Origin of the sequence: Enterococcus raffinosus (assembly GCF_018917525.1) — a bacterium.
Classification (GTDB): Bacteria; Bacillota; Bacilli; order Lactobacillales; family Enterococcaceae; genus Enterococcus_A; species Enterococcus_A raffinosus_A.
In genome coordinates, this window is the sequence record NZ_JAHLOS010000026.1 from 1 (window position 1) to 57671 (window position 57671).

The 57671-nt window shown below is 39.5% G+C and carries 48 protein-coding genes, 1 tRNA gene and 1 pseudogene (1 of these 50 running past the window's edge); 11 read left to right on the forward strand and 39 right to left on the reverse strand.

Features of this window, described 5'->3' with window-relative positions:
* Positions 1-158: 158 nt before the first annotated feature.
* The 7 genes from KQI58_RS15110 to KQI58_RS15140 all read right to left on the reverse strand — a co-directional run bounded on the left by KQI58_RS15110 (position 159) and on the right by KQI58_RS15140 (position 7323).
* Complete coding sequence (locus KQI58_RS15110; RefSeq protein WP_216409879.1) at positions 159-968, reverse strand: MBL fold metallo-hydrolase; 810 nt, start codon at positions 966-968, stop codon at positions 159-161.
* 48 nt (positions 969-1016) lie between these two features.
* A complete protein-coding gene (locus KQI58_RS15115) occupies positions 1017-1862 on the reverse strand; it encodes a two-component system regulatory protein YycI (protein WP_216409880.1) in 846 nt (281 codons plus the stop codon).
* Positions 1863-3176, reverse strand: coding sequence for a YycH family regulatory protein (locus tag KQI58_RS15120; protein WP_216409881.1), 1314 nt, complete (start codon positions 3174-3176; stop codon positions 1863-1865).
* Positions 3173-5002, reverse strand: a complete 1830-nt coding sequence (walK, locus tag KQI58_RS15125) for a cell wall metabolism sensor histidine kinase WalK (RefSeq protein WP_216409882.1) — start codon at positions 5000-5002, stop codon at positions 3173-3175. The genes KQI58_RS15120 and walK overlap by 4 nt, the downstream gene beginning before the upstream one ends.
* A 2-nt stretch (positions 5003-5004) precedes the next feature.
* Positions 5005-5709, reverse strand: coding sequence for a response regulator YycF (yycF, locus tag KQI58_RS15130; protein WP_010780067.1), 705 nt, complete (start codon positions 5707-5709; stop codon positions 5005-5007).
* A gap of 218 nt (positions 5710-5927) precedes the next feature.
* On the reverse strand, positions 5928-6785 hold the full coding sequence (locus tag KQI58_RS15135; RefSeq protein WP_216409883.1) for a DegV family protein: 858 nt from the start codon (positions 6783-6785) through the stop codon (positions 5928-5930).
* Complete coding sequence (locus KQI58_RS15140; protein ID WP_216409884.1) at positions 6775-7323, reverse strand: DUF1836 domain-containing protein; 549 nt, start codon at positions 7321-7323, stop codon at positions 6775-6777. The genes KQI58_RS15135 and KQI58_RS15140 overlap by 11 nt, the downstream gene beginning before the upstream one ends.
* Before the next feature lie 155 nt (positions 7324-7478).
* Between KQI58_RS15140 and KQI58_RS15145 the strand changes: the two genes are divergently transcribed.
* A tRNA-Lys gene (locus tag KQI58_RS15145) sits at positions 7479-7551 on the forward strand.
* 449 nt (positions 7552-8000) lie between these two features.
* Entirely contained in the window at positions 8001-9194 is a 1194-nt protein-coding gene (locus KQI58_RS15150; protein WP_216409885.1) for an LPXTG cell wall anchor domain-containing protein, read from the forward strand.
* Positions 9195-9621: 427 nt separating this feature from the next.
* Here KQI58_RS15150 and KQI58_RS15155 read toward each other — a convergent pair whose 3' ends face one another.
* Positions 9622-12276 carry an SEC10/PgrA surface exclusion domain-containing protein gene (locus KQI58_RS15155; protein ID WP_216409886.1) on the reverse strand — a complete coding sequence of 885 codons (2655 nt, stop codon included), beginning with the start codon at positions 12274-12276 and terminating at the stop codon, positions 9622-9624.
* 633 nt (positions 12277-12909) lie between these two features.
* Between KQI58_RS15155 and KQI58_RS15160 the strand changes: the two genes are divergently transcribed.
* A complete protein-coding gene (locus tag KQI58_RS15160; RefSeq protein WP_216409887.1) occupies positions 12910-13119 on the forward strand; it encodes an LPXTG cell wall anchor domain-containing protein in 210 nt (69 codons plus the stop codon).
* 553 nt (positions 13120-13672) lie between these two features.
* On the opposite strand, the gene KQI58_RS15165 is transcribed toward KQI58_RS15160, so the two are convergent.
* The 4 genes from KQI58_RS15165 to opp3b are packed head-to-tail and all read right to left on the reverse strand — an operon-like array spanning position 13673 to position 17683.
* The gene (locus KQI58_RS15165) at positions 13673-14626 is read right to left on the reverse strand and encodes an ABC transporter ATP-binding protein (protein ID WP_216409888.1); all 954 of its coding nucleotides are present in this window, start codon (positions 14624-14626) and stop codon (positions 13673-13675) included.
* 27 nt (positions 14627-14653) lie between these two features.
* Positions 14654-15700, reverse strand: coding sequence for an ABC transporter ATP-binding protein (locus tag KQI58_RS15170; RefSeq protein WP_216409889.1), 1047 nt, complete (start codon positions 15698-15700; stop codon positions 14654-14656).
* A 7-nt stretch (positions 15701-15707) separates the two neighbouring features.
* The gene (opp3C, locus tag KQI58_RS15175) at positions 15708-16742 is read right to left on the reverse strand and encodes an oligopeptide ABC transporter permease (RefSeq protein ID WP_216409890.1); all 1035 of its coding nucleotides are present in this window, start codon (positions 16740-16742) and stop codon (positions 15708-15710) included.
* A complete protein-coding gene (opp3b, locus tag KQI58_RS15180; RefSeq protein WP_216409891.1) occupies positions 16742-17683 on the reverse strand; it encodes an oligopeptide ABC transporter permease in 942 nt (313 codons plus the stop codon). The genes opp3C and opp3b overlap by 1 nt, the downstream gene beginning before the upstream one ends.
* A 137-nt stretch (positions 17684-17820) precedes the next feature.
* Between opp3b and KQI58_RS15185 the strand changes: the two genes are divergently transcribed.
* A complete protein-coding gene (locus KQI58_RS15185; RefSeq protein ID WP_216409892.1) occupies positions 17821-18165 on the forward strand; it encodes a DUF3899 domain-containing protein in 345 nt (114 codons plus the stop codon).
* An 89-nt stretch (positions 18166-18254) separates the two neighbouring features.
* Here KQI58_RS15185 and KQI58_RS15190 read toward each other — a convergent pair whose 3' ends face one another.
* On the reverse strand, positions 18255-19916 hold the full coding sequence (locus KQI58_RS15190) for a peptide ABC transporter substrate-binding protein (protein ID WP_216409893.1): 1662 nt from the start codon (positions 19914-19916) through the stop codon (positions 18255-18257).
* Positions 19917-20529: 613 nt separating this feature from the next.
* Between KQI58_RS15190 and KQI58_RS15195 the strand changes: the two genes are divergently transcribed.
* The 4 genes from KQI58_RS15195 (at position 20530) to leuD (ending at position 25264) form a co-directional block, all read left to right on the forward strand.
* Positions 20530-22044, forward strand: coding sequence for a 2-isopropylmalate synthase (locus KQI58_RS15195; protein WP_216409894.1), 1515 nt, complete (start codon positions 20530-20532; stop codon positions 22042-22044).
* 210 nt (positions 22045-22254) lie between these two features.
* Positions 22255-23304, forward strand: coding sequence for a 3-isopropylmalate dehydrogenase (gene leuB / locus KQI58_RS15200; protein ID WP_216409895.1), 1050 nt, complete (start codon positions 22255-22257; stop codon positions 23302-23304).
* Positions 23305-23306: 2 nt separating this feature from the next.
* Positions 23307-24680, forward strand: coding sequence for a 3-isopropylmalate dehydratase large subunit (gene leuC, locus KQI58_RS15205; RefSeq protein ID WP_216409896.1), 1374 nt, complete (start codon positions 23307-23309; stop codon positions 24678-24680).
* The gene (gene leuD / locus KQI58_RS15210) at positions 24680-25264 is read left to right on the forward strand and encodes a 3-isopropylmalate dehydratase small subunit (RefSeq protein WP_216409897.1); all 585 of its coding nucleotides are present in this window, start codon (positions 24680-24682) and stop codon (positions 25262-25264) included. Before leuC ends, leuD begins: the two co-directional genes overlap by 1 nt.
* 51 nt (positions 25265-25315) lie before the next feature.
* Here leuD and KQI58_RS15215 read toward each other — a convergent pair.
* From KQI58_RS15215 to KQI58_RS15235, 5 genes and pseudogenes are all read right to left on the reverse strand, one after another.
* Positions 25316-27094, reverse strand: a pseudogene (locus tag KQI58_RS15215) (ABC transporter ATP-binding protein).
* A gap of 65 nt (positions 27095-27159) precedes the next feature.
* Positions 27160-27861, reverse strand: a complete 702-nt coding sequence (locus KQI58_RS15220) for a MarR family winged helix-turn-helix transcriptional regulator (RefSeq protein ID WP_216409898.1) — start codon at positions 27859-27861, stop codon at positions 27160-27162.
* Between the two features lie 222 nt (positions 27862-28083).
* Positions 28084-28218 (reverse strand): FeoB-associated Cys-rich membrane protein, encoded by a 135-nt coding sequence (locus tag KQI58_RS15225; RefSeq protein WP_216409899.1) that lies wholly within the window; start codon positions 28216-28218, stop codon positions 28084-28086.
* Positions 28206-30368, reverse strand: a complete 2163-nt coding sequence (gene feoB / locus KQI58_RS15230) for a ferrous iron transport protein B (RefSeq protein ID WP_216409900.1) — start codon at positions 30366-30368, stop codon at positions 28206-28208. The genes KQI58_RS15225 and feoB overlap by 13 nt, the downstream gene beginning before the upstream one ends.
* The gene (locus KQI58_RS15235) at positions 30369-30839 is read right to left on the reverse strand and encodes a FeoA family protein (protein WP_216409901.1); all 471 of its coding nucleotides are present in this window, start codon (positions 30837-30839) and stop codon (positions 30369-30371) included.
* Positions 30840-31233: 394 nt separating this feature from the next.
* On the opposite strand from KQI58_RS15235, the gene nrdH reads away from it, so the two are divergent.
* From nrdH to nrdF, 3 genes are all read left to right on the forward strand, one after another.
* Positions 31234-31452: a glutaredoxin-like protein NrdH gene (gene nrdH / locus KQI58_RS15240; RefSeq protein ID WP_216409902.1), complete on the forward strand. Its 219-nt coding sequence runs from the start codon at positions 31234-31236 to the stop codon at positions 31450-31452.
* A 400-nt stretch (positions 31453-31852) separates the two neighbouring features.
* Positions 31853-34012 carry a class 1b ribonucleoside-diphosphate reductase subunit alpha gene (gene nrdE / locus KQI58_RS15245; RefSeq protein ID WP_216409903.1) on the forward strand — a complete coding sequence of 720 codons (2160 nt, stop codon included), beginning with the start codon at positions 31853-31855 and terminating at the stop codon, positions 34010-34012.
* Between the two features lie 72 nt (positions 34013-34084).
* Positions 34085-35050, forward strand: a complete 966-nt coding sequence (gene nrdF, locus KQI58_RS15250) for a class 1b ribonucleoside-diphosphate reductase subunit beta (RefSeq protein ID WP_216409904.1) — start codon at positions 34085-34087, stop codon at positions 35048-35050.
* Between the two features lie 41 nt (positions 35051-35091).
* On the opposite strand, the gene KQI58_RS15255 is transcribed toward nrdF, so the two are convergent.
* From KQI58_RS15255 to KQI58_RS15355, 21 genes are all read right to left on the reverse strand, one after another.
* Positions 35092-37572, reverse strand: coding sequence for an ABC transporter permease (locus tag KQI58_RS15255; RefSeq protein ID WP_216409905.1), 2481 nt, complete (start codon positions 37570-37572; stop codon positions 35092-35094).
* A complete protein-coding gene (locus tag KQI58_RS15260) occupies positions 37573-38232 on the reverse strand; it encodes an ABC transporter ATP-binding protein (protein ID WP_216409906.1) in 660 nt (219 codons plus the stop codon).
* 155 nt (positions 38233-38387) lie between these two features.
* Positions 38388-39515 (reverse strand): sensor histidine kinase, encoded by a 1128-nt coding sequence (locus KQI58_RS15265; protein WP_216409907.1) that lies wholly within the window; start codon positions 39513-39515, stop codon positions 38388-38390.
* Positions 39488-40162 (reverse strand): response regulator transcription factor, encoded by a 675-nt coding sequence (locus KQI58_RS15270; protein WP_216409908.1) that lies wholly within the window; start codon positions 40160-40162, stop codon positions 39488-39490. Before KQI58_RS15270 ends, KQI58_RS15265 begins: the two co-directional genes overlap by 28 nt.
* A 136-nt stretch (positions 40163-40298) precedes the next feature.
* Positions 40299-41003 carry an MgtC/SapB family protein gene (locus tag KQI58_RS15275; protein WP_216409909.1) on the reverse strand — a complete coding sequence of 235 codons (705 nt, stop codon included), beginning with the start codon at positions 41001-41003 and terminating at the stop codon, positions 40299-40301.
* Positions 41004-41087: 84 nt separating this feature from the next.
* Positions 41088-41795, reverse strand: coding sequence for a pseudouridine synthase (locus KQI58_RS15280; protein ID WP_216409910.1), 708 nt, complete (start codon positions 41793-41795; stop codon positions 41088-41090).
* Positions 41796-41893: 98 nt separating this feature from the next.
* Positions 41894-42520, reverse strand: a complete 627-nt coding sequence (locus tag KQI58_RS15285; protein WP_216409924.1) for a CatB-related O-acetyltransferase — start codon at positions 42518-42520, stop codon at positions 41894-41896.
* A gap of 401 nt (positions 42521-42921) precedes the next feature.
* The gene (gene nagB, locus KQI58_RS15290) at positions 42922-43623 is read right to left on the reverse strand and encodes a glucosamine-6-phosphate deaminase (RefSeq protein ID WP_216409911.1); all 702 of its coding nucleotides are present in this window, start codon (positions 43621-43623) and stop codon (positions 42922-42924) included.
* Positions 43624-43822: 199 nt separating this feature from the next.
* The gene (locus KQI58_RS15295; RefSeq protein WP_144325297.1) at positions 43823-44311 is read right to left on the reverse strand and encodes a hypothetical protein; all 489 of its coding nucleotides are present in this window, start codon (positions 44309-44311) and stop codon (positions 43823-43825) included.
* The gene (locus KQI58_RS15300) at positions 44292-45098 is read right to left on the reverse strand and encodes a DUF3100 domain-containing protein (protein ID WP_016180406.1); all 807 of its coding nucleotides are present in this window, start codon (positions 45096-45098) and stop codon (positions 44292-44294) included. The genes KQI58_RS15295 and KQI58_RS15300 overlap by 20 nt, the downstream gene beginning before the upstream one ends.
* Entirely contained in the window at positions 45095-46363 is a 1269-nt protein-coding gene (locus KQI58_RS15305) for a M20/M25/M40 family metallo-hydrolase (protein WP_216409912.1), read from the reverse strand. Before KQI58_RS15305 ends, KQI58_RS15300 begins: the two co-directional genes overlap by 4 nt.
* A gap of 367 nt (positions 46364-46730) precedes the next feature.
* Positions 46731-47870: a mannitol-1-phosphate 5-dehydrogenase gene (locus KQI58_RS15310; RefSeq protein ID WP_216409913.1), complete on the reverse strand. Its 1140-nt coding sequence runs from the start codon at positions 47868-47870 to the stop codon at positions 46731-46733.
* Between the two features lies 1 nt (position 47871).
* Positions 47872-48309 (reverse strand): PTS sugar transporter subunit IIA, encoded by a 438-nt coding sequence (locus KQI58_RS15315; protein WP_216409914.1) that lies wholly within the window; start codon positions 48307-48309, stop codon positions 47872-47874.
* A gap of 31 nt (positions 48310-48340) precedes the next feature.
* Positions 48341-50392, reverse strand: coding sequence for a BglG family transcription antiterminator (locus KQI58_RS23160; RefSeq protein ID WP_216409915.1), 2052 nt, complete (start codon positions 50390-50392; stop codon positions 48341-48343).
* Positions 50393-50479: 87 nt separating this feature from the next.
* Positions 50480-52243, reverse strand: a complete 1764-nt coding sequence (locus KQI58_RS15325) for a PTS mannitol transporter subunit IICBA (RefSeq protein WP_216409916.1) — start codon at positions 52241-52243, stop codon at positions 50480-50482.
* A 157-nt stretch (positions 52244-52400) separates the two neighbouring features.
* A complete protein-coding gene (locus KQI58_RS15330) occupies positions 52401-52772 on the reverse strand; it encodes a DUF956 family protein (RefSeq protein ID WP_016180400.1) in 372 nt (123 codons plus the stop codon).
* Between the two features lie 115 nt (positions 52773-52887).
* On the reverse strand, positions 52888-53799 hold the full coding sequence (locus KQI58_RS15335) for a PTS system mannose/fructose/sorbose family transporter subunit IID (protein ID WP_216409917.1): 912 nt from the start codon (positions 53797-53799) through the stop codon (positions 52888-52890).
* Between the two features lie 21 nt (positions 53800-53820).
* The gene (locus KQI58_RS15340) at positions 53821-54624 is read right to left on the reverse strand and encodes a PTS mannose/fructose/sorbose transporter subunit IIC (RefSeq protein ID WP_010745715.1); all 804 of its coding nucleotides are present in this window, start codon (positions 54622-54624) and stop codon (positions 53821-53823) included.
* A 33-nt stretch (positions 54625-54657) separates the two neighbouring features.
* Positions 54658-55647 (reverse strand): mannose/fructose/sorbose PTS transporter subunit IIA, encoded by a 990-nt coding sequence (locus tag KQI58_RS15345; protein WP_216409918.1) that lies wholly within the window; start codon positions 55645-55647, stop codon positions 54658-54660.
* Between the two features lie 74 nt (positions 55648-55721).
* Positions 55722-56222, reverse strand: coding sequence for a PTS system mannose/fructose/N-acetylgalactosamine-transporter subunit IIB (locus KQI58_RS15350; protein ID WP_216409919.1), 501 nt, complete (start codon positions 56220-56222; stop codon positions 55722-55724).
* A gap of 200 nt (positions 56223-56422) precedes the next feature.
* Positions 56423-57671, reverse strand: the 3' end of a protein-coding gene (locus tag KQI58_RS15355) for a sigma-54-dependent transcriptional regulator (protein WP_216409920.1). Its footprint extends 1526 nt past the window's final position; 1249 of the gene's 2775 nt are visible here — the last part of the coding sequence; its start codon lies off the right edge, out of view; it ends in the stop codon at positions 56423-56425.

Here is a 57671-nt window from a genome sequence, read left to right on the forward strand (position 1 = left end):
GTAAAATATTGGGTTTCATCTCTCTAGTTTAATAGGAAAAAGACCAGATGAAAAGCGGTCAAAAGATTGATGTATCAATCCTTTGACCGCTTAAAATGTTATACTTCCTTTAATGTTAAGAAAAAACGGCAAGCCTACAAAAGTGGCTTGCCGTTTTTTTAGATCGCATATAATTCAGTTGCGCTATCTGGGTCGGTATCAAAAATTTGAAACTGATGATTTACACCCAGATCATAACGTGTGAGTGTTTCTTCCATCGTCATATGCGCCAATTCCTTCATATTATTTTCTTTACTTAAATGTCCTAAATAAATTCGCTTCGTCCGGTCGCCTAAAATGTCAGTCATAACTAAGGCTCCATCATCATTGGACAAATGACCGCGATCGCCTAAAATTCGTTGTTTCAGGCTCCAAGGATAAGCGCCCATCCGTAACATTTCCAAATCGTGATTACTTTCAACTAAGTATGCATCAGCATCTCGAATCGTTCCTCTCACATGCTCACTAGCATACCCAGTATCCGTCAGCATCACGAAAGAATGTCCATCCTTATAGAAACGGTAAAATTGTGGCGCAGCAGCATCATGTGAAACACCAAAACTTTCGATGTCTAAATCACCAAAAGTTAGTACTTTCCCCATCTCAAAGATCTGTTTCTGTTCCACATCAACTTTTCCAATCAAAGGAGCCATCGCTTCCCAAGTTTTTTCGTTGGCGTAAACAGGTAATTTATATTTTCTCGCTAAAACTCCAACACCATGGATATGGTCGCGGTGTTCATGAGTGACTAAAATCGCATCTAGATCCTCAGGCTTTCGATCGACCTCTGCCAATAGCGAAGTGATTTTTTTCCCGCTCAACCCAGCATCAACCAAGATTCTTTTTTGCGGACTTTCTAGATATAAAGAATTTCCAGTACTACCGCTGGCTAAAATGCTGATATTGAAGGCATTATTCATTTCTAACATGAGCAATTGGTCCCCTTTTTTAAAACTGTCCTCAGTATACAACCCTTTTTATGGATTTTCCACCTTTGGAACTAAATTATTCGTAATCACCTGATTATTTAACGCATTGACTTTTTCAATCTGCGTTGTCTTGTCCGGGGTTCTTATTTTGACAAACCACACTGGAACATAGACATTTTTTTCCCGCACCTCAAGCGTTCTAAAATAGCCCAGATAAATATTAGTAATTGTTGAATTACTTGGAATACTATTATTAATGTATAGCGTATTTAAAATCTCTTTTTCAGAATAAAGCGTCATTTTCTCACGTAAGGGTTCAATTTCTTTCAGACGCGTCTGAGTATATTTCATGATCTGTTCCTGATCATTATTTTTCTCAATATCTATCGTCACACGGGAGGTCTCGTCAACAAAAGGAATTCCTTCATAGGATTGAGCTCCGACAATTTTACTTAATTCATCATCCTTCTTAGAAATATCCGGCAAGTATGTATACTCTTGCCCATCCATAATAAAGTCTGCATCCTTCATGAGGCGATTAAAACTGCTAGTCGCTTTTTTCAAATCAAATTTTGTCTCTCCACCTGGATAACTCGTCAATACTCGGTCTGAGATATTTGAATTTCTCGCAATTGTTTGATTTCCAGAGGCACTCAGCAACGTTTCAAAATTATCTTGCTCGGCACTTAAATAATACCCTTCACTATGCTCATCAGAGACAGCTTCCTTGACCTTGATTTCATCATTATCCAAACGTTGTAAAATATCTTCTCGCTGATTCGAACTTGTAACAAGACTTTGTTCATGTTGATTGTTCCAATAAATACTGAAAAGGAAGATGTTCAATCCAATAAAGACGAGAAAAAAGATCCATTCGATTTTTCTGAAATCCAATTAGCTCGCCTCCGTTTCAAAGTTTCCTTGCATCAGCTGATTAGCAGAATACCAATTGTTGTCATATTTGACAAACCACTCTGGAGTCAAAGCAACTAATTTATTCACACCATCAATATCTTGCCATGTGTAGCCAATAATAAAACTTTGAACTTTATCTAGATCAAAGCCTACCGCAGCCAGACTATTTTCAACTTCCAATGTGCTAGGTAACTCTACTTCTTCATCTGAAGGAATTGGCACCTGAACAGTATCCATACTCGTTTCAATCTTAATTTGCGGTGTCGATGCAGTAGTTGATTCTTCAATCTTCACACTCATTTTTCCTTTTGAGGATGGGCTAAATATCGGATACCCTTCAACAAAAATTCGAAAATTGACTTGACCTTCATGATGATCAAAGTAGCGGAGATTACCAACAGCCGTTCCTAAGCGGCTAACATAGTTGAAGCTTTGACTATATACACTTTCCTTAGACAAATCATTTGGTAACTCACCATTAAAGGTAACCAAACGTTTTTGTTCGTCCATCACGAGTTCTTCGTGTCCACTAACAAAGGAACGCATACCGCTTTCTTCTTCCTCGCCTCTTGCTTGATCAGGGTTTTGGAAGAATGCATTCCGAAAAAGTGAATAAGATTGTGTAGTCAAAATATAACTATATTTTTTTAAACGAACTCGATCTTTCGTACGCAAAAGACGAGGGACAAAAGGATTCTCAGCCGACATTGGTAAATATTTTTCTTGGTTCTTTTGATAAATCGTTTCTAAACCAGTGAAATCTGCCGAAATCGTCGCTTCGTACACTGTATCCTTACTATAATTTAGGAAGCGAATTTTTTTCTTGGAAAAATCTACTTGTATTTTTGAAAAAGTCAGTTTTTCTGATTCCTTCACTGAATTCAAGTTAATCGGCATATCAAAAACCTTCACGTACTCGGTCAAAGAAAAACCGCCTTCGTAATTTAGCTCGATTCCGTCATCTAAGTTATAGTAATTCTGTATCTCTTCTTCACCCTGTGCGACCTCTTGAAGCTGACCATAGGTACTTTCGGTTAGACGTGCTTGGGTCGTAGCCAATAGATTTTCACTACTTGTTTGAAACTTCCCCTCGCTCACATCCCAAATACCGCGAATCGGTAAAAAAGCATCTGTCGCTTTCGCGTAATTCTGGTCGTTTTTCACTGCTTGCTTACTTGTGTTGATATCGGCAGTTTTTGAGGTAGGACTGAGCCAAATGGCATAGGTTAAGACGAGGCTGAGCAAGATCAGAACAAAAAGCGCAGTACGGATAATTTTTTCTGATAGTTTCATTCCCAAATATCCTCCTCATAAGGTTCATAAGGTAAAGAAATATAAAAGGTGGACCCTCTACCTTCGACACTTTCAACCCAAATTTGGCCTTGATGGGCCTTCATAACTTCTTTGGAGATGGCCAAACCTAATCCAGTGCCCCCTTGCTGACGAGCCCGAGCCTTATCCACACGATAGAAACGTTCAAATACTTTTTCCAAATCTTTCTTAGGAATCCCCAATCCTTCATCAGAAATACTTAAAACAACATTGTTATGGGTTTCCATTAAGTGAACTTCGATCTTTCCGCCATCTGGTGAATACTTGATCGCATTATTCATGATATTATCAATTACCTGCATAATCTTATCTGTGTCGATTTCAACCCATAAATCGCGTTCTGTAAACTCACGGATGATTCGGTAATTTTTCTCTTGGCTGTTCACCATCATGTCGAAACGATCCAAAATATAATCGACTAGTTCATTGAAGTTAACCAATTCAAGATCCATCTGCTGTGCTCCAGAATCCATGCGAGAAAGATTTAATAGATCATTGATCATACGAATCATACGGTCTGTTTCCCCTAAAGTCACATGGATAAATTCTGGCGCGACGGTCTTATCCTCCCACGCTCCTTCTTCTAATGCTTCTAAATAGCTACGAACACTAGTTAAAGGCGTACGTAGTTCATGAGAGACATTCGAAACGAATTGACGACGCTCTTCCGCCGTTTTTTCTTGTTCAGTGACATCATGGATAACAACAACTAAACCGCTGATAAAACCAGATTCACGACGGATCATGGCGAAATCTGATCGTAACGTCATGCGATCTTCCTCAGAGTCAGATTTTGAACGTTCAATCAGAATTTCTTCCGGTGTCTCTAATAATTTTCGTAAAGTATACTCTTCTTCTAAATCCAGCAAAGTTAAAATTGATTGACCGATTGCCTGTTCATTCGTGGTGTTCAACAAGGACAAAGCCATCTCATTGATAGTAATAACTTTCCCACGACGATCCGTAGCGATAACGCCATCTGTCATATGGGTTAAAACGCTATCTAGACGATTTCGCTCTGCTTCCATCGTATCTTGCGCATCTTCAATCCGATCAGATAGTTTATTGAAGGTCTCTGCCAGTTGACTTAATTCGTCGTGTCCTTGAACATCAACCTTTTCTGAATAATCACCTTGTGCGATTCGTACTGCTTGTTTTTGCATTTCCTTGATCGGCTTTGTAATGGAACGCGCCACCAATAATGCCACAACAATTGAAATTAACCCTGCAATCAAAGAAGCAGTGAAGAAAATCAATGCAGTATTACCGATTTCCGAGTATTTCTGTTCAATATCGCTCTTAACATAAAGAGCCCCGATCACAGCCGAATCGCCGGTCGGGGACTGAATAGGTTGAACATTGATATATACCCGTTTATTATTGTCATCCAAAGTGACGTATTGTTTCATTGAAAAATCGTCGATATCACTGTATTCGTTTCGCTTTCCAACGATAGAATCTTTTTGTCCTACATCATTTGTAGCTAAAACGATTCCTTTGTCGTCTACGACCCACATTTCCTTAATATCGGCTGCGGAATTATTTTCTAAGAGACGTTGCAACTGATCTGCTTCATTCTCACTATCCTCCGCTATAGTTGAACCAAGTGTTGTACTCAATAATGCTACTCTTTGATTCATTTCTTTAGTAAAATTCTCGATCGTTGATTTTTCAAGTCCACGAATAAAATAGGCCCCGATGATCTCAATTGATATCAGTAAGATTAGAATAAATGAAAAGGCAATCTTAAAATTGACTGATCGGTAAAAACGGACTTTCTTTTCCATACTTACTCCTGTTCAGGGTTGCGTAAATAATAACCTACGCCACGTCTTGTTACTAAATAGGTTGGATGGCTTGGATTGTCCTCAATTTTTTCCCGTAGACGACGTACAGTCACATCTACAGTCCGCACATCACCAAAATAGTCGTAGCCCCAAACAGTTTGTAGAAGATGTTCACGAGTCATCACTTGGCCAATATGTTTTGCTAAGTAATGCAGCAATTCAAACTCACGATGAGTTAATTCAATCGTGTCACCATGCTTGGTTACCATATAAGCGTCTGGATGAATCGTTAAGTCCCCGATCGTTAAATCACTTTGCGTTGTATTTTCTTCTTCCTTTGGAGCCTGTCCACCCCGACGTAAATTCGCTTTTACACGGGCCACTAATTCACGATTAGAGAACGGTTTAGTTACATAATCGTCCGCCCCTAATTCCAATCCTAAAACCTTATCGATCTCAGAATCTTTAGCCGTAACCATAATGATCGGCATTTCATGGGTCTTGCGTACTTCACGAGCCACTTCCAAACCGTCCTTTTTAGGTAACATCAAATCTAATAAAATCAAATCTGGATTGACCTCTTCGACTTTTTCCAAGGCTTCTTCACCGTCATAAGCAGTAAAGACTTCGTAGCCTTCTTTGGTTAAATTGAATTTCACGATGTCCGAAATCGGCTTTTCATCGTCAACTACTAGAATTTTTTTCACTAAGAGTCACCTCATACCTTTATAAGATTGTATGTACGCCATACCATTATACAATAATTTCAAAGCTGTTTCATCTTTTCAAACAGACGACGAATCTTTTACAACTATTACTTAAGAAAAACTAGATAAAATATTCAATTATTGAAGCCATAATAAAAAAGATGAGCACACGCCCATCTTTAATCCCGGAATTTCTAGTAGAGACTTACGCCTTCACACTAATCCAATACTTGGCATACCACGCCCAGCGAGCCAGGGCCCGTGTGGACTGACAATGCCGGTGAGACTTTCCCGAAATAAATATTCTCGGCTGTAGGAAATAGTTCTTGTAATCGTTGCTTAATTTTCTCAGCTGTTTCCAAGGCATCAGCTTGCGTTACTGCTAAATTAAAACGCTTGTGATTACCAACATGCTCTTTTACTAGCTGAAGTGTTTTGTCGATACTCTTGTTTAATCCTCGTACCTTTGCAACGGTATAGTAAATGCCATCTGAATTACATGAGATGATCGGCTTCAATTTCAAGGCACTGCCTAATAAAGAAGAAACTAATCCAATCCGTCCACCCTTTTGCAGGTATTCCAATGTATCAACATTGAAAAAGATTTTTGTTTTCGGAATCTTACTTTCGACTTCCGAGATAACTTCCATAAAAGACTTCCCTTGTTTAACTAAATCACCAGCATAGATTGCTAAAATTCCCGCACCGATCCCGACATTCTTTGTATCAATTGACTGAAAGACTAAGCCTTCATAATGTTCACCCAGCACTCGCAAGGCATTGTACGTTCCACTTAATCCGCTAGAAATCGTTACGATGATTACATGTGTATATCCTTGCTCTTTAATTTCATCAAAAACTTTATGAATCAACTCTCCGTCAGGTAAAGAGGTCGTTGGTAGTTCTTTTTTGATCAATGGAAAAATAGTATCAGAACTGATATCAATCCCATCTCGGTATTCTCGATCACTAAAAATGATCCGTAATGGTACCATAAAAAAAGGGCCATTATCTATAACTTCCTTTGGAACATCCGTCCCAGAATCAACTAAAATCGCAATTTTCTCATTCATCATTTTCGCCTTCTTTCTGTTTATCCAATTGAATGATTTTTTCAGCTAACATTTTTTGTGTGAATGAAGCGACAGCGCTTTCCATCGCCAAATAATAAAAATCATCGCTTCTACGAGTCAAATGAACATCTTCACCCAAAACGATTTTAGCCACTTGCAGCAATGCTTCTTCTTGTACCGCACAAAAGCTATTATAAGCATCCTTCGGTTCATTGATCGCCAATTGCATACGAATCAATTCGTTGATATCTGGAATTGCAAAAACTTGTTTCAATAAGGTTATCGCAATTAGATATGCCAAATGATTCCGATTGTATCTTTTTTTGACTGGCGGTGGTACTAATTTATGCTTAACATAATTGTTGACCATCGCACTAGATAAAAGTTGATGTTTCTCATCTTCGATCAGTGGCGATAAATATCGGTCAACTAGAGTAATAACTTGATCCATATATAATTCTAGTTCGGGCAATTCTTCCCAGCGAGGCAACTGTAATTCTTTTAATCCCTCTGCCCAAGATCTGAGCTTAGTATCTTCCATTTTTACACCCCTTTCATTGTCATTTTATCAAAATTACGGAAATTATACAATATAGTTTTGAAAACTAGATAATTGAAGAAACTTTTAGCAAAATTTTTTTAGTTTATTCTTGCAATTTTTTTTTCTCAGTGCTAACATATGAAAGTACTTTGTTTGGGCCGTTAGCTCAGTTGGTAGAGCAGCTGACTCTTAATCAGCGGGTCGCGGGTTCGAGCCCCTCACGGCCCATTGGGTGCCAAACCCACGTCACCAGTGCATTCTTGGCTACTTCGGTAGTTTAGAAAAGAATGTGCGTGGTGGCATTTTTTTGTTTTCAGATGTATCTTTAGGATGAAATGTCTCAATCAAACAACTATATCTTAAGCCTTTTAATTAAGAATAGGATCATTCTTTACGTTTTAGAGGATGAATCCTATTTCGTCACTATGACTACAAAAATTTCAATTCTATTTAAAATATAAAATAAGCCACCGGTACATAGTTTACGTTTTCTGACGTTTTAACTAAAATGTACGCGGTGGCTTTTTCTCTAATTATCTATATTTTATTAACATAAAAAGATATTTTATAACAATTATGTGATATATTTATATTTGATAAGGGTCGAAAATTATTTAAGTTGGTTTGTACATTATAAGATTTTTTTGTTGTTGTATTTAAGAATAAGGAGTGATTTCATGAAAAAAATAGTTTTGTTTAGTTTATTGGTATTGATTTTTCCTGCTGCTGCTCTAGCAGATACTTCTGAGAATATCTCTGATGAAATGACGACTCTCGACCAAGAACTCATTGTCGAATCTACATCCATACCTGAAGATAGCGCAAATGAAAGTCAAGCACCTACTGCTAGCGAAACTCAGACTTCGGATGAACCAACAGTTGAAAGTGAAGTAGCAATTCCTGAAGAAACACCCAGTATTGATAATGTCTCTACCGATGAAGCAATGTCAGCAACTGATGAAGCACTAACGGATTCTACAACGACTGAATCAACCACAAGTAATTCTGAAAACCTTGAAGAAAAGACAACTATCTCGCCAGCAGTTGTAGCAAACAGAGCACTATCAGCCGCTCCTAAAAAAATAGATCCTAAAGAAATAGCTGAAAAAACGAAACCAGTTCTAAATTTTCAAGAGGAATACCTTATTGTTGAATGGATATACCCGTGGCAAATTCGCGAAATATTGACCAAATCAAAATTTAAAATAGATCCATCAGAGCTGAGTGGTTACACAGACCAAGAATTAGAGAACGCCTTCAAATTGTTCGCGAATTACAGTGACGATATTATGTTCATGGATTGGAGTGCTTATGTTCATGTTCTACAAATGGTTTATAGAGATAAGGTAATCTCTTGGTCAGATGTTGAAAAAGCTCTATCTTTTAATTCTATTTTTTATGACACAACTGATGAACTGGCTAAGGATATTGATAAATTACAAACTTACTTGCAAGTTCTTTATTCAAGTAAAGAAGGTCTTTTACAGATTAGACCTTTTACAAATGAAGAACTGCTTCAAATTTTGAATGATCTCAGCGGCTACGAAGAAGAATTAAGTAAGAAACATAGTTTGTTCTCAGGTATTCTCCACTGGCTTTATAATTCTCAAGAAGAAAATGCAATCAGACCAGTTACACCAATTTTTAGTCTGTCAACATCGCTTAATTCTGTTGTTGGAAATAGTGCATCTATTCCAAGAACAAACTCAATCCCTGTAAATATGCAAAACAATAACGCACAAATGAAAGCAACTGCCCAAAAAGAATATCCTAGAACCGGTGAAAAAAATACTCTTGCACTATCGATCATCGGGATTACCTGCTTATTTATTTCAGGTTTTATTCTTTTAGAGAGACGCTTTCGTATCTAATTAGTCCGCTACTACTTGAATCAAAACCAGCTGCTCAAAATCCTTTTAGTAGGCTCTGAGCAGCTGATTTTCTCAAAAAGTTGTTGCTGTTCTCATTTCTAGTGTTTGATATCTGCATTAAAAATTAAAGTAGGTGTTTTCATGGACTAGCTTGACAAGCATATGGAAGATTTTTACTTTAAAAGTAACTGTGTTTCATCAAAAAGGGCTGGGATAACTAGAAGTAGTCTTGATGTGAATGAAAAGGTCGTCCCATAAATCAAAATTTGGATAATTGCACAACATCAATGAAAAATAAATTTTTCACTAAGATAAACGTCAAAATAATATTTATCCGATTTAAACTTAAACCGCCCCTAAAAGTTAGCTTTTGTCTAACTTTTAGGGGCGGTTATTTCAATCCTAAAAAAAAATCCTTTTGTTTATTTTATTTAATAATACGACGATCTCGTTTATCAATCGTTGCAAATCCTAATGTTCCTAAAAGACTAATTAGAAGTGCTCCTAGAATTGACAACTTAGGATTTTTAGAAAATCCCGTTTGAGGCAAAATCGAACTCGATTTGATGATAGGTGTCGCTAAAGCGATTCCTTTATCTTCACGATCCCGCATTTTTGATGAACTTTTCAAATTTATTATCTGTGATTGGCTCTTTGAAGCTCCCTTTGACTCATCAGCAATAATCGGAGTGCCTGTGTTTGATTGATTATTTGACTGGTCTTTAACAGAATCAATTGCTTCATCTAGATCAAGATAATTTTGAAGACTCTTTAGTTTCTCTATAGCTGCCTCCAACTTTTTCTTTGCTGCTTCTGCCTCAGCCTTTAAGGATTCATAGTTTTTCACATCATGATCAGCGGCATCCTTGGCACTTTCTGCTTTTCTTTGAGCGGCTTCATACTCAGCTTTTGCTTTTTCTAAGGCAATTTTTGCATCGGATAAAGTTTTTGAAGCATCTTCTAAATCTTTTACTTCAGCTTGTCTTTGAGATAGTGCTGCTTCGCCTGCTACTAATAATTTCTCGTTAGCCGCCAACTTTTCTTTAACAGTGATCAAGGTTTTGTTCGCTTCAACTAAATTCTCGTTTGCTTTGTCTAATTGTTCTTGTGCCTTGTCAAGAATTCTCTGTTGCGACTCTTCTTCTGCCTTTGCATCTACTAACTCTTTTTGTGCATCCTCCAATGCTCTAAGGTTCGTTTCTACATCTGAATTAAACCTGTCTACGATTGCTTGTGCCTTCTCAACCTTTGTCGTAGCCGTCTTAACGGCCTCTGTTGCTGCTGATAGCTTATCCTTGGTTTTTTGACTATCCGCTTGCTCCACTTCTAAAGCAGTTTCTGCTGCTTTAAGTTTTTGATTTGCCTCATTTGCCATAGTTTGTGCAGCCTTTAAATTATTTGTCGCAGTCTCTGCAGCTTTTTTCTTATCTGCTAATTCTTGTGTCAATTTTTCAATCTTAACTTGTGTATCACCATCATTGATGTCAGGAATGTCAATTGCTTCTGTATCGAATTTGGTTGCATCCTTGATATAGTAATTAACTGGTACAATTCCAAAGTGAGCAGAAAATGATGGGTAGCTCGCTTTGGAAAATGATACTGCAAAATAGCATTCATCTGTAGAATTCTCATACATTAGACCCGTAATACTATTAGCGTGCCCCCAGTTACTTCCACTATCTCCATATAAAAATTTCAACATTGCATTATAAATCAATCTCTTCAATTCAGCTTTATTGAGATTCCAAGAACTATCGGAAGTCATTGAACTAGAAGTATATGAATATAGATTTTCGTATAGATTTCCATCTGGATATTCTAACAGCCCATTGTTTTTTGCAGCCTGATTGATGGCATCATTATGATGCCCACTAAAGCCGCTCCAATCATCGGCCTCATACGCTTTAGCGATTTCATCTGCAAATTTCATTGATCCTAAAGAAACTGTCACATTTTTCATACCAAACTCTTGGCGAACAGAATTAATTAAGCGAGCTGCAAAAATCGATAATTCTTCTAAAAGCTCCATCGTCATATCCGCTTGACTATTAATCTTGATGGCTTGATCCGCTTCATTTGAATGAAAATTCGCATTTGTTTTTAAAGCCGCAGCATCCGCAGCTAAAAGTCGTTCTCTATTTGCTTCGCTACCATCAGCCATATATGCTTTTAGCGCGTTTACATATTCTTGTGTTACCACGATTTTGTTTAAATCTGCATTGGCTTCGGATTTTGCCTTATCCAAGTCACTTTGTGTTTTTTTGACATCTTCCTCTGTCTCTTGTTTTGTTTTTGCAGCGGCGTCCGCAGCAGCATTCGCTTCATTCGCCGCGGTCTGGGCAGTGTCCTTATTCGTTTGAGCACTTTCTTCTGCTGAGGCGGCCGTATCTGCCTCAGTGTTGGCCTCAGCCTCAGTGTTTTTCGCAGCTTCTAGTTCTTCCTTCGCTTTGTCCAAATTTTCATTAGCCTCGGCGGCCCCGTCTCCATTAACAATAGCTTGTGCCTCGTCCACTACTTGTTGCTTTTCATCAACCTTTTCTTGTGTTTTATCTAAATCCGTTTGAGCATTTTCAACCGCTTTTTGTTCAGTATTAACAGCTTCTTGTGCCGTCTTCACCTCTGATTCTGCTGATTCAACGGCCTCTTGGTCTTTCTTGATATCCTCTTTGATCGATTCATTCGCTTGTTCCTGTTCCAACACACTATTTTGTGCTTGCTCAATCTTTTCTGGTGTTGCTTTTTCAGCTTCAGATACTGCCTCTTGTGCTTTATCAACGGCTTCTTTTGCGATCGTTTCCTCGTTTTGTGCTGCGTCTGCCACCGCTTTTGATGCATCTGATGCTTCTTTTGCAGCATTTGCTTGTGTTTGAGTAGTATCTGCTGCTTCTTGCGCAATATCTACTTCTGATTGCGCCGTTTCTATTGCTTGTTTCATCGCTACTTTTGAATTTTCAGCAGATGACGAGTTTACTTGAGTGATAGTGTCATTTGAATCGGCCTGAACCTCTGTCGAATTCGATAATCCAAAGCCTACCATTGTTGCAAGAGTCGCCGAAAATAAAGCAATATTTTGTTTTTTCATTCTTCTTCCCACCTTCAGTCATTATTTCTCATTTCTGCTAGAAGTAAACAACACAAATGAACTCTCATAAAATCCCCCTTCGTTAAAAACGCTTTCAAAAAAATGAAACTAGCGTTTTTTTAATTATGCTTATCTCCCTCCATTTCTGACAGCAATAGTTTATTTTCATCCTCAAAAAAAATAATAACCATTATGATCATTAAACATTTATTATTTTATCATATTTAAAATCATTTTAATAATGTTTACGCGCATATTATCCACATTTAGTTTATATTCAAATCGTCAAATGTATTAGATATTACTACCTGATTACCATCACCAATCGCTGATTAAACATTCTTTCTCCCTTAACTTTTCCTGTCGATTTTTTTCAAAACAATCCTCGCTATTTACCATTAGTCAATAATTAAACGAATATTCTTTCCTATACTATGAGGAGTCTATGCTAAAGTCGTTCTCATCAGTAAATCACTGTTTTAACTTATACCAAGAAACTAGTTCTGATATCGTAAACGAACTTCTTAATGACATTTATCTCAACATAATGTAGATCAATTATAAGCTTACTTGCCAATCCTTTATTCAAATCAGACTGATTACTTGCCATTACGTCACTTCACAAACGAAGAAATGTTACACATTTTAAATCACCTTAGCGGCGCAGAGGATCAATTGAGTGCAGCTAACGGGCTCTTCTCTGGCCTCGAACATTGGCTTTATTCTTCTCAAAAAGAATACCCTAAGACAGGAGAACGACCTACGCTCTCTTTAACAATCCTAGGTGCCAGATTATTCTTTGTCTCAGGCTTGATACTTTTGAAGAAACGTATTCGTTTTTAAAAGAACGATCGATGGACTTCACACATTAAGAAGTTTTTGTAACGGTTTTTTTGTTATTTTTCAAATTTAGATACGAGTAAAAAAAGGCGACACACTTGACTCTTGTTAAAAACAAGATCAAATGTGTCGCCTTTTTTATTTTTAATAAGCTAACTATTTTCCCTTATCAGTAAAAATAAAACAGGTACTCTGAGATTCACTTTCTAGCTCTATTTGTACGTGAGAATAAAACTATACCGACTGAAAGTCTTTTTTTAAATTTGAGATGCCTGTAATTTGCTGCTTTAGAAAAATTGCTATTCATACAAAATGAATTGGTTATTTTTCATCCTGTTCTCAAGTCAGGAACATCTTCCTGGGCTTACGTTTATCCTTCAGCAGCGACGATTTATCTTTCACTAGAATTTCTTCCTTAACTTCAGTCAGTACTTCGGTATAAATATGATTGTTCTCTTTATAAACTTTAGATGTTACTGGCCGCCCACTTTTGTGTCATCAACTTTTTACTCTCATTTTGAAAAAGACCTGATTTTACTTTCTTTTTTGGCTTTTTTTAAACAGCTAAGGCTTTTTCGTTTTTCAAATGCTGCAATTTTTTCTTATAATAGGCAACTTCATCCTCAGAAGAATAGATAAAGTGACCCGGTGCGATTTCCCGCAGTGAGCGGGCTTTGCCATCGTGCGGCTCTGTCTGGTATTTGATCCGACGACGTTGACGCTCATGATCGGGGTCAGGCATCGGAATCGCAGACAGCAGACTTTCTGTATAAGGATGAACTCCATAGTGATAAATTTCATCACTTGTTCCGACTTCTAACAGATGCCCATTGTTCATTACTCCGATTCGATCACTAATGTGTTTCACCATTGAGAGATCATGAGCGATAAATAGATAAGTCAGATTATGTTCTTTCTGTAAATCTTGCAACAGGTTTACTACCTGCGCTTGGATGGAAACGTCTAATGCCGAGATTGGTTCATCACAGATAATGAAACGTGGACGGACTGCTAATGCGCGTGCGATCCCGATACGTTGCCGTTGACCCCCGGAAAATTCATGTGGATAGCGTGTCCCATGACTTGGATTCAGACCAACTGTTTCTAACAAATCGTTCACGATCTTGTCTCTTTCTTTTGGCGTTTTAGCTAGACCATTAACATCGATCCCTTCTGCAATAATATCTTTGACTTTCATTCGCGGATTTAAAGAAGCATATGGATCTTGAAAAATCATTTGAACATCACGGCGAAACTCAGCCAATGCTGCTTTCCCGTGGATTTTTGTTACATCTTTTCCATCAAAAAGTATTTCTCCGTCTGTTTTTTGATTTAAACGGATGATCGTTCGACCAGTAGTGGACTTTCCACTACCGGATTCTCCTACTAAACCAAATGTTTCCCCTTCATTAATATGAAAACTCACATCGTTGACGGCACGAACTTCATTTTTACTGCCAGTATTAAAATACTGTTTTAAATGTTTTACTTCTAGTAATCGTTTTTCCATCTTAGTCCTCCATTTTCTTCGCTAAAGTTAAGCGGAATATTGGTTTTGTTTCTTACGGAAAATATCCCAACGTCGTTGAATCTCAACTGGAGGTGTCACAGCAGGCGCTTGCGGAGCAAGTAGCCAAGTTGCCGCCTTGTGGGTTTCAGATAATTCAAAAAATGGTGGTTCCATTTCAGTATCGATTTTTAACGCAAACTCATTACGAGGGTAGAACGCATCTCCTTTTGGCGGATCTAATAAATCGGGAGGTGAGCCCGGAATTGCGTATAAGCGATCATTCTCGCTCTCTAGCGTCGGCATTGATCCAAGCAAGCCCCAAGTATATGGGTGCTGCGGATTGTAGAAAATTTCTTCGGCGGTACCAACCTCGATAATTTTACCCGCATACATTACCGCTACACGATCGGCCACATTTGCCACGACACCTAGGTCATGGGTGATAAAAATAATTGAGGTTTCGATTTTTTCTTGAATCTCTTTTAACAATTCCAAAATTTGTGCTTGGATCGTTACATCCAGAGCAGTTGTTGGTTCATCTGCAATTAGAATTTCTGGATTACAAATCAAAGCGATAGCGATCACGATCCGTTGTCGTTGTCCACCAGAAAATTGATGAGGATAATTTTTCAAACGTTTTTCAGCATCAGGGATTCCTACTAGATTCAATAAGTCCAATGCCGCCTTCAAGCTTTCCTTCTTTGAAACCTTTTTGTGCTTGCGTAATGATTCAGCAACTTGCTTTCCGATTGTCATGGTTGGATCAAGTGAGGTCATCGGATCTTGGAAAATCATTGCGATTTCACGTCCGCGAATCTTTTGCATTTCTTTTTCGGATTTATCAACGATGTTTTGGCCTTTAAAAAGAATCTGGCCTTCATCAATAGTCGCATTGCTGGAAAGCAGACGCATGATCGTACGGGTGGTAACAGACTTTCCGCTGCCTGATTCCCCTACAATTGCCAGCGTTTCTCCTTTATTCAAATCAAAATCTACACCCCGAATGGCACGAACCTTTCCGGCATAGGTGTCGAACGAAATGTTTAAATTATTTACTTCTAAAATTTTCTCCATAATATCGTCACTCTTTCATTTTCGGATCGAATGCGTCACGTAGACCATCGGCTAGTAAATTGAAACAAATCATGATCAGTGAAATCGTCACTGCTGGAATCCATAATAAGTAAGGCAGATACAAGAAGGTTTTATACCCATCGTTCAATAATGTACCTAATGAAGCAGATGGCGGTGTCAGGCCTAACCCGATGAAGCTCAAGAATGCTTCAAAGAAAATTGCGGTTGGGATACTGAACATCATTTGAATAATGATCACACTGGAGATATTTGGAATGATATGCTTGAAGGCAATCTTCCATTTTGATTCACCCAGAGTCATTCCAGCTAAAACATATTCTTGATCTTTCAGCTTGAGGGTCTGGGCTCGGACAATCCGCGCCATCGGTATCCAGTTCGTGATAGCCATGGCAGCGACGATCGAGAAAATTCCCGGTTCAAAAACAACCAGCATCAGGATCATGACAACTAAGTTCGGAATCCCTGAAAGAATTTCCAAGAAACGTTGCATCGCATTATCCACTTTGCCGCCTAGCATTCCAGAAATCAATCCGTAAGCGACACCGATCGTTATATCGAAAAGTGCGGCGATAAAGGCGATCAACAGTGAAATACGCGTTCCCATAAACAAACGGCTTAGCACGTCACGACCTAGGCCATCTGTTCCTAAAAAGTAGTTCACATTATTGGGTACATCTGCTTGAGCGTATTTATCGACTAACTCGCCAGCGACCATGGTTTTTCCATTCAGTCCGTTGATGTTCAAACCTGGAACACGTGGCGGTAAATTAATATAATCAACATTTTGCTTACTTGGATTATGCGGCGAGACAAAAATCGTTAGGATCGAAATCGCGATAATCATGACCAAGAGTACCATCGAAATGGCTGCCGCTTTATTTTTCTTCAAGCGGCGCCATGAGTCTTGTAAAAAATTTAGTGAGGGTGCAGCAATCTCCTCGCGCTCCTCTTCGGTATTTTTTTGTAAGGGTTGAAATTCATCAGCGGGAATATCAACGATTGAAGGATATTTCATTTCCATTAGCTCTTGCTCCCTTCTGATAGTCGAATTCGAGGATCGACCAATCCATAAAGTAGATCGACGACTAGAATCACAAAGACTAGCATAAACGAATAAAGAATCGTCACTGCCATGATCGTAGGATAATCATTGGTCATGATTGATTTAACGAATTGCTCCCCGATACCTGGGATTGCGAAAATATTTTCCACAACTAACGAACCAGTCATTAGCGCCACGGCTAACGGTCCTAATAGAGTCATTAAGGGAATCAGGCTATTTCGCAGTCCATGCTTGAACGCAATTTCCCAACGGCTCAAGCCTTTTGCACGAGCTAGCTCAACATAATCACTATGCAAAACCTCCACCATTTCGGTTCGTATGAAACGAGCCGAATCGGCTAGCGGCGACATAGCTAACGCTAGAGTTGGCAGGATCGTATAAGCAAACCCTTCCCATTTGGCAATTGGTAAAATCTGTAATTTCATCGCGAAAATATACTGAAGGAAAACAGCGAAAACAAAGTTAGGAATCGAACGTCCTAAGATCGCTACTAAAGTTGAAGCAGTATCGGCCCATGAATTTTGTTTCATAGCCGAGATGGTACCTAAAACAATTCCGACGAAGGTTCCAAAAATGATCGCCTGCAAACCTAATTGCAATGAAGGTCCGATTCGTCCGGCTAGCAATGCTGCAACTGCTTGGTTTTTAAACTGGAAGGAAATTCCGAAGTTTCCTTGTACGAGGTTTGATAAGTAAATCCCGTATTGAACGATCACTGGTTTATCTAAACCAACTTGCTTATTCAACATAGCAATCGTTTCAGGACTTAAGCGTTCTTGATTGGTATAAGGTGTCCCTGGTAATAATTGCATCAAGAAGAATGTGATGGTAGCAATCAACCATAGGGTAATCAACATAAAAAAGACACGCTTTAAAAAATATTTCAAATAACTGCCCATGAGGTGCCTCCTAAAATAAGTCTGATGTTCCGTTCTTATATTTTGACTTCTACTTTTATTATGGTTTAGAGTAGAAAGACATTGTGAATAACTGTTTATCTGATTCACAATTGCTATTAACTATTGGAGTTGTATGTATGAAAAATAAATTATTTCCCATTGGAATCGGCGGAGGATTGTTGGTGATCATTACGATCTACTCGATCTTGAAAGGATCACTTACTTTTTTAACCTTATCTAACCGATTTTTCTTAATTGGACTACCATTTCTAATTATTGGTATCTTGTTTTGGATTTTTTCTTCAGGCTTCTTCGACCACTTTCAGCATTCGATGCATCAAGCCTTCAGTAGAAAACAAAAGAAAAAATCAGAATTTCAGTCTTTATCACAAGTTGGACAAGGACGTTATTCTTTTTGGTTGATCATTGCAGCTATTTTAATTTTAGCTTCGATCATCTGCGCATTATTGACATTGATTTAAAAGGAAGTTGGAACGTTACTCGTTCCAACTTCTCTTTATTTATCATCAACGCTTCAGAGTGCAGCTTGAAACGCTTCTTTCAACTAATGCTATTTTTCAACATACGTCCATTTATAGTCCCATGAAGCGCCGGCAGGATGATGAACGATGCCTTTGACTTTCTCGTTGACTAAATGAGCTTCAGATAGTTGATAAAGCGGTGCAACACCGGATTCCTTCGAAATGATCTCATTAGCTTTCTGTAAATCATCCCAACGAGCTTCTTCATCGCTAGCATCCTTATTGCCCGAATCATCAACTAATTTGTCATACTCTTCATTGCTCCAACGTCCACGGTTGTAAGAGTTTCCTGTTACAAACAAATCAGTGAAACTAGATGGATCGGCATAGTCAGCACCCCAACCACCAAGTAAAACATCAAAGTCTCCGGCATTCGATCGATCTAATCGAACAGAAAATGGCACTGGTGTTGGTTTCACGGTCATTCCTGGCAACGTGTCTTCCAGAACGCCTTGAATATACTCAATTACTTTTTTAGATGAGTCCGTATCAGAAGCCATCAATTCGAATGATAGTTTATCAATGCCTAATTCCTTTTTGGCTTTATTCCAATATTCTTTTGCTTTCTCTTTATCATAAGGAGCTAATTTACCAGCTTCTTTAGCAAAATCTTCATCAGTCTTAGGATTTTTTGACATACCTGATGGCACTAACCCAGTTGATACGACTGAACCATCACCTAATACTTGGTTCACTAAAGATTTACGGTTGATAGCATATGAAACAGCTTTACGTAAGTTTTCGTTTTTCCATGGTGAATCTGCTTTTCGTTGATTGTATTCAAGATAGCTTGTTCGTGCTTCTTTAAATGATTTATAGGCAGAATCATTGGCATTTTGTTGTGCCAATTCCCCAGACAAGATGACGTCATCGGCTTCACCATCTTTAAATAGATTCAACGAAGTAGATGATTCTTTTACAACATTGACTTTCACACTAGATAGTTTGACTTCGTCTTTATCCCAGTAAGTATCGTTTTTCTTGTATTCCCATTCTGTATCAGTACCAGGTCCATCAAATCCTTCTAACGTGAATGGTCCGTTGTAAACAGATTTGTCACTCTTAGTTGCGTATTCTTTCCCATTTGCTTCCACGACCTTCTGGTTTTGTGGGAAGAATGAAGGAAAGGCTAACAAGTAATCAAAATAAGGTGTTGGTTTTGCTAATTTGATTTCTAATTCATAATCACCAACTGCTTTAATCCCTAATTCCTCTGGAGCTTTTTTGCCAGCAGAGATATCCGCTGCATTTTCAATGGGTTCAAAAAGATACGCATATTCTGAAGCGGTTTCTGGCTTAACGGTACGCTGCCAGCCGAAAACATAATCTTTTGCTGTAACTGGGTCACCATTGGACCATTTAGCATCTTCTCTTAATTTAACAGTATAGGTCTTGCCGTCATCACTGACTTTCACTTTCTCGCCTGCGCCAGCTGGTTGAGGCTTGTTGTCTTTGTCTAGACGGTAGATTCCTTCATAAACATTATTTAGTGCAGTAAAACTGATTGTATCTGTTGCGACTGACAGATCGGCTGTCGGCATTTCTTGTTGGACCACTAAGTTGAATGTTCCGTTGTCCTTGGCTTTTGTGCTCGAACTGCTCTCATCAGTCGTTGCACTTTTGCCTCCATAACAACCCGCCAATGCGAGCCCGCAAATCGCGATAATACCATATGCAAATTTGTTCCTCATATCTTTTTCCCCTTTTGATTCAATTTTCAGAATAATTATGAAGTTCTGAATATGAAGAGTAGTTTAATCATTTGTTTTTAATAAATCAAACCATATGCTCCAAATGCTCTAATATTTTTTGTTCTTTTGTAAATTAATCCTAATAATTCTTGTAAAATCAGCAATTCTCCTAAAAAATTTTTTTCATACTAAAATCATTTTGCTGTTTTATGTTCTGCTCTTGCTTAGTGACATGCATATGATAGATAATTAAACGTCCATATATAGTAATAAAATTTTTCTAGATGTATGGAGAGTTTCTTTTCATTCGATAAAGATTCATCGGCGTATAATTTTATTAGAAAATATTCTAATCTTTTTTTCATAATCATATTGACTTTTCTTTTCTTTTTTTATACGATGAATACAACAATTTTTAAAAAATTCTGACAATAAACGGGTGGTTGCCATGATGAAATCAAATAGGTCTTTCAACGCAACTTTATTATTATAGCTGGGACTTTCTGAAAATCATTTCATAAAGTCCCTATTCGCATTGCATCGGAAAAGAAAGTGGTTCTTTTCCGATGGAGTGCTTTTTTTATACCCGTTTTTGATTTGAGGAGGAGTAAAAATGAGAAAGATTCAATTTTTTGACACCACATTAAGAGATGGTGAACAGACACCGGGAGTAAATTTTAATACGAAAGAAAAGGTTCAGATTGCTCTTCAATTAGAAAAATGGGGAGTCGATGTCATCGAGGCTGGATTTCCGATTGCTTCACCTGGTGATTTTGAAGCAGTGCAAAGTATTGCTCGTCAGGTAAAGAATATGACAGTAACAGGATTAGCACGTTGTCAGAGAAAAGATATTGATCGTGCTTATGAAGCCCTAAAGGACGCCGTTGATCCGCAAATTCACGTATTCTTGGCAACAAGCGATGTCCACATGCAGTACAAATTAAAAATGACTCGAGAGGAAGTTCTTGCTTCTATTAAAGAGCATGTCAGTTATGCACGCAGTTTATTTGAAAAAGTTCAGTTTTCTCCTGAAGATGCCTCTCGAACAGAAAAAGACTTCCTATTAGAAGCAGTACAAACAGCCATTGATGCTGGAGCTACTATTATTAATGTACCTGATACTGTCGGCTATTCGAATCCGACGGAATATGGCGCGATTTTTAAATCACTGATCGAAAATATTGAAAGTGAGCGAGAAATCTCCTTTTCTTCCCATTGTCACGACGATCTAGGAATGGCTACCGCAAACGCACTAGCTGCAATCGAAAATGGCGCGAACCGCGTTGAAGGTGCGATTAACGGAATCGGCGAACGTGCTGGCAACACGGCTTTGGAAGAAGTTGCCTTGGCATTAGCGATCCGCAAGGACTTTTATCAATGCGAATCGAATATTGTATTAAATGAAACAAAAAGAACCAGTGAACTGGTTTCACGCCTTTCTGGTATTCCGGTTCCCAAAAATAAAGCGATCGTCGGCGATAATGCCTATGCGCATGAATCTGGCATTCACCAAGATGGTGTATTGAAGAATCCAGAGACTTACGAGATCATTACCCCGACTTTAGTAGGCGTCAATCAAAATTCTCTTCCACTTGGAAAATTATCGGGGCGTCATGCTTTTAACGCTAAATTGGAAGAGCTGGGATATCAATTAAACGACACTGATAGCAAAGAAGCTTTCAAACGCTTTAAAGCATTAGCAGATAAAAAGAAACAAATTACTGATAAGGATTTAATCGCCCTGCTCGCAGATCAATATCGAGAAGAAACCGAAAAATACAAGCTGGCGGATGTTCAAGTTCAATACAGCTCGAATGGCTATCAAGGAGCGATTGTCTCTATTATTAATGAAGAAAACGAAATACAAGTCGCCTCTCAAATTGGTTCAGGTAGTATCCAAGCGATTTATAATACGATCGACGAATTACTCCAGCAAGATCCAGAATTGACGGAATATGAAATTCAGGCATTAACTGGTGGTGAGGACGCTCAAGCTGAAGTTCGCGTAACCCTACAAGATAAAGAAACCAACAATGAATTTCGCGGAATCGGCGTTGATTTCGATGTCCTTCATGCATCAGCCAAAGCTTACGTTCAAGCCAGTAATCATTTAAAACAAAATGGTTAGTTAAATAAACTGAAATCTAAAAATGAAAACTTTATTTTGAGATAGGATGCTAGTCCAACTTTTCGCAGAGCTCTTGGCACGCGGCTTAGCATCAATAAAACAGTTAATTCTTTTTCGTCTCGTTTAGTTGGATAGTATACGTGGCGATGATCAGACTCATTTTTCGTTTTTGGAAAAATGAATACTTTAATATGAGATAGGAGCAGATACATGAATAGTAAAATTGTTGTTTTAGCCGGTGACGGTATTGGACCAGAAATTATGGATAGCGGGTTACAGGTACTAGCAGCTATCGAAAAGAAATGTACACATACATTTGAACTTGAAGAGCTTCCTTTTGGAGGTGCAGGAATTGATGAAGCTGGTGCTTCTCTTCCAGAAAAAACACTCACTGCTTGTCAGGCCGCTGATGCGATTCTTTTAGGAGCAATCGGCGGTCCGAAATGGGAAAAAATGCAGGATACACCAGAAAAAGGTTTACTAGCTTTGAGAAAAGCATTAAATTTGTTCGCCAACATTCGGCCAGTCTCAGTTTCTTCTGCCCTGCTGCATCTTTCGCCTTTAAAACCAGAAATTCTTGAAGGTACTGATTTAATTATTGTACGAGAATTGAGCAGCGGTATTTATTTTGGGGAACCTCGGGAATTGACCGATACGATGGCTTACGATACGGCACGCTATCAAAAGGAAGAAATCGAACGAATTCTGCATTCAGCCTTTAAAATCGCTCAAGGTCGCGATAAAAAAGTAACCTCAGTAGATAAAGCGAATGTACTTGCTTCTAGTAAATTATGGCGGGCAACCGCGGAGCAAGTTGCCAAAGAATATCCTGATTGTCAACTAGAGCATCAATACGTTGATTCAGCGGCGATGAAATTAATCCAAAACCCGAAAGCCTTTGACGTCATCGTAACGGAGAATCTTTTCGGTGATATCTTGAGTGATGAAGCATCAGTACTGCCAGGTTCGCTAGGTGTGCTGCCGAGTGCAAGTCACAGCGATGGCGGCCCTTCGCTTTACGAACCGATTCATGGATCGGCGCCAGACATCGCAGGAAAAGGGATCGCAAATCCGATCTCAATGATTTTGTCAGTGGCGATGATGTTACGCCAATCATTCCAAGAAGAGCAAGCAGCAAAAGCAATTGAAATAGCATGCGATACAGTTCTATCTAAAGGGATCTTTACTCATGACTTGGGTGGACAAGCAACGACAGCCGAATTTACGAACGCTGTGATTCAAGAATTGGAGGAAGCATAATTATGGGAAAAACACTATTTGATAAACTGTGGGATCGTCACGTCGTTCATGGCGAGGAAGGCGCCCCGCAGTTGCTTTACATTGATCTCCATTTGATCCATGAAGTTACCTCGCCTCAAGCATTTGCAGGAATTCGTGAAGCCGGCCGAACATTGCGTCATCCTGAGCGGACGTTTGCTACGATGGATCATAACACTCCGACTAAAGACATTTTTAACTTCACCGATCTAGTGGCGAAAAAACAAATCGATACCTTGAGAGACAATTGCCAAGAATTTGGTGTCCAGCTTTGTGACAACGGCAGTGATCGTCAAGGGATTGTTCACATGGTTGGACCGGAAACAGGGTTGACCCAACCTGGCAAAACAATTGTTTGTGGGGATTCACACACCGCAACTCACGGCGCTTTTGGCGCACTAGCTTTCGGCATCGGTACTAGCGAAGTAGAACACGTTTTTGCCACTCAGACGCTTTGGCAAAACAAACCGAAAAATATGGGCATTAAGGTCACTGGCAAATTGCCGAAAGGCGTTTACGCAAAAGATATCATTTTGGCCTTGATAGCAAAATACGGGACAGATTTTGGTGTAGGCTACGGGGCGGAATTTTGTGGAGAAACCATTGAAAATCTTTCAATGGAAGAGCGTATGACAATCTGTAATATGGCGATTGAAGGCGGCGCGAAAATCGGTTTGATCGCTCCAGACGAAAAGACCTTCGATTATGTGGCTGGTCGCGAATTTGCACCGAAAAATATGGAAGCAGCAATCAATGATTGGAAAGAACTTTATACAGACGAAGACGCCCGCTATGATAAAGTATTGACACTCGATGCCAGTGAATTGGTGCCATTTGTTACTTGGGGGACCAATCCTGAAATGGGTGTTCCGTTTGACGGAACCTTCCCAGCGATCACATCGCCAGATCTGCAAAAAGCTTACGATTACATGGATCTAAAACCTGGACAAACCCCATCAGATATTCCAATCGGCTATGTCTTTATTGGTTCTTGTACAAATGGACGCTTGTCTGATTTACAGGAAGCAGCTAAAATCGTGGAAGGCAAAAAAGTTCATAACAATGTTACAGCCATCGTCGTTCCCGGTTCTAGACCTGTTCGTAAAGCCGCTGAAGAAATCGGATTGGACAAAGTTTTTATCGAGGCTGGTTTTGAATGGCGCGAACCTGGCTGCTCCATGTGTCTAGGGATGAACCCTGACCGAGTACCAGCTGGTGTTCATTGTGCTTCAACATCTAATCGAAATTTCCAAGGACGCCAAGGCAAAGATGCTCGCACACACCTTTGTAGTCCAGCAATGGCCGCATTGGCAGCCATTCACGGAAACTTTGTCGATAGCCGCAAGGAGGTCATCTAATGGAAAAATTTACGACTTATACAGGAAAATCTGTTCCACTAATGAATGATAACATCGATACTGACCAAATCATCCCAAAAGGCTTTTTGAAACAAGTCGATAAAGCTGGTTTTGGTAAACATCTTTTTGATGAATGGCGCTTTTTAGAAGATGGATCACCAAATCCTGCATTTATTTTAAACGCTCCTGAACGAAAAGACGCAACTATCTTAATCTCTGGTGAAAACTTCGGATCCGGGTCTTCCCGGGAACACGCGGCTTGGGCCATTCAAGACTACGGCTTCAAAGCAGTCATCACCGGCAGCTATAGCGATATCTTCTATATGAATGCTTTGAAAAATGGCCTGCTGCCAATTCGTATGGATCAAAGTATCCGTGAAATTCTTAGCCAAATTCCTGCGGATCAGACGATTACGATTGATCTGCCAAAACAAGAAGTACGGACTGCCGAAGCCTGCTATGCTTTTCAAATTGATCCGACTTGGAAAGAAAAATTGGTAAATGGGTTAGATGATATTAGCATCACCCTGCAGTATGAAGATGAAATCACTGCATACGAAGAAAAAATGCCAACTTACGAATAAACGAAAAGAGCGTGTCAAAACTTTATAATAAAAAGTTTTGACACGCTCTTTTTAATTTACCACTTGTTCTTGCACATATTGCGCATAAAGTGGATGACTGGCAATTAACTCACTATGCGTTCCATGACCAGTTACTTCACCTTTTTCAATAAAGTAAATATGATCGGCATCCACAATCGTTGATAAACGATGAGCGATTACTAATGTTGTCCGCCCTTCCATCAATTGATCCAACGCTCGCTGAACCTTTTCCTCAGATTGTGAATCCAAGCTAGCGGTTGCTTCATCTAGCATCAGAATTTTAGGATCACGTAAAAATGCTCGAGCAATGGCGATTCGTTGTTTTTGTCCACCGGATAATTTCACCCCGCGTTCTCCCAGTTCTGTTTCCAGTTGATCAGGAAAATCGCGAACGAATTGATCGGCATAGGCTAATTCTAATCCATGCCACAATTCTTTCTCTGTTAATGGTCGATCTAACCCATACTGCAAATTCTCACGAATGCTCCCAGCAAAAACGGCGCTATCTTGCGAAACATATCCGATTTGTGACCGCCAATTTGCTAGGCTAAGTTCTTCGATTGATTCATCTCCAATTTTAACTGTTCCATCATTTGGCTGATAGAAGCGTTCTAACAGAGCAAAGATGGTGGATTTCCCGCCTCAGCTTGGTCCAGCAAAAGCAATCACAGTATTTGGTTTCGCTTCAAAGGACACATTTTTTAAAATTGGACGATCTGCTACATAATGGAAGGAAAGGTTTTCCGCTTTGATTGTCTTGCCTGCCACATCTACTGCTTTACCTGTTTCGATCGGTTCTAATTCCGTCTTCAAGATTTGTTCGATTCGTTCGGTCGCACCCATGGCTTTTTGTACTTGCGAGAAGAACGTTGCAAAGCTAGCTGCCGGCATCATGATGTTAAATAGATACAACAAGAAAGCGACTAGTTGTCCACTCGTTAGTGTCCCCGCTTGAACACGAACAGCACCATATCCTAAGATACCAACAAACAAACCCAGCATGACGGTGGTAATGATTGGCTGGAGCATCGCTTCGACCTTCGCATCCTTGATTCCTAAATTAAAAATCTTATTGATAAATGAACCGCCGCTGTTTTTTTCAAATGTTTCACCATTACTAGATTTGATCAAGCGAATCTCAGATAATTTTTCACTGGCTTCTGCATTGAAATCCGCGGTTGCCGCCTGCAATTGCCGACCTAAGCGTGACATAATTCGTCCAATCGGCATCATAATCAACGCCATGATCGGCACTGCTAAGAACATCATCGCCGCCATTTTCCAATCCATTACAAATAGAATAATCATAGATCCAACTAATTGGATCGCACCCGTGATAAAATTAGGAAATTGCGTTGCGACTAAATCTTTAATGACTGTTGTATCATTCACCAGCCGCGAGCTGCTTTCTCCTGATTTGTGGTCATCATAATAACCAACAGGCATCTGTAGTAAATGCCCCCATAATTTTTCTCGTAATGATTTAACAGCACTCTCACCAACATAACGCAGTAGAAAACTTCCAATCGCACCGAAGGCTAATTGTGCCACAAAAGCTAAGACTAATACGATCAGCATGGTCTTATCGATTTGCGCTAACTTGCTTGTATCAATCAAGCCTTTGGTCAATTGCGGAACGATTAAACTTGCGCCGCTTGTTAATAAACTCAAAAATAAGCCAATCGCAAAAAGTGATTTTTTAGGATTCACACTCAGAATCAAGCGCAAAAAATCCTTTAATTTATAGTTGCTTTTCTTTTTATCGCCCTTCACTATTTCTTCAGGCGCCATACTCATATCCCGATCCATTGTTGGTTCCTCCAAACGTATAATCGCGAGTCCTTTTATAGAAGAGTCTCGCTAAATTTATCCTTTTAAAAATCTTCCCATTCAGTGTCTTCTGGACCTCGCGTTTTTCGTGGGTCCTCACAGAAATTCTGATTTCCCCAAAAATTCCGTTGAAAATCATGATTGAAATTCCGGGAAAAATCTCGTGATGCATTTCGCATCTCACGTTGCATTTGATGTCGCATCCGATGCTGCTCTTCCCGCGAAAGATTTTGCCAATCCTCTTGCCAATTTTCAGCGAACTGTTCACGCATCGCCTGCATCTGACGGAGACGATCCATTGGATCAACAAAGCGACCCGCCTGCTTTTGAAATTCCTCTTGCCAGCCGGCAGAGATTTTTTGCATGTACTCGCTGAAATTTCCCTGTTCTTCTTCCGTCAATCCGGCAAAGAAGGCTTCACTCATATCCTCGCCGACATGGCTTAATTTTTGGGCTTTTTGTTTTCCTTTTTCGGTTAAGAAGACACGTTTGATTCGTTTATCGTGCTCTTCTTCTTTTCTTAATACGTCGCCGCCTTTTTCCATCTTCTTCATCAGCTCTGCTAAGGAACTTGGACGAATATCTAAAATTTCGGCTAGCTGACTTTGAATCAAGCCGTCTTCCCTTGCTAGAATTGCTAAGACACGTTGCTGCCCCGTTAGTTTTTGTCTTTTACTCATAAAAGCGTTACTGGCAGAACTGATAAAACGTAATTGACGCATCAAATCTTTAGTAAACTCACTCATTTAAAAAATCCCCTTTTTTTATCATTAAGTTCGGTACCGAAATTTATTTCGTTTGCTATTATAGTTCGGTACCGAACAGTTGTCAACAACTTTGCTACATAAATTAACGCAATAGATTCGTTTTATAAAGAAAACATGCTTTAAAGAAGCGTTGTTAAAACTCGTGTACGTTAAAAAAAGCATAAAAAAAGAACTCAGTGACATTCACCGAGTTCTGAAATGCTAATGCTTATGTTGTTCTTCCTTTACCGGACAGCCACTATCGCAATCTTCGCATGAACTGCCATTTTTAATCCGTCGATAAACGATCACGCCGGCACCACCGAAAATAATAATACTTAAAATTATAGTTGCCATTCTTTCACCTCTTTGATCTCTTCAATGGTAATTGTCGGAGTCTGCTTCACTGGTCTTCTGACAATGAAATAAATCATTGCAACAAGTACTACAGCGGCTAGAATCAAACCGATACCGATTTTACCGTCTTCGAACATCACATGTCCGAATTGATAAACAATGAAGCTCACGGCATAAGCCAGTCCACATTGATAACCAATCGCTCGCCAAGTCCACTTGATATCACCCATTTCGCGATGAATCGCACCAATTGCTGCAAAACATGGCGCACACAATAAATTAAAGACTAAGAATGAATAACCGGCGATTGGCGTATAGGCTGCCTGCAAGGATTTCCAGATTTCCACACCATTTTCTGCTACCTCAGCATGACGATATAAAATTCCGAAGGTCCCAATCACATTTTCTTTGGCCACTAGCCCTGTAATAGCAGCAACGGCTCCGCGCCAATCTCCCCAACCTAAAGGAGCAAACAATGGTGCAATCAAGCCGCCTAAAGCAGCCAAAATACTATCATTTTCATTTACAGACTGTAATGAGAAATTGTAGCTGGAAATAAACCAGATTATGATACTAGAAACAAAAATGATTGTGCCAGCACGTTTCACAAATGCTTTACTGTGATCATACGTATATCTCACGGTGTTACCGATTCTAGGCATATGATACAACGGAAGCTCCATAATAAATGGTGCTGGATCGCCTGAAAATAGTTTGGTTTTCTTTAACGCAATTCCTGATAAGACAATAGCTCCCATCCCGACAAAGTAAGCGGACGGTGCTACCCAGCTACTATTGGGGAAGAACGCTCCGGCAATCAATGCAATGATCGGTAATTTTGCCGAACAGGGCATAAAGGTTGTCAGCATCGCAGTCATTCGACGATCTTTCTCGTTCTCGATCGTTCGACTAGCCATGACACCAGGTACTCCGCAACCTGTCGCAATCAGCATAGGAATAAATGACTTTCCAGACAAGCCAAACTTACGGAAGATTCGATCCATAACAAACGCGATTCGAGACATATACCCGCAATCCTCTAACAACGCCAAGCATAGGAAAAGCACCATCAATTGTGGCAGGAAGCCTAAAACAGCCCCGACTCCGGCAATGATTCCATCTAATATCAAACTTTGCATCCATTCAGCAACATTCCATGATTGCAAGGTCGAGCTGACAAAATTCGGCACGATATCGCCAAATAAATTCTCATTCACCCAATCGGTGCCCATCGCACCAATCGTTTGAATCGCAATGTAGTAAATCAACCACATCACTAAAGCAAAGATTGGCAACGCCAAGAAACGATTGGTTACAATTCGGTCTATTTTATCTGAGATTGATAGTTTAAACTGATCCTCATCAATAACACATAACATTTTCAAATCGGTGATAAAATTGTAGCGCTCATTAATAACTAAGCTTTCCGCATCCTCACCGAAGATTTTCTCTGTGATCTTAATAATCTCTTGCAAATCTTTTTCCTGAATCGGACTCAGATTTAAGTCTTTTTGCGCACGTTCATCTCGCTCAAATAATTTCAAACTGTACCAGCGGCTATACTTAGCAACAACCGTACTGCCTAAAACCTCTTCTATTTCACTTAGTGCTGCCTCTAAACGTTTATCATAGTGAGGAAAATTAACTTCCTCTACTCCTTTTTTCACTAGATGAAGGGCTTCGCTAACCGCCTTATCCAGTCCCCAGTTCTTCAACGCGCTGATCCCTACAACTGGAACACCTAAGGCATAAGCAAGCTTCTCTAGATTAATTTGCTTACCACTTTTTTTGATGATATCCATCATATTCACAGCAACCACTACTGGAATCCCTGTTTCGATCAATTGAGTCGTTAAGTAAAGATTACGCTCCAGGTTCGTCCCATCAATAACGTTGATGATGGCATCCGGCGTACCCGAAAGTAAATAGTCTCGAGCCACTACTTCCTCTGGAGAGTAGGGTGATAACGAATAAATTCCTGGCAAGTCATCAATACTTACTTCAGAATCCTTCTTATAAATACCCTCTTTACGTTCAACCGTTACACCTGGCCAATTTCCTACAAATTGGTTGGTTCCGGTTAACACATTGAAGGTACTTGTTTTCCCGCTATTAGGATTTCCTGCTAAAGCAATATGTATCTTACCCATTTATTCTGCCTCCTTCGATACGATCACCATCTCTGACTCGCTTTTTCGTAAACTTAGCTCATATCCACGAACGCGAAGTTCAATTGGATCACCTAGAGGAGCCAGCTTGACAACTTTTACCGCGGTGCCTTTTGTTAATCCCATATCCATCAAGCGGCGTTTGATTGACCCGCTGCCGTGAACATTCACTACAATGCCTTCTTCTCCTGCATTTAATTGATCGAGTGAGACCCAGGTTTCTTGGTCCTCCGTTAATTCCTTCACAAGTATCTGATTAAGTAAAGACTGGGATAAAGCCAATCGTGTATTATGTAATAGGATGATGCCATTATCGCCAGAATGATTTACGAGGGCAACTTTTGAACCGACAATCATTCCCAAGTCTTGTAATCGGTGCTTTAAATCATTTTCTAAAGGCATTTCGCTAATCTGAACGACACGGTTCAATGAAACATCTGCCAAAGTTGTCATATTTTTCTCCACCTTACTGTTCGACTTCTACATCTAATTAATAATGAGAATCTTTCTCATTAAGAATAGCTTCATTTGAGCGCAAAGTCAATAAATGGTCGAAGATTTTTGCTTTTTTCTGAGCAACTTGTTTGACAATTACTGATTTATTTGTTTTACAAAACTGTTTTTTCGTTATTAAAAAAACTTTTTTCTCGTAAAAAAACATCGTATAACGGATTTTCCAATTCTGTAAAGGGATTTTTCTTTGCAACTGTCCGTTTTCAATCTTTTTGCAAAAAACACAAAGAGTTGTATACCAATATTTTACCAACACAATATATGGTGTTTAACGATTGACTTTTTCTCTACATCTTTTATACTAGTAATTGTAGAAATCAAGGGAGGTAGTCTTATGGTAAAAGTCTATTCAAAAAATAATTGTATGCAATGTAAAATGACAAAACGTTATTTAACTGAAAATCATATTTCATTCGAAGAGGTCAATATCGACAATGAACCCGAAGCTCTAGGTTTTCTAAAAGATCAAGGTTTCCAAAGTGTCCCAGTTATTTTCGGCGGACAACAAGCCATCATCGGTTTCCGTCCAGATCAATTAAAAGCATTAGCGTAATTTAAGAGGACGCGGCAGAAGCATTTAGCTTCATGAATAAGAAGGATTATCTTAAAACAAAATTACATGTTTTGGAATAATTCGGCTTATTGCGTAGAAGAAATTGCTTCTAGAGCACCGCTTTTTCGAAACTTTGCGATCCATGATTGCAAAGTTTTCTTTATTGCCAGTTCCAATTTTTACAGTTTGCTTAGTAAATGAGTCACTGTTCTAGAAACTTTATGGAATGGTTATATGTATGAGCTTTTTCTAAATTTTACGTCAGAAAAATTCAGACAATAAAACGAACTTTGACGTTATCTGTTGGAATATTAATAAATCAATCCATGATGACGATTCATTCCTTCGATTTTAAATGATTGGAAATATACAGACACTATATATAGAAAGATGTGACGAGATGAGCCTGAAAGACCTAGGTGAAGTATCTTACTTCAAGTTGAACAATGAAATCAACCGTCCAGTGAATGGACAGATTCCACTAAATAAAGATAAAGAAGCATTAACCGCTTTTTTCAAAGAAAATGTTGAACCAAATACCCATGCATTTTCTTCTGTACAAGAGAAAATCGACTATTTAATAGAAGAAGATTTTCTAGAAGCAGAGTTTCTTGCAAAATATACGCCTGCTTTTATTGAAAAACTTTATACCTATTTAGCTGAACAAAACTTTACTTTTAAATCATTTATGGCGGCGTATAAGTTTTACTCGCAATATGCGCTGAAAAGCAATGATGGCACGGAATATTTAGAAAGCTATGAAGATCGTGTTGCTTTTAATGCCTTGTACTTTGCGGATGGTGATGAAAAATTAGCTTTGTCCTTAGCAGATGAAATGATCCATCAACGTTACCAACCCGCTACCCCGTCCTTCTTGAATGCGGGACGCAAACGGCGTGGTGAATTGGTCTCTTGTTTCTTGATCCAAGTAACCGATGACATGAACAGCATTGGCCGTTCAATCAACTCCGCTTTGCAATTATCACGTATCGGCGGCGGTGTCGGTATCAATTTGTCCAACTTGCGTGAAGCAGGTTCACCAATCAAAGGGTATGATGGAGCCGCAAGTGGTGTCGTTCCAGTCATGAAATTATTCGAAGACAGCTTCTCTTATTCAAATCAATTAGGTCAACGTCAAGGGGCCGGGGTTGTTTACTTAGACGTCTTCCATCCAGATATTGAAATGTTCTTATCTGCCAAAAAGGAAAACGCCGACGAAAAAATCCGAGTGAAGACTCTTTCCCTTGGTGTGACTGTGCCAGATAAATTTTATGAATTGGCTCGTAAAAATGAAGATATGTATTTGTTCAGCCCTTACGGTGTCGAACGCGAATATGGTGTGCCTTATTCTTACGTGGATATTACGAAGGAATACGATAATTTAGTCGCAAATCCAAATATTCGCAAGAAGAAAATTCGTGCCCGCGATTTAGAAAATGAAATCTCTAAGTTGCAGCAAGAATCTGGCTATCCATATATCATCAATATTGATACAGCGAACCGGGCGAACCCTGTTGATGGGAAGATCGTCATGAGTAATCTATGTTCTGAGATCTTACAAGTTCAGACACCTTCTACTATCAATGGACGACAAGAATATGATGTATTAGGTACGGATATTTCATGTAACCTTGGTTCAACCAATATCGTGAACTTGATGGAAAGTCCTGACTTTGGTCAATCTGTTCGGACAATGGTTCGTGCGTTGACTTTTGTTACTGATGAGTCAGATATTGAAGTTGTTCCTTCGATCCAAAATGGAAACAAGCTGAACCACACGATCGGATTAGGTGCGATGGGCTTACACAGCTTCTTTGCAAAACATTTGATGGAATACGGTTCAGAAGAATCGATCGACTTTACCAATATCTATTTCACCTTGCTAAACTATTGGACGTTAATGGAAAGCAATGAATTAGCAAAAGAACGCAAGACAACCTTCCATAACTTTGAAAAATCAGATTACGCAAACGGTTCGTATTTCGATAAATATACGACTGGCGAATTTGTACCTAAAACAGATAAAGTCAAAGAAATTTTCAAGGATATCTTTGTCCCAACTGCTGAAGATTGGCAAGCATTAAAAGAAGCCGTTCAAAAAGATGGTCTATATCATCAAAACCGTCTAGCCGTAGCACCAAATGGTTCAATTTCTTACATTAATGATACAAGTGCCAGCTTGCACCCAATCACTCGTTTGATTGAAGAACGTCAAGAGAAGAAAATCGGTAAGATCTATTATCCAGCACCTTACTTGAATAATGAAACCTTGCCTTATTATACTTCTGCCTACGATATGGATATGCGCAAAGTCATTGATGTTTACGCAACTGCGCAACAACACATTGACCAAGGAATGAGCTTGACCTTGTTTATGCGTTCGGAAATTCCTGAAGGCTTGTACGAATGGAAAACAGAAAGCAAACAAACCACACGTGATTTGAATATCTTGCGTAACTACGCCTTCTACAAAGGCTGCAAATCCATTTATTACGTGCGGACCTTCACCGATGATGCCGAAGAGATCGGTTCAAATCAATGTGAAAGCTGTGTAATCTAATGATCATTACCTCTCGCACTTCGGTTCGAGAGGTCGTGTTATGCGTAAATTAATACTTTAGGGGGAATATCCATGGCAGAAACTTACTATGAAGCCATTAACTGGAACGAGATCGAAGACGTCATCGATAAATCGACGTGGGAAAAATTAACCGAACAATTTTGGTTGGATACACGGATTCCGTTGTCTAATGATTTAGACGACTGGCGCAAGCTATCCGATTTAGAGAAAAAAACGGTCGGCTATGTTTTCGGCGGTTTGACTTTATTAGATACTGTCCAATCAGAAAGCGGAATGGATCAATTACGCAAAGACGTTCGGACGCCGCATGAAGAAGCGGTCTTGAACAATATCCAATTTATGGAATCTGTTCATGCGAAAAGCTATTCATCGATTTTTAGTACCTTAAATACAAAGACGGAAATCAATGAAATTTTTGAATGGACCAACACCAATCAATACCTGCAAAAGAAAGCTGAACGAATCAATGAAATCTATAAAAACGGCACACCATTAGAAAAGAAAATCGCCAGTGTTTTTCTTGAGACCTTCCTTTTCTATTCTGGTTTTTATACGCCACTCTATTATTTAGGAAATAATAAATTAGCCAACGTAGCGGAGATCATCAAATTAATCATTCGCGATGAATCGGTTCATGGAACCTACATTGGTTACAAATTCCAACGCGGCTTCAATGAACAAACAGAAGAAGAACAAGAACGTTTGAAAGAATGGATGTACGATTTATTGTATGAATTGTACGAAAACGAAGAACGTTATACCGAAGAATTATACGATGAAATCGGCTGGACTGAAGAAGTCAAAACGTTCCTGCGCTACAATGCCAATAAAGCATTGATGAATTTAGGCATGGACCCACTTTTTCCAGATACCGCAGATGATGTGAACCCGATCGTTATGAACGGGATTTCCACCGGAACTAGCAACCATGATTTCTTCTCACAAGTCGGCAATGGCTACTTGCTTGGTCAAGTGGAAGCCATGAATGATGATGATTATTTGATTGGTTTAGAATAAAAGCAAAAGGCTGTCAGCAATTTCTTGCTGGCAGCCTTTTTTTACTCTGACGCTTGAATTCGTTTGATGACTGTTTCTTTATTAACAATCGTAGTCGTTGCATAGGTCAGAATCAGTTGAACAGCGATAACAAGTACTGCCATCAACAGAACTTGAACTAGTGGATACTGATAGACTCTAATTTGCAGTAAGGCATTACTTTCTGCGTAGACATAAACCAGATAACCTAAAATACTCCCTATACCAATGCCCAACAGAAGAATTCCTCCAACATATACCAGTCCTTCTGTTTGGAGCATACGCTTCATTTGACGATTTGACATACCGATCGCCTGCATTACTCCGAGCTCCTTTTTACGACTTAGAATACTGTCGATGGTCGTATTGATCAAATTCATAATCCCAACGATTGCTAGGACAAGAAGAATCGCATAACCTGCACCGGTCATCATCTGTAGTGTTCCTTCCCATTGATCTAATATTTCTTGATAACTTTGCACTTCAAACAGATCGTTGGTCTCTGTAATAGCGTCCAAAGCCTCTCCTACTTCTTTGACATGATCGTCTGCGACCTTAATACTTAGATGATAATTCAAATTATTTTTTGAAAGCTTCTGTAATGCTTCATTCCCCATTAAAAAGGTATCGTAGCCACTGATTGCTTCTGGAAAATCACCTAAAGCGATCAAGGTCATTTTTTTCTCATAGCTCTGATCGCCATCATAAAACTTAATGTTTAAAGTATCGCCAGGTGAAAGTTCCGGGTAATTTCGCAACACATATCCAGTTGCTACGATCTTATCTCCAGAATTTAATGCTTCGTAGGTTGCACTGCCTTTTTCGATACCCTTGTTGATCTGACGTATTTGGCTTTGGTTAATACCACCTATAGAAGCACGCACCGGTTTGTCTGTTCCTATCTCTTTAAGACTTAAAACTTCGGTACTAATCGATTTGAAGGCTTCTACCTTTTCCACACCATCCATTTTTTTGATTCGATTAATCAAGTCAGTGTTCAATGGATTATTTTGCTGAACTTTTCTCCAATCGCGTTCAGGTCGCATTTTATCTCCACTGTAGGAATCAATACTCAAGCTATACTCTTCAGCAATCGTATTTCGTGCAATCTCCGCTGGATCCATACAACTAAACACTGTCGAAACTACGACGAATAGAACACCGATCAAGCCTAATGAAAAGATTGTAATAAATGTACGTCTTTTATTTCTTGAAAGGTTGGCATTAGCCAAACGTTGAAGATTTAATTCCGTAAAACCTTTTCGTTGTTTTTTCTTGCTTTGCTTTTGACCAGTATAGCGCATCGCTTCGACTGGCATGATTTTACTTGCCTGACGCATTGGCTTCAGGGAAGCTAGAATGACTGTCAATAAAGTCACTGCAATGGTCATTCCGATGATCCAAGGAACAATCAAAGACACCTCACCTTTAGCAAGAATTTCTCGCATTACCTCGGTCGTAGCTACTTCGCTTTTGATCGTTGACATTAGTTGGAAGAAGACAAATTTGACAGAAGCGATTCCTAAAAGTAGTCCGATCGGGATCGCGATTCCAGCCACGATTAAATTCTCTCTTAAAATAATTTTACGCATTTGCTTTTTCGTAGCGCCTAATGCCGCTAATTTCCCAAATTCTTGAACTTTATTAATCAGCGAAACATAATAAATACTATAGATGGTTAATGCGCCAGCAACCAGGATAATTCCAATAATAATCGCCATTCCGGTATAGAAGTTAGGATCCACATAATTTGCAAAAAGGTAGTCATTATTTTCTACGATATTGTCTTCAGTGACGCTAAATTTCTTACCTATCTCTTTTACTAGCTCTTTGATCGCATCTGTTGAAGTTGCATACTCCGTCGTTAAACGAATCATCATGCGATAATCACGTTGAGTCGCTGGAATGTTCTTCTGCATAAATTCCTTTGAAACCAGCATCGAGTATATTTTTTCACGTGTCTGCATTTTTACATCTGGTGTGATTCCTGCTAAGCGAAACGTCATTTCTTGCTCCAAACCGATCCCATTTGCTTCTGTTAGCTGGAGCGGGATAGTAATCTTATCGCCAATCTTTGCATTTGGATACCCCAATTTCTTCAATGCGTTTCTCGAAAGAACCGTCTCATCCTCTTTTTCCGGCTTGTGTCCTGCCACAAACTCCTGCTTCGTTAATTTCTGCGCACCATCATCTAAATAACTGATCAAAATAGAGGTATTCTTTGAGAGAATCGATTGTCCAACATCTTGACGTAAGCCATATTTTTCAATCGCATCATGTTGAGCAATTTTCTCCATATTTTCTTCAGAAACTTCACGATACATCGCGTGCCATGTTGGATAAACCTTGTTGACTGCCGCATTTTGTACATTCACAGTACCGAGACCGATTGATGTAATCAAGAAGACCAAGACGCTAGTTAAAATGATTGCGATCCCGGAAAGCAGATTTTTCCCTTTATGATACTTCGTGTTGGCCAAAGCCACCCGATTGATCATCTTCATTTAAATCACCCGCCCGTCTTCAAGGTGGACGATGTGGTCCGCTGTTTGAGCAATTCCTTCATCGTGAGTGATCATAATCAAGGTTTGACCAAAGCGTTCAACTGATTTTTTTAATAGCGACATTACTTCTAGTTCTGTTTTCGTATCTAAGTTACCAGTCGGCTCATCCGCTAAAATGATGGCTGGCTCAGCTGCGATCGCTCGTGCGATAGCGACACGTTGCTGTTGACCGCCTGATAGCATGCTTGGCAGGGCTTTTTTTCGATCATTCAGGCCAATCGTCTTCAGCAAATCCTCTATAAAGGCTGTGTTGACCCTCCGATTGTCTAAACCGATCGGCAACACGACATTTTCCCAAACATTTAACGATGGAATCAGGTTATAGTTTTGAAAAATGAAGCCGATCTTTTGACGTCGAAACACCGCTAACTCTTCATCCTTCATCCGAAAAACATTTTTACCGTCAATAATGACTTGTCCAGAATCAGGACGGTCCAATGCCCCCATCAAATTCAACAGCGTACTTTTTCCAGAACCAGATTTCCCAACAATCGCAACAAAGTCGCCTTTTTCTACTTCCAGATCAATATGGTCAACCGCCTTCACAATTGAACTCCCATCGTTATAGTGTTTCACCAAATCCCGAATTTTTAAAATCATTTTTTACTCCTTCTTTCTCTCATTTCTATACTCTTAGTATAAAAAAGAATCCTTGCAGGATTCTTTCAGTGAACATAACAAAATTGTAAGAAAAAGCGAACAGATTTATCCATTCGGTTTAGCTTTAGTGTAAGTCAGTAAGAATGGTGTAGCACCTATGGTAATGGCAACGTTAATTGAAAATTTGATCCTCGAGGATGATGACGTTTTACCATCACAGTTCCTGCTTGTCCTTCGATGATTTTCCGTGTCAAATATAGACCGATCCCTGAACCTTCTATAGCTTCACTATTTCTTCCACGATAGAAACGTTGGTATATCAAATTCTGTTCTTCTTTTGGAATACCCGGTCCCTCATCGATGATTTCGATTAAAACGTAAGTCACTAGTAGCGAAGCTTTGACTTTTACCGTGGATTGACTTGGTGAATATTTGACTGCATTTTCTAATACATTGCCTAAAGCCTCTAATGTCCATTTTTTATCAACCCAAACTGACGTATCCTCTAAAAGCTCCACCTCTATCTCAATTTCCTTTTCGATTGCTTTTATGATAACGCTGTTCACCGCTTTATTTAATAGTTGCTGCAGGGAAAGCTTTTGTGGCTGTAACTGGATTAGATCAGTCTCCAACTGTGAAATTTTTGCCAGTCCGTCCAGCATCATATCTAGCTTATTAATTTGAATTTCTGTTTGTGCGGCAAACTTTTTCCGCTCCTGCTCCTCATATTGGTCCGAAAGTGCAATGTCCAAACTTAGTTTCAATGATGCCACCGGAGTTTTTAACTGATGCGTGATATCCGTAACACTGGATTTCAAATTTCCCTCCTCACGCTGACTCCGCTGCAGTAACAACTCATTTTGAGTCAAATTCTCGTGATACTCTTTGGATATCTTCTCTAAGCTTTTTTGAAGTTTTATTTTTTCATTCAATTGCCAAAAGAATATTAACGAAATCAACAACCAACAAAGTGTGAAAATTTGTAGGTTTCTAATAAAGAGTGTCCGTAGTAGGCGTGGATGATCCATTTTATCAACCAAACTATATTTACCTTCTAAGGAAGCTCCCTCGTTGGCCAACTCAGAGTTTTTTTCTACTTTAAAAGTCTTGATCAACGCTGCCTCTGAAAATTTAGCTTCCTTAACTAACAGTGCTAAAGTCGCTTGACGATCCTGCTCGATTTCCGAATACATTTTAAGATTTTGAGCGATAAACAGTGCAAAGCACCCTATAGATATCAACACGTAAACCAAAATTATTTTTTTTGAACGTCGTTGATCCATAGATACCCCACTCCCCGAACGGTTTTGATTCGTTCCTTACCGATTTTCTGCCGCAACCGGCTAATATTAACTGAAACAGTATTCGTATCAACATACTCGCCTTTAGTATCCCAGATTTGATCAAGTAACTGATCTGTTGAAAGAATTTGTTTCGGGTTTTCCATGAAAAGCACCAGCAATTGGATCTCCGTCTTACTTAAAGGCAATAGCTCTCCTTGAAGCTTCACTTTCATTTCCGTCAAAGAAACAGATAATTCCCCAGATATTAATTCTTGTCCTTGATTACGCACGACTCGCTTCATCATCGCCTGCACTTTTGAAACCAAGACCATCAAACTAAAAGGTTTAGTCATATAATCGTCGGCGCCATGAACATAGCCCGACACAATATCGTGTTCCTGATTATAAGAAGTCAGCATCAAAATCAAGACATTCGATTGTTCGCGAATTTTCTGACAAAAATCCAAGCCGCTGCCATCTGGCAAAGAAAGATCACTGATAATTAAATCAATCTCATTTTGTTCGAATGCCCGCTCAGCCGAAGTAATATCTAAACAAGTCGTGACCTCGTACCCTTCTCTAGTCAAACATAATTGAATCCCATTATTTAAATTTTGATCGTCCTCTAATAAAAGAATTTTTCCCATTTTTCCTCCTAATATACCAAATACACCCATTTGATTACTCTTACCTCTAACTCTATCAATGAACAGGAGCCCTGACAATACTACTTTAGGCAAAAAAAGAGGATAAAACCATCGCAAAATGATTTTATCCTCCATTTTAAACATTGATCATGCGTAGTTTCGTGATATTTTTATACATGGATAAGTCCTCAATCACATCCGTATAATTCATTCCACGCGGCAAGTCGATCGTGTAGACATTCGTATAAATCCGATAATCGTCCATGAAATCAACGTCAAAATCGACATCCTCTACTTCGATTTTTTTACTCTCAAAATAGTTCATAATAAATTCCTTGGTCGCTTCACGATGGATATAACGAATTTCCAGCTTTTTGATGGCATTGATTTTGATGATTCGTTTTACCACTGTTAAAGCCAAAATAATCCCCACAAAACTGCAAATAGCGATCGTGTAATAGCCCATACCGATGGCGATTCCTAAACCAGCACCTGCCCAGATCGAAGCTGCTGTTGTCAGCCCTTTAACCGAACGGTTGCTGACCATGATTGTACCGGCACCGAGAAAACCAATTCCGCTGACGACTTGCGCAATTAGACGCGCTTCATCTGCTCGCACCACCCCGACAAATTCTGGCTTCGCCGCTGCATAACGCAAGGCCTGATCAGCAATTTCCACTTGGATCAACGCAATAATCGTCGCTCCCATACAAACTAAAATATGCGTTCGAATTCCAGCAGGTCGATTCTTATATTCTCGTTCAATCCCGATGGCACCACCCATGATCATAGCTAAAAATAGTCGCAGCATAATTTCATAAACGGATAATTTCAAATCCATCTGTGCACCACCCCTTCAGTTTGGCTTTCATTCTGAAAAGCTCTTCTACTTTAGTATAGCACGGCAGCAAAAAAAGAATGCCGCTTAACCTTTTAATCCCTTCAATTCAACCTCTGTCAATGGTCGGTAGTTCCCTTTGAGTAACTCTTGAGGCAAGGTAAGCTTCCCCATACGAATTCTCTTTAGATAAGTTACTTCTTTCCCGCAGGCCTTAACCATTCGTTTGACTTGATGGAATTTCCCCTCATGCAAAATAATTCGTACCTTTGATTTATTTTCTGTTGCTTCATCAATCAATAATTCTGCTGGCAACGTCATTTCTCCATCTAACAAAATTCCCTCAACAAAACGCTGTTGATCCTCGGCCGTCATCACGCCTTGAACCTCAGCGAAATATTCCTTTTCTACATGCTTCTTTGGAGACAGCAATTCATGAGCTAATTTACCGTCATTGGTAATTAACAACAGCCCCTCAGTGTCTTTATCTAAACGGCCCACTGGAAAAAGATCACTGCGGTAATCAGTTGGTGAAAATAGATCCATCACGGTCTGATCATGCTTATCCTCTGTCGCACTCACGACACCAGCCGGCTTATGTAATAAATAGTAGTAAAACTCTTGATAATGCAAGATTTCACCCTGGTACTCAATCTGATCCTTCTCTGGATCGATCTGTTTTTTATCTGATTTTTCAGTTTGCTGATTCACCTTGATCTGACCCTTTTTGATCAACTGCTTGACTTCTTTGCGGCTGCCTAAGCCGACCTCTGCCAAAAATTTATCTAAACGCATATTTTTTAAATCCTCCGCCTAACTTTTCTAGTGTTCACTATAGCCAAAGGAAGAAAAAGAAGCAAGCTCAGCCGTACAATTGACTGAGCTTGTACTGCTTATTCAAACAATTGATCGATCTCACCATTTTTTAAATAGGGGATTGCTTGTCGAATTTTTTCATCCGGCCAATCCCACCATTTAAGCTGCTGCAATTTCTGAACCGTTTCCGAATCAAATCGTTGTTTGATTTCCTTTGCTGGAACACCGCCAACTACGCTATAGGCCGGAACATCTTTCGTCACTACCGCCTTTGCTCCGATGATCGCGCCATCTCCGATGTGAACACCAGATAAAATGGTCGCCTCATAGCCGATCCAGACATCATTTCCGATCACGATATCGCCTTTATTGTCCCAAGCCGAAGTCACCTGTTCTTTGTCTAACTGCCACTCTTCATAAAACAAAGGAAAAGTGTAGGTCGAAAGAGCTGACTGTGCATGATTCGCACTATTGAAAATAAAGGTCGCACCACAAGCAATCGAACAAAATTTGCCAATAATCAAACGATCATGATTGATCGGATACTGATACAAGACATTATTTTTCTCAAAGTTACAGGGATCGCTGCGAAAATCATTATAAATCGTGTAGTCCCCAACCGAAATCGTCGGCCGCGTAATTGCTGCTTGTAGATAAATCGTTTCATGATCATTACTTCTAGGGTAAAGCTTTTCTACTGGAATAGTTCTCTCCTCCTTTTTTTCGTTAGATAACCATTCCAGTTAAAACAATGCACCTCTTCATACGTTCACGCTCCTTAAAATAAGTATACCATCGGGGAGGACTCAGCAAAATAGCTGACTCATTGTTACGGTTACGGAATTAATCTCAAATCGTATATACGTTTCTTAGTCAATACTAAGAACTATGTAAAAGCAGATCTGACAGCTAGCTCGTAGGCCAGAATTCATTTTTCGAAACCCATGAAAAATGAAGCTGATTCTCACTTCGCATATCATTCTGCTAAACAGTTTGTCTTCTTTATCTTCAAACATTGATAGTTAGATTTGAAGCTTTAGTCCTGCGAAAAGCAGAACTGAAAAAAAGCACCAAGGAATTTTCCTCGGCACTTTATTAAATACAATTATAATTTACTTGCTGCGTCTTCGTCGATGATCACTGTTACGTCAGCATGGTTTTGTAAAACACTTGCAGGTAGATCAACAGTTACTTCACCATCAATCATGCCTTTGATTGCATCAGCTTTATCTGTACCGAAAGCCATCAACAAGATTTTTTTGCTTTGCATGATTGAACCAATTCCCATTGATAATGCATGAGTCGGAACATCTTCTACTTTATCGAAGTAACGTTTGTTGGCTTCGATTGTTGATTCTGTTAATTCAACCACGTGAGTAGTGACATCAAATGGTGTTCCTGGTTCGTTGAAACCGATATGTCCGTTACGGCCGATTCCTAATACTTGCAAGTCAAGTGGATGTTCAGCGATCACACCATCATAACGTTTGCATTCAGCTTCTAAATCTTCTGCTTTCCCATTTGGTACGAAAGTTTCTTTAAATGGTTTTTTGTTGAATAAATGATCATTCATGAAGAAACGATAGCTTTGTTCGTCTGATCCATCTAATCCTACATATTCATCTAAGTTTACAGAAGTCATATCTGAAAAATCTAAATCACTAGTCGTCATTTCTTTATATAAAGTTTCAGGAGTGCTGCCTGTTGCTAGTCCTAATACTTTTACGCCGTTTTCCATTCCATCTTTGATGATTTCAAATGCTTTTTTTCCGCCTTCGTTGGCATCTTTCACACGAATTACTTTCATGGTTAAACGCTCCTTTATCAATTTGGTATACACCAATTTTAACACCGATCAACGAATTTTACAATAAGAAAGTCTAGACCAAAATATTAAGTTTTTCTACTGTTCTTGCTTAAAGCTATTATCATCAATTTCTTCGGGAAGGTAAAGCCTTTTCCACAAAAAAACTCCAGAACAGAATTTTCTCTGCTCTGGAGATTTTTTATTTTCCGGTTAAAAGCAATCCGATCTGTGCAATGATCGCACTCCCAAGATAGGTCCCAATAAAAACAAAGACAGCAACAATCGCAACGCGCCAAGATGTTTTCCGTAAATCCATCAAACTATCCGCCACTGAAAGACCCGCAAAAGCTAAAATCGGCGTAGTGATCGATAAGAAATCAACACCAGCGATCGCCTGAACAAAAAAATCAGAAAGCAGGCAGAAGAACAACGAGGTTAAGGACACCCAGCCTAAGATTGGAAAATCAGCTAAAACTTTGATATTGGTTTTCTTTACTAGCGTTGAGATAAATACGCCGATCATCGAAAAGGCCCACAATACTACTAAACCTTGAATTGTATTAAAGGTAATTGGAGTAGAAGCTGGATTTTTAAGTAATTTGATTCCCTGTGTAAATAAAATCAAGCAGATACTTAACAATAATACGAGTGAAATCTTAATATATTCATTAGACTGTTTCTTTTCCACGGCGTGATCCTCCTGTCAGTAAGTTGTACATGAAACGCTGCAATGGCACTGCAATAAAGACCATCGTATAGGTTCCTAAAAAACTGGTCAATAATTGACTTGCCGCCGCATAGGCTGCAATCGTCGTTTCATTTTCAGGCATTAAGGCAATTAAAGAAGATGAAGCCGCCGTCATCATGCTGGCAGAGCCGACTCCTGAACTCATGGCTAACGCGCGATAATCGAAACCAAGTCCCGCCATGATCGGCGCAAAAATACTAAAGAAAATCGACCCGAATAATGTACCAATCAAATAAAGTGATAATACACCGCGTCCTTCGGCAGAATCTAGCGTATACTTTTCAGAAATATACGCTAGCTCGCCTTCCCGACCTAGACCCAGAGTTGCTCCGATGGCCTCCCGACGCAAGCCTAACATAAGCGCTACTGGCAGACCAATAAGAACCGTTCCCACGTTCCCCAATTCTTGGAATAAGAAAACCCAGCCAACACTCAGTATTTCCTTCAATCTCGGTGCTACATCAGCCCCGTATCGTGCCATTAACGGCAGCATGATATACAATAAATACTTTGCTGAAAATTGAATGTTGCCCTTTGAATAAATTTTAGCAACCAATCCTTTGCGAAGCACTGGTAATCCAAACAGCATCGCCAACAATACAGAAAATACTAACGGCAAAACAGTAACAGTCGTATTTCCTAACGTAATGAATTGCATCCCGATCAATTCTGCGATCGTTACCACCGCCACAACAAAACCAACTAACCACACTAATTGCTTTTTCATACATTCCCTCCGATTGAATCAATTAACTCTTTATATTCTTCAAATGAACGACGATAAAATTGGCTTTCATCCAAATTACCAGACATTTCCATTAGGACCTCCGATAAAAATTCTGGGAAGGTCTCTAAAACAAATTCTGGATCGATCATTTTAAAATCATCCCCATGAATTGTCCCCTCAAATCCCCCATAACTGATTTGGATACAAGGCATCATAAATGCCAAATCACCAATATCACCAGCTGCAGCGATCCCACCGCGATCGTCAATAATATCCGGAATCTTGTCAAACTTCGCAAAGGTCCGCTCCACAAAACTGTTTAGATAGCGATCCTGAACAAAAGGCAGATAGCCCATCTCCGTTTCGATCGTCACTTCACCTTCCAAAGCAAACGCACTTCCTTGCGCAGCGCGGTCAAGCTTACGCGCTACTTCTGGCATATATTCCAGTGTTTTACAACGTAAATCCGTTCCCACAGTAATATGATTTGGAATCACGTTGGTCGACATATCACTGTCCATTACGATCGGATTGACTCGAATCGATTCTGTATCCTTAAATTGTTGCCGACTCAACCCAATCGCTGTATTGAACAACGTCGACATGCTGTAGGCATTGATACCTGAAAAAGGATCAAAGCCAGCATGAGCCGCTTTTCCCGAAAAATGATATCGTTTGTACAAAAATCCTGCTAAATCACAATTCACTTCAATCGTCGGCCGTTCAAATACCTCCCCGATAGCATGAACGCAGACACCAAAGTCAATATCATCAAAAATCCCTAAGGACATTGCTTCTGGTTTACCGCCTAAGAACTGGATTTTGCCAGCATCTCGAAGCTCCTTGCGGAAATCCAGATCTAAATATTCTTCTGCTGGTACAAAGATAAAGCACAGATTGAAGTCTAGCTCTTTATAACTCTCGGTTTTAACATAATGATCGTATAAAGCCAACGCGATTGCGACTTGCGTAAAGTGCCCGCAATTATGCGCTGCTCCCGTTTCAGCATCCGCCTGAAAATGGGTTGGTGCATAAACCGCGTCTAACTCCGCGATAAAAGCCATCGTTCGTTTCTTATCTGTTGATAAAAATGATTTGATCCCAGTTTCTGAAAATTTCGAAAATTCAACCGATGGATTGATCCGCGTTAACTCTCCGATTACCTTTTCAGATGTGCGATGTTCTTTATAGCCTAATTCAGGATGTAAAAATAAATCCTCCGTAAATGCTTTCAAATGATGATAATACTCAGCAAACGTCGTCATCTGACTCCCCCTTATTGTGATTGCTTTTGAAAAGCAGCCTATATTGCTTCTCAAAAAATTGTCCCCTTAACTTTTTCGAGCGCTTCATGAAATGAAATTTCTCGACTTGTCTATAATATCTTTTTAAAAAGAAAGAATCAAGAGGATTTCACCAAAAACACGAACTATTTCGATACTATCAGCTCTTAACGTTTCCTTATACACCGGACAGAGCCTGTTTAAAATGATGTGATTTCTAAAAATCATCTAAAAAAACCATTTGTAAATTTAGAAAAAGATCATTTTAACGCACCATTTGAAACAAAATTTCTTTATAAATAAAAAAATCCCCCACCGCAATTATTTATCGCAATGGAGGAAGGAGAAGCTATTTGTGATATCTTGCCGAAATTTCAGCGATTAACTCATCGTCTTTTAAATCAGTTACTTGCTGAATCACTTCGGCTGCTGATTTCTCTTTTAGCAGCCCTTGCAATTCAACACTTTGTTCATCGTTCGGATCATCGTAGTTCAAAACCATCGCTACGACATCTACTAAATTGTCGTACCCAAGTCCACGTTCTTTCAATTCACGAATCGGACGAATGAACCGTTCGTCAAAGCCCAATTTACGAATCGGCGTCCGCGCCACACGACTAATACTATCCGAAATGTATTTATTTTCGAAACGACTAACAATCTTATCAATGTAAGCAAAATGCTTCTCTTTATCAAAATTCCATTTATTGATCAGTAATTCGCCCGTTTCTCCTAGAACTGCACGTAATTTTTCTAGTACACGTTCATCGGCGATCGCCTCATCAATCGTTTGATAGCCTTCGTATGCTCCAGTATAGGCAACCGTCGCATGTCCAGTATTGACTGAGAATAACTTCCGTTCAATATATGGCTCTAAATCTTCTACGTACTCTACATCTTCAAGGCACAAGGCTTTGTTTTTACTTTGCGTCGCATCGATCACCCATTCACTGAAGGGTTCCACTGATACGAATAGTGGATCTTCATGATGTTGGATCGGCACAATCCGGTCAACTGCCGCATTGGGGAATCCGATGTATTGTTCCACAAATGCTAGATCTTCGGCTGACAAGAAGCTTTGGACTTTTTCGAATAAAAATTGGCTGCCGCCAATCATATTTTCGCAGGCGATGACGTCTAACTCCGCCGTGTTGCCTTCAGCGCGACGTTTTTGAATTCCTTTAGCAATCAATTCTGCGATAAATGGCAAGATATTCGGCCCAATTGCAGTGGTAACGATATCCGCTTTGCTGACTGAATCAATGACTGCCTCTGGATTTTTTTGATTGTTCAATCCATCTACGTTAGAGACATGAATTTCTTTTTGACTTTCATCGGCTAGCTGAATCGTATATTCATTTCGTTCATTCAACGCATTGATAATCGTTTCATTGATATCAACAAAATCGATAGAAAAATCGTTTTTCGCTAAAATTTCACCAATAAATCCACGTCCAATATTTCCGGCACCAAAGTGTGTTGCTTGCATCCTATTCTACCTCCTGAAGATAGCCAATGACTTCTTCTTTTGTTTTTGCATCTGCTAATTTAACGACATTTTCAACATCTGAACAGAAGATCGCGATTTTTTGTAATATATCTAAATGCTCATTTTCGATCCCGGCAATTCCGAATAATACCATTGCTACATCCTCCGTGTCATCCTTTCCAAAATGAACACCTGCTGGAACTTGGATCACTGAAATACCACTCTTCTTCACATAGCGTTTCGCTTCATCGGTTCCATGAGGGATCGCGATAAAGTTGCCCATATATACGGAAACCAGCTTATTTCTTTCGATCATGGCATCGACATACCCTTCTTCCACACAACCAGCGTCCACTAGTAGTTGCCCGCTTGCACGGATCGCCTCTTCCTTGTTGGCAAATTCTTGGTCTAATAAAATCATTTCTGGTTGTAATTCCATTTTTATTCCCTCCGATTTTTCTAAGCTATCGCTAATTTTCTCGAATCTCTTTCACAAATAAAGAACTCAACAACTGATAGATGATTTCTTTATTCCCAAATTTGTAAATTTCTGTGTTTAAATCACTTTCAATGACCGAACTGCTGATTTTTCCTAATAAACTCTGTTGACTCTCTGGCATTGGATCGGGAGCTAACAGTAATAATACTCGGGTCAACTCAATGCTTTTTTTATCCATTCCTTGAATCAAAAACTTCTGATCTAAGTCATAAATGGTAAATAATGGTTCTTTGACATGCGCATCCGCGCAATGGAACAAGGCAAAATTTGTGTTAGGAACGCCAATCGGTGCCACTAAATATCGTTTGATTACTTTGTCTGTAACGATTTTAGCATCCGTGACAATCGTTCCTTGCAGCTGATCAATAATCTCTTCTAAGGTCAGCTCGATCGTTTCTCTTGTGTTTATCTGTTTAACATCAAATTTTTGCAATAGACTATTTGCTATCCGCATCGTCTCATAAATCTCATCAAAGGCTTCGCTTGGCTCTTGTTCCGGCTCATCGATAATCTCATTGACCTTGTCTGGATGGACTGTCTGAATGTATTCTTTGATTTCTTGAATCTCATCCTCTAACAACAGCGGAGAAATCACTTTGTATGGTAAATTGAAACCTGGTAAAAAAACCGTCGCTAGAATTAGATCATAACTTTTATAATCCAATTGATTCATTTCCGAAATCTTTGCCACTTGGACCTTCTCAATCTCGTTTAAATACTTACGAATTCGACTTTCCAAGATTCGCGCCGTACCAATTCCGCTTGAGCACAAGACTAAGGCAGATAACGCTCGACCACTTGGATGACGCTCCAGAGAAGTAGCGAAATGAATCACGACATAGCCTAATTCATCAGCAGTGAATTGATGATCCGGAAAAACAACCGCCAATTCTTTAATAATCGCTGTCGTCAGGTCCTGATACTTCTCACGAATTTTCTGCAACAAGGGATTATTGGCTCCCTGCAGTACTGTCAAATTCCGTTTCAAAGCTGCCGACATGTGGGCAGATAAATCATTAAAGAGTTGTTCATCTTTGCGAAAATCAACACCGATCTCTTCAGAGACTAAACGAATCAATTCTTTGATCTTATAGGAAAGCTCCACGTCAAAACTATCGATAAAAATATTTTGCGGCTTCTTATAATTCACGCCCTCTAATTGAAAAGCGAAGAAACGAACTTCTTGCGGTGGAATCGATTTTTTAATCGTCGTCGCGACTTTGATCATGATTTGACTGGCGATCTGCATGCTTTCAGGTTTGGCTTTATTTTCCTGCTCGACCTCTACAAATCGATCTTGCGACATTCGATCAATCGATAAAGCTAGCAGGATCAATACGCGTTGCAGCTGATTGTCCGTTACCTGTTCAAACGCCTGCTTTGATATTTGTTCAAAGATTGTCCGTGCCAATAATAAACCCGATTGACTCAATAAATTCAAGAAGAAGTTATCCGTCGTCTTTTTTTCCTCATCTAATGAATCAATAAATTGAAAAAAGTCGAATTCACTGACACCGTTATAGATCAAATTACTCAATAATTGACGTCGCTGCTTTTCACGCCCAACAATCCGAATGCCGCGCCCTTTGAGACGCTGCAGTTCTAAACGATAATCAATCAGACTTCTTTCAATTGTTGCTAAATCAGAAGTAATCGTTGCCGGACTGACTTTAAAGTCGATCGCCAAGCCTTCAATCGTCTCCTCCTCATCCATTAACAATAAGGAACAAACAATTGCACTTTGACGCTGCACATTATCTGTAAAGAGCTCCGCCTGCTTTTCGCCTAATTGCTGCTGCAGGCGTTCGAGATTTAAGGTTTCCCCCACAATGCGATAGCCCTCGCCGCGAGGTTTGATAATCTGGATATCTTGAGATTTGATCGTCTTTTCAATACTTGAAATCTCTCGATAAACCGTTCGTTTGCTGACTTGTAAAATATCTTGTAATTCCTCTGGTGTAATACCATTGGGATAATCTAATAAAAGGGAAAGTATCTTTTTTTCGCGAATCGAAAAATACACAGTATCTCCTCCAATAATTTCAAAAGGGTAAAAGCAGTGAGAATCCCCACTGCTTAAAGAGTAATACGATTCTGGATAAAAGACCACTTATTTCCTTAAATTTTGAATGACCTTGTCATATTTTTCCGAAGCAACTAAATCGTTCAATGGCACATGCGCTGCACTTGGCGCTTGCTGTTCTGCTTTTAACGTTTCATTTTTGTTAGTAATGATCAAAGCATTCGTTGCATCACTCAGTGTACTGATTGGTTCAACGGTCACAGGATACTCTAAGCCATTGTCTTTCAATAATTTTTTCAAAATCGTGGCACCCATATTCGATGAGCCTTTTGTTTGATCATAACCAAAGATAATGTGATCGACCTTTGAGTAATCCGCTAAGCCTTCTACCACATCATCTGTCAGAGGCTTTTTTTCGCTGTCACCCGTTGGTTCTGCGGATAAGCGTTCCACGATCTCATCATAACGTGGAGAGTTCATGAAGTTTTCTACTTGAACAAAGGTTGCGCTTGGTGCTTTTTGACTTGCACGATCATGCAGCTCTTCTTGCGTCACGATCAAAGCATTCGGATCATCACTCAAGTTGTTGATTGCTGAATTGGAAACTGGTAATCCTAATCCAGCTTTCTTCACTTTGTCTCGTAATACTGAAGCACCCATCGCACTTGAGCCCATACCGGCATCACAAGCGAAGATGATCTTGTTGATGTTGCCGAACATTTCTTGATTGTCCGCTTTTACGGCGCCTTGTCCTTTTGCTTGAGCTTTAGCATCAGCTACAGCTGCTTGAGTCGCTGCTAGATCATCCTCTTCATTGTGGTCCGATTTGATAATAATCATAGCCACTAAAAATGAAACTACACATCCAACAACAATTCCGGCTAAGTTAGCAAAGATAGCATTAGGTGGTGTCATTGCCATAACCGCAATGATCGAACCTGGAGAAGCAGCTGCTCGTAAACCTGCACCTAACAATTGGAAAGTGAATGTTCCGGCAACCCCGCCCGCCATTACAGCTAGGAATAAAAGAGGTTTCATCATTACGTATGGGAAGTAGATTTCATGAATCCCACCTAAGAATTGGATAATGATCGCACCTGGTGCAGAAGATTTCGCCGCACCTTTACCAAATAAAGTGAAGGCCAATAAGATTCCTAGACCTGGTCCAGGGTTTGCTTCTAATAAGAACAGAACTGATTTTCCAGCTTCTGCTGCTTGTTCAATTCCTAATGGTGTTAAAATTCCGTGATTGATCGCGTTGTTCAAGAATAATATTTTTGCTGGTTCGATAAAGATATTTGCTAGTGGTAACAAGTGCATATTGATGATTGCTTCAACACCAGCCGCCATCATATTTGTTAATGAGCCAACAACTGGTCCGATTGCATAAAAGCCAACAATTGCTAATGCAAAACCGATTAATCCAGAAGAAAAGTTGTTGACTAACATTTCAAATCCAGCTTTGATTTTATCTTGGAAAGCGTCATCAAATTTCTTAATGCACCAACCGCCTAACGGTCCCATCATCATAGCCCCAATGAACATGGGTACTTCCGATCCAACGATGACACCCATTGCTGCGATTGCCCCAACAACTGCACCACGTTGTCCATGCACCATGCTACCACCTGTATAAGCGATTAATAATGGCAGTAAATAAGAAAGCATTGGTCCGACTAATGTAGCCAGTTGTTCATTTGGGATATAGCCATCTGGGATAAATAATGCGGTGATCACACCCCAAGCAATAAAGCCTCCAATATTTGGCATAACCATCCCTGACAGATGACTTCCGAGACGCTGGACTTTTGCTTTAAGTCCACCCTTTTGTCCAGTAGCTTGCATTTCCATTTCCTTTTCCTCCTTAGAAATAATATGAAATGATTTCGTTTACATATTCATCTTATATCCTGCGGTATCCGCTTTCAAGAAATAGAAGATAGAGCTTTGGCACAGAAGTTTGTGCCAAAATTAAAAGCCGCTTATCTCATAGATAAACGACTTTGTCTTACTTATTAAATTTGTTTCGTACTCCACGTTTGATAACATCAAAAAATCCTAGTGATCGAACCATATGATCTGGATCTACGTATTCACGTATTGCTCTTAACACTTTTTTGGGCTCCTTTGATGCAAAAGAATAAGTGCCATTCTTTTTCGTTTGTATCGCGTAACGTGGAATCCATTTTCCTTTAAATACGACAGAAGCAATAACATAATCTACTTCTTCCCAAGGAATCTGAACAAACTTTCTTGCATCTCGATTATTGAAAAATTCAAATCCCTTATCACCAATCATAATTTTCCCATAATCTGCGACACCTAAGTACGAGGTAGCATCGATTGTCAAATCGACCTTTGTATTGATTGACTGAACCATTAGACCTACTCCATTTCCTTATATGTATCTACTGAATCATTATACTTTATTTTACTCTTATTAAGCAAAAAATGCTCGGGCAAGCCCGAGCATTTTTCATTAATGAGTGACTTTTTTACATTACACCTAAAACGTGCAAGCCAACACCCACTACGAACAAACCAAGAATGATAACGATTGGAGAAACTTTTTTCTTCAATAACCACATGCAAAGTAATGTCAATAGTAGTGCAGCAAGACCTGGAATTAATGAATCTAAGTTATCTTGTAAAGTAGTTACTTTAGAACTATCTAAAGCAAGACCAGAAGCTTGTTGAGAAAGAGCTTCTTTAATTCCTTGAGCACCAGCAGGTAATTTGTCCCATTCGATATAAGCACCTTTGTCTAACTTAACAGTAGAAACAACCGGTGTAAATTTCACGTTTACCCAACGTTGCACTAAAGCTCCCAAAACAAACATACCTAGAATGGATGCACCTTTAGTAACTTTTTGTAATAGACCACCTGAAAGGTCATCAGTGATTTTAGAACCAGCACGGTAGCCAAATTCTTGTGTATACCACATGAATGCCCAACGAATAATGTTCCAAGCAAGGAAGAAGATGATTGGTCCTAAGATGTTTCCAGCTAACGCTAATGATGCACCTAGGGCTCCTAACATCGGACGTACAGTAAACCAGAACACTGGGTCACCAACACCGGCTAAAGGTCCCATCATACCAACCTTAACCCCTTGAATAGCTACATCATCAACTGGAGCGCCATTTGCGCGTTCTTCTTCAAGCGCAAGAGTAACACCGATAATTGGTGAAGCGATATATGGGTGAGTATTAAAGAATTCCAAGTGACGTTGCATCGCCAATGTGCGGTCTTCTTTAGTTTTATATAATTTTTTGATTGCTGGCAACATTGCGAAACACCAGCCACCATTTTGCATACGTTCATAGTTCCAAGATCCTTGAATGAAGGTAGAACGCCATGCAACGGCTAAACGATCTTTTTTTGTTAATTCGATTTTTTCTGCCATTTTATTTCTCCTCCTTCAAGATTAATAATCATTCAAAATATCGCCAAGTGGGTCACCAGTATTGCCTCCGCCACCATTAGAAGAACCACCAGAACTTTCTTGTAGGTTCAAGTAAATCAAAGCGAATGCAACTGCGATAACACCTAGTGCGATCAACGTTAATTCAGAAAGTGCTGCGATAGCAAAACCAATTGCGAAGAATGGCCATACTTCTTTTGTAGCCATCATGTTGATAACCATAGCGTAACCAACGGCAACGACCATACCACCACCGATAGCCATACCATCAGTTAACCAAGCAGGCATTGATTCTAAGAATCCACGTACAGTGTCAGCAGGAATTACTAATAATGCAGCTGAAGGAATCGCGATACGAACACCTTGCATACATACAGCGATGATATGCCACATTTCAACTTTGCGCATTTCGCCTTTTTCAGCCGCAGCATCCATGAAGTGAACAATTGGCACAGCCAATGTACGAACGATCATTGTCAAGAACAAACCAGCAACAGCCAAAGGAACAGCGATTGCGATAGCTGAAGAAACTCCTTTAACTCCTTGACCACCTAAAACTAAAATAATTGCAGATGCAACAGATGCTAATGCAGCATCCGGTGCTACGGCAGCCCCGATGTTTGCCCAACCTAAGGCGATCATTTGAAGTGAGCCGCCTAATACGATCCCAGCTTCTAAATTACCGGTTACTAAACCAATTAATGTACATGCTACTAGCGGTTGATGGAATTGGAATTCATCCAAAATCCCTTCCATACCTGCTAGAAAGGCAACGATTACTACTAATACCATTGAAATACCAGACATTATAAGCCCTCCTATTTAAGTTAATTATGTTGCTTAAGCGTTTTTCAATTCATTTTTTGCTTTATTAAGGATTTCATCCATGTTGTCTTTAGAATCATTTGGTACTTTACGTACATCAAACTTGATTCCTTTTGCTTTTAATTTCTCAAAAGTATCAACATCATCTTGACCCATTGATAATACTTTACTTACTACGACTTTACCAACTGAGTGAGCCATTGACCCAACATTGACTTCTTTAATGTCAACGCCGCCTTCAACAGCACGCAATACGTCTTGAGGATTTTCAAATAGTAACAACGCTTTTGTATTTCCGAAACGAGGGTCCTTTGAGATTTCGATCATTTTATCAACTGGGATAACGTTTGCTTTAACACCTGGAGGAGCAGCTTGTTCAATCAATCTCTTACGAAGATCATCTTTAGCTACTGCATCTGAAACAACGATGATCCGGCTAGGACCTGTTGTTTTCGTCCATGCTGTTGCAACTTGTCCATGTAATAAACGAGAATCCACACGAGCTAATACAAACTTGATATGGCCATCTCCAAGTACAGTTCCTTCTGGAATCGCACCTGTCGGTTGATTGCTTGCTGCCGCAACTGGTGCAGCTTCAGCTGGCTCTAATTCCTCTGGGCGAATTCTAACGCCTTCTTTAGCTGTTCCAGAAATGTGAGCAGCGATTTCATGCGCTGTTTCCATTGAGAAACGTGAAGCATAAGCTTCAATAACCATTGGTAAGTTCATACCGGCAACAATTGCCCATGTGTCTTTGTGTTCTTCAAACAAGCTATTGGCTTGATTGAAAGGCGTTCCACCCCAAAGATCGACTAAGAATAGAACTTGGTCTTGGTTTTCGAAAGAGGCAATTGCTTCTTTCATTTTTGCCTTAACATCATCAGGTCCTTCACTCGGCATCAAAGTTACTGCTTTGACATTTTCTTGTTCTCCAAAGATCATCGCCCCGGATTGCAAGATACCATTAGCGAATTCACCATGACTAGCAATGATAATTCCTACCATCTTCATACCTCCTACTATTATTGTTACAGCTCAAAAATATAAATAAGTTCTAAAAACCTGTAACCAAAATTAAGTTATTGCAGCATCTTTTCTTTTTTGATTAATTGCATCAGATCTGTCTTTCGGTCTGTTGGTACTTGACGAATTTCTAATTCAATCCCTGCATTCATTAAATCAATAAACGATTCAACATCCTTACTATCCACAGAAATAAAATTAGTAATCATTTTCTTTCCTTCGCCAAATCGCATACCGCCAATATTGACCGATTTCAAATCAACACCTGCCTCAACGACCTCTACTACATCTTGCGGAGAAGCAAACAACAGCATGACCTTCATTCCATCAAACAATTGATCTTGATACACTTCAACCAGTTTTCTTTTTGTGACGACATTGGACTTGATTCCTGGTGGCGCGGCTTGTTTTAGGAGAAACTTACGCAACTCATCGTTCGCAACTTCATCGCTAACTACTAAGATTCGTTCGATCCCTGTTGCTTTGGACCAAACTGTCGCTACCTGACCATGAATCAAACGATCATCGATCCGAGTGAGTCGAATATCCATTACCATCCCACCACCTCCTGCAATTACAAGGCTCAGATGCTAAAAGACTTGTGCTACATTATTTGAGTACAGTATTACACAGGCACTCATCTATAATAGAGCAAGTACCGTGCCAAAATACACTAGCAAATAATTCTTTAGTTATCGCCTTTTCAACAATACACAAAAAAAGGATACAGTATACTGTATCCTTTTTTGTGTATTGTTTATACGCTAATTTCTTCATTATTCTTAAGCAATTGATAAATATAGTATCGCTCTGATGTTGGGATTGTGATGCGAAGCTGACTTTCTAGCTCATTCAACCCACGATTCATTACGACATTATCTGTAACGTTTTGATAAATCCGTTTGGACTCCTCATCAATTTTCAACGGCTGCTGCAAAATCCCTCGTTCGATCGTTCCAGCCATGTGCATCACGAAGTTCACCATTAAGGCATATTCAGAAGAAGCTCCCTCACTAGTAATGATGGTTTTTGCTAAACGCCACAGCGGATCAATCAGTTTATTCGGGTTAATAAAGGTAAAGCTTTCCTCCATAAACTTGATACACAATTCCCGCGCTTTATTTGCATCAAGCACGACTTCTTCTTGCTCAGATAAATCATTTTCTAATAATAGCTCATCTAAAATTTGATCCGCCTTTTGATTGATAAATTTCTCCATTGGAATATAGGGCGCACCCACTTTTGGATCCATGATTCCTGTCGTTGCTAAAATCTTGTATTCTTCTTTAAACACAGGAACCTTTGTTTTAATATCTGCAACAGCTAATGTTAATACGTCGATATGCTTTAAATTCCGCTGTTGCAATGGACGTTCGATGATTTCCTTCAAACGCTGGGCAGTCCCCTCACCAGAAGCACAAATGGCTAAAATTGCTTGTTTTTCCTGTGGCTCTTCTTTTTCCGGCATGACATGGCCATAGCCTCGGAAGCCTTGTAACGATTCATACAACTCATCTACTCCTGAGCCCAATACACTTGATTTCCGCGCAGCTTCGATCAACAACGGTGTCGTGACCATATCTAGTGTACAAACTTCAACTCCAGTATCTTTTTGAATTTCTTCATTAAAGGTAGCCAATGAACCCATGTCTACCATGATCAGTACTCCACTGCCTTCATCGATCTTAGTCACCGCTTCACGCATCTTTTCATAAGCGACTCTTGGATGCATGTCTAGCGGCATATCAACGGCAATGATATTCGTTACATCTAATAACTCACGAACGACTTGAGCCATTGAAGTAGCTGTACTGTTTCCATGAGCTGCCACAACGACACCGATTTTCCCTGAAGACTGATCTTCTCGTAAGGAAACAAGCAGAACGGTCAAATAGTATTCTTCACTGTCGGGAATATCTACTTGAAATTCTTTTTCAACTAAGCGACGAATTTCACGGGCTACTGCAAACTCTGTTGGATAATCCTTTGCCATTTCCCGAATATTA

Coding starts and splice junctions, on each gene's coding strand:
- KQI58_RS15300 (WP_016180406.1), bottom strand. CDS start 45,098: ATGAAAAAGCAATTAGTGTGGTTAGTTGGTTTTGTTGTGGCGGTGGTA.
- KQI58_RS15225 (WP_216409899.1), bottom strand. CDS start 28,218: ATGGCAACTATAATTTTAAGTATTATTATTTTCGGTGGTGCCGGCGTG.
- KQI58_RS15220 (WP_216409898.1), bottom strand. CDS start 27,861: ATGAGTGAGTTTACTAAAGATTTGATGCGTCAATTACGTTTTATCAGT.
- KQI58_RS15235 (WP_216409901.1), bottom strand. CDS start 30,839: ATGACAACTTTGGCAGATGTTTCATTGAACCGTGTCGTTCAGATTAGC.
- KQI58_RS15135 (WP_216409883.1), bottom strand. CDS start 6,785: ATGATGAATGAGAAAATTGCGATTTTAGTTGATTCTGGGACGGATGTT.
- KQI58_RS15170 (WP_216409889.1), bottom strand. CDS start 15,700: ATGGAGAAAATTTTAGAAGTAAATAATTTAAACATTTCGTTCGACACC.
- nagB (WP_216409911.1), bottom strand. CDS start 43,623: ATGAAAGTAATTCGTGTGAAAGATGCCAACGAAGGCGGAAAAAAAGCA.
- KQI58_RS15255 (WP_216409905.1), bottom strand. CDS start 37,572: ATGAAGATGATCAATCGGGTGGCTTTGGCCAACACGAAGTATCATAAA.
- KQI58_RS15315 (WP_216409914.1), bottom strand. CDS start 48,309: ATGGAATTACAACCAGAAATGATTTTATTAGACCAAGAATTTGCCAAC.
- walK (WP_216409882.1), bottom strand. CDS start 5,002: ATGGAAAAGAAAGTCCGTTTTTACCGATCAGTCAATTTTAAGATTGCC.
- KQI58_RS15305 (WP_216409912.1), bottom strand. CDS start 46,363: ATGACGACGTTTGCTGAGTATTATCATCATTTGAAAGCATTTACGGAG.
- nrdF (WP_216409904.1), top strand. CDS start 34,085: ATGGCAGAAACTTACTATGAAGCCATTAACTGGAACGAGATCGAAGAC.
- KQI58_RS15140 (WP_216409884.1), bottom strand. CDS start 7,323: ATGGAAGATACTAAGCTCAGATCTTGGGCAGAGGGATTAAAAGAATTA.
- KQI58_RS15185 (WP_216409892.1), top strand. CDS start 17,821: ATGAAAAATAAATTATTTCCCATTGGAATCGGCGGAGGATTGTTGGTG.
- leuD (WP_216409897.1), top strand. CDS start 24,680: ATGGAAAAATTTACGACTTATACAGGAAAATCTGTTCCACTAATGAAT.
- KQI58_RS15350 (WP_216409919.1), bottom strand. CDS start 56,222: ATGGTAATGGATATTCGACTCACTCGGATCGATGATCGTTTGATTCAT.
- opp3b (WP_216409891.1), bottom strand. CDS start 17,683: ATGGGCAGTTATTTGAAATATTTTTTAAAGCGTGTCTTTTTTATGTTG.
- KQI58_RS15155 (WP_216409886.1), bottom strand. CDS start 12,276: ATGAAAAAACAAAATATTGCTTTATTTTCGGCGACTCTTGCAACAATG.
- KQI58_RS15190 (WP_216409893.1), bottom strand. CDS start 19,916: ATGAGGAACAAATTTGCATATGGTATTATCGCGATTTGCGGGCTCGCA.
- KQI58_RS15260 (WP_216409906.1), bottom strand. CDS start 38,232: ATGATTTTAAAAATTCGGGATTTGGTGAAACACTATAACGATGGGAGT.
- KQI58_RS15110 (WP_216409879.1), bottom strand. CDS start 968: ATGTTAGAAATGAATAATGCCTTCAATATCAGCATTTTAGCCAGCGGT.
- KQI58_RS15335 (WP_216409917.1), bottom strand. CDS start 53,799: ATGGCAGAAAAAATCGAATTAACAAAAAAAGATCGTTTAGCCGTTGCA.
- KQI58_RS15275 (WP_216409909.1), bottom strand. CDS start 41,003: ATGGATTTGAAATTATCCGTTTATGAAATTATGCTGCGACTATTTTTA.
- KQI58_RS15330 (WP_016180400.1), bottom strand. CDS start 52,772: ATGGTTCAGTCAATCAATACAAAGGTCGATTTGACAATCGATGCTACC.
- KQI58_RS15195 (WP_216409894.1), top strand. CDS start 20,530: ATGAGAAAGATTCAATTTTTTGACACCACATTAAGAGATGGTGAACAG.
- KQI58_RS15150 (WP_216409885.1), top strand. CDS start 8,001: ATGAAAAAAATAGTTTTGTTTAGTTTATTGGTATTGATTTTTCCTGCT.
- KQI58_RS15265 (WP_216409907.1), bottom strand. CDS start 39,515: ATGGATCAACGACGTTCAAAAAAAATAATTTTGGTTTACGTGTTGATA.
- leuC (WP_216409896.1), top strand. CDS start 23,307: ATGGGAAAAACACTATTTGATAAACTGTGGGATCGTCACGTCGTTCAT.
- KQI58_RS15280 (WP_216409910.1), bottom strand. CDS start 41,795: ATGCGTTTAGATAAATTTTTGGCAGAGGTCGGCTTAGGCAGCCGCAAA.
- KQI58_RS15160 (WP_216409887.1), top strand. CDS start 12,910: ATGTTACACATTTTAAATCACCTTAGCGGCGCAGAGGATCAATTGAGT.
- KQI58_RS15120 (WP_216409881.1), bottom strand. CDS start 3,176: ATGAAACTATCAGAAAAAATTATCCGTACTGCGCTTTTTGTTCTGATC.
- nrdE (WP_216409903.1), top strand. CDS start 31,853: ATGAGCCTGAAAGACCTAGGTGAAGTATCTTACTTCAAGTTGAACAAT.
- feoB (WP_216409900.1), bottom strand. CDS start 30,368: ATGGGTAAGATACATATTGCTTTAGCAGGAAATCCTAATAGCGGGAAA.
- KQI58_RS15345 (WP_216409918.1), bottom strand. CDS start 55,647: ATGGTAGGAATTATCATTGCTAGTCATGGTGAATTCGCTAATGGTATC.
- opp3C (WP_216409890.1), bottom strand. CDS start 16,742: ATGGAAATGAAATATCCTTCAATCGTTGATATTCCCGCTGATGAATTT.
- leuB (WP_216409895.1), top strand. CDS start 22,255: ATGAATAGTAAAATTGTTGTTTTAGCCGGTGACGGTATTGGACCAGAA.
- KQI58_RS15310 (WP_216409913.1), bottom strand. CDS start 47,870: ATGCAAGCAACACACTTTGGTGCCGGAAATATTGGACGTGGATTTATT.
- KQI58_RS15325 (WP_216409916.1), bottom strand. CDS start 52,243: ATGGAAATGCAAGCTACTGGACAAAAGGGTGGACTTAAAGCAAAAGTC.
- nrdH (WP_216409902.1), top strand. CDS start 31,234: ATGGTAAAAGTCTATTCAAAAAATAATTGTATGCAATGTAAAATGACA.
- KQI58_RS15340 (WP_010745715.1), bottom strand. CDS start 54,624: ATGTCTGGTATTTCAATGGTATTAGTAGTAATCGTTGCCTTTCTAGCA.
- KQI58_RS15270 (WP_216409908.1), bottom strand. CDS start 40,162: ATGGGAAAAATTCTTTTATTAGAGGACGATCAAAATTTAAATAATGGG.
- KQI58_RS15165 (WP_216409888.1), bottom strand. CDS start 14,626: ATGGAAAAACGATTACTAGAAGTAAAACATTTAAAACAGTATTTTAAT.